Annotated in this window: 49 protein-coding genes (2 of these 49 cut by a window edge); 24 read left to right on the top strand and 25 right to left on the bottom strand. The window is 55.7% G+C overall.

The features are described from left to right. The 3 genes from oadA to citS all read right to left on the bottom strand — a co-directional run. On the bottom strand, positions 1 to 1260 hold the 5' portion of the coding sequence (gene oadA / locus ACMYSL_RS24415) for a sodium-extruding oxaloacetate decarboxylase subunit alpha (RefSeq protein ID WP_434660169.1). It extends 510 nt beyond the left edge of the window; only the first 1260 of its 1770 coding nucleotides appear in the window; the start codon lies at positions 1258 to 1260; its stop codon lies beyond the left edge, outside the window. 15 nt (positions 1261 to 1275) lie between these two features. Beyond that, positions 1276 to 1524 (bottom strand): oxaloacetate decarboxylase subunit gamma, encoded by a 249-nt coding sequence (locus tag ACMYSL_RS24410; protein WP_434660167.1) that lies wholly within the window; start codon positions 1522 to 1524, stop codon positions 1276 to 1278. 161 nt (positions 1525 to 1685) lie between these two features. Continuing rightward, the gene (citS, locus tag ACMYSL_RS24405; RefSeq protein WP_181483643.1) at positions 1686 to 3026 is read right to left on the bottom strand and encodes a citrate/sodium symporter CitS; all 1341 of its coding nucleotides are present in this window, start codon (positions 3024 to 3026) and stop codon (positions 1686 to 1688) included. 279 nt (positions 3027 to 3305) lie between these two features. Here citS and citC point away from each other — a divergent pair, with 279 nt between their 5' ends. From citC to ACMYSL_RS24355, 10 genes are all read left to right on the top strand, one after another. After that, the gene (gene citC / locus ACMYSL_RS24400) at positions 3306 to 4334 is read left to right on the top strand and encodes a [citrate (pro-3S)-lyase] ligase (RefSeq protein ID WP_434660166.1); all 1029 of its coding nucleotides are present in this window, start codon (positions 3306 to 3308) and stop codon (positions 4332 to 4334) included. Between the two features lie 30 nt (positions 4335 to 4364). Then, complete coding sequence (citD, locus tag ACMYSL_RS24395) at positions 4365 to 4658, top strand: citrate lyase acyl carrier protein (protein WP_182236252.1); 294 nt, start codon at positions 4365 to 4367, stop codon at positions 4656 to 4658. Further along, the gene (gene citE / locus ACMYSL_RS24390; protein ID WP_112215576.1) at positions 4655 to 5524 is read left to right on the top strand and encodes a citrate (pro-3S)-lyase subunit beta; all 870 of its coding nucleotides are present in this window, start codon (positions 4655 to 4657) and stop codon (positions 5522 to 5524) included. The genes citD and citE overlap by 4 nt, the downstream gene beginning before the upstream one ends. Before the next feature lie 10 nt (positions 5525 to 5534). Then, positions 5535 to 7061: a citrate lyase subunit alpha gene (gene citF / locus ACMYSL_RS24385; protein WP_434660164.1), complete on the top strand. Its 1527-nt coding sequence runs from the start codon at positions 5535 to 5537 to the stop codon at positions 7059 to 7061. A gap of 35 nt (positions 7062 to 7096) precedes the next feature. Then, positions 7097 to 7990 (top strand): triphosphoribosyl-dephospho-CoA synthase CitG, encoded by an 894-nt coding sequence (gene citG / locus ACMYSL_RS24380; RefSeq protein ID WP_434664245.1) that lies wholly within the window; start codon positions 7097 to 7099, stop codon positions 7988 to 7990. Positions 7991 to 8238: 248 nt separating this feature from the next. Next, on the top strand, positions 8239 to 9060 hold the full coding sequence (dapB, locus tag ACMYSL_RS24375; protein ID WP_304255904.1) for a 4-hydroxy-tetrahydrodipicolinate reductase: 822 nt from the start codon (positions 8239 to 8241) through the stop codon (positions 9058 to 9060). Positions 9061 to 9516: 456 nt separating this feature from the next. Next, positions 9517 to 10665 (top strand): glutamine-hydrolyzing carbamoyl-phosphate synthase small subunit, encoded by a 1149-nt coding sequence (gene carA, locus ACMYSL_RS24370; protein ID WP_182236262.1) that lies wholly within the window; start codon positions 9517 to 9519, stop codon positions 10663 to 10665. A 15-nt stretch (positions 10666 to 10680) separates the two neighbouring features. Continuing rightward, on the top strand, positions 10681 to 13905 hold the full coding sequence (gene carB / locus ACMYSL_RS24365) for a carbamoyl-phosphate synthase large subunit (RefSeq protein ID WP_181483639.1): 3225 nt from the start codon (positions 10681 to 10683) through the stop codon (positions 13903 to 13905). Between the two features lie 141 nt (positions 13906 to 14046). After that, a complete protein-coding gene (locus ACMYSL_RS24360; protein WP_434660162.1) occupies positions 14047 to 14931 on the top strand; it encodes an ROK family protein in 885 nt (294 codons plus the stop codon). A 225-nt stretch (positions 14932 to 15156) separates the two neighbouring features. Then, a complete protein-coding gene (locus ACMYSL_RS24355) occupies positions 15157 to 15390 on the top strand; it encodes a YgdI/YgdR family lipoprotein (RefSeq protein ID WP_110272623.1) in 234 nt (77 codons plus the stop codon). A gap of 44 nt (positions 15391 to 15434) precedes the next feature. Here ACMYSL_RS24355 and ACMYSL_RS24350 read toward each other — a convergent pair whose 3' ends face one another. Genes ACMYSL_RS24350 through idnO form a run of 3 tightly spaced genes read right to left on the bottom strand, consistent with a single transcriptional unit; the run spans position 15435 to position 17208 of the window. Then, a complete protein-coding gene (locus tag ACMYSL_RS24350; RefSeq protein ID WP_182236269.1) occupies positions 15435 to 15902 on the bottom strand; it encodes a YhcH/YjgK/YiaL family protein in 468 nt (155 codons plus the stop codon). Then, positions 15899 to 16429 carry a gluconokinase gene (locus ACMYSL_RS24345; protein WP_434660161.1) on the bottom strand — a complete coding sequence of 177 codons (531 nt, stop codon included), beginning with the start codon at positions 16427 to 16429 and terminating at the stop codon, positions 15899 to 15901. Before ACMYSL_RS24345 ends, ACMYSL_RS24350 begins: the two co-directional genes overlap by 4 nt. Before the next feature lie 14 nt (positions 16430 to 16443). After that, entirely contained in the window at positions 16444 to 17208 is a 765-nt protein-coding gene (gene idnO, locus ACMYSL_RS24340) for a gluconate 5-dehydrogenase (RefSeq protein WP_434660160.1), read from the bottom strand. 412 nt (positions 17209 to 17620) lie between these two features. Here idnO and ACMYSL_RS24335 point away from each other — a divergent pair, with 412 nt between their 5' ends. The 7 genes from ACMYSL_RS24335 to ACMYSL_RS24305 all read left to right on the top strand — a co-directional run bounded on the left by ACMYSL_RS24335 (position 17621) and on the right by ACMYSL_RS24305 (position 25038). Further along, positions 17621 to 18613: a LacI family DNA-binding transcriptional regulator gene (locus ACMYSL_RS24335; protein WP_181483634.1), complete on the top strand. Its 993-nt coding sequence runs from the start codon at positions 17621 to 17623 to the stop codon at positions 18611 to 18613. Between the two features lie 210 nt (positions 18614 to 18823). After that, positions 18824 to 19774 (top strand): 2-hydroxyacid dehydrogenase, encoded by a 951-nt coding sequence (locus ACMYSL_RS24330; protein ID WP_434660158.1) that lies wholly within the window; start codon positions 18824 to 18826, stop codon positions 19772 to 19774. Between the two features lie 72 nt (positions 19775 to 19846). Beyond that, a complete protein-coding gene (locus ACMYSL_RS24325; RefSeq protein ID WP_434660156.1) occupies positions 19847 to 21151 on the top strand; it encodes an MFS transporter in 1305 nt (434 codons plus the stop codon). A 95-nt stretch (positions 21152 to 21246) separates the two neighbouring features. Then, entirely contained in the window at positions 21247 to 21780 is a 534-nt protein-coding gene (kefF, locus tag ACMYSL_RS24320; RefSeq protein ID WP_110272616.1) for a glutathione-regulated potassium-efflux system oxidoreductase KefF, read from the top strand. Continuing rightward, positions 21773 to 23638 (top strand): glutathione-regulated potassium-efflux system protein KefC, encoded by a 1866-nt coding sequence (gene kefC / locus ACMYSL_RS24315; protein ID WP_181483631.1) that lies wholly within the window; start codon positions 21773 to 21775, stop codon positions 23636 to 23638. Before kefF ends, kefC begins: the two co-directional genes overlap by 8 nt. Positions 23639 to 23836: 198 nt before the next feature. After that, entirely contained in the window at positions 23837 to 24316 is a 480-nt protein-coding gene (folA, locus tag ACMYSL_RS24310) for a type 3 dihydrofolate reductase (RefSeq protein ID WP_112215565.1), read from the top strand. Between the two features lie 92 nt (positions 24317 to 24408). Then, positions 24409 to 25038, top strand: a complete 630-nt coding sequence (locus tag ACMYSL_RS24305) for a plasmid pRiA4b ORF-3 family protein (RefSeq protein ID WP_434660154.1) — start codon at positions 24409 to 24411, stop codon at positions 25036 to 25038. 262 nt (positions 25039 to 25300) lie between these two features. Here ACMYSL_RS24305 and apaH read toward each other — a convergent pair whose 3' ends face one another. From apaH to lptD, 6 genes are read right to left on the bottom strand one after another with little or no spacing between them, the layout of a single operon-like run. Then, positions 25301 to 26149 carry a bis(5'-nucleosyl)-tetraphosphatase (symmetrical) ApaH gene (gene apaH / locus ACMYSL_RS24300; protein WP_181483630.1) on the bottom strand — a complete coding sequence of 283 codons (849 nt, stop codon included), beginning with the start codon at positions 26147 to 26149 and terminating at the stop codon, positions 25301 to 25303. A 4-nt stretch (positions 26150 to 26153) separates the two neighbouring features. Further along, positions 26154 to 26531, bottom strand: coding sequence for a Co2+/Mg2+ efflux protein ApaG (gene apaG / locus ACMYSL_RS24295; RefSeq protein WP_110272612.1), 378 nt, complete (start codon positions 26529 to 26531; stop codon positions 26154 to 26156). 2 nt (positions 26532 to 26533) lie between these two features. Beyond that, the gene (gene rsmA / locus ACMYSL_RS24290) at positions 26534 to 27355 is read right to left on the bottom strand and encodes a 16S rRNA (adenine(1518)-N(6)/adenine(1519)-N(6))-dimethyltransferase RsmA (RefSeq protein WP_110272611.1); all 822 of its coding nucleotides are present in this window, start codon (positions 27353 to 27355) and stop codon (positions 26534 to 26536) included. Next, positions 27352 to 28341, bottom strand: a complete 990-nt coding sequence (pdxA, locus tag ACMYSL_RS24285) for a 4-hydroxythreonine-4-phosphate dehydrogenase PdxA (protein ID WP_304255936.1) — start codon at positions 28339 to 28341, stop codon at positions 27352 to 27354. The genes rsmA and pdxA overlap by 4 nt, the downstream gene beginning before the upstream one ends. Then, complete coding sequence (gene surA / locus ACMYSL_RS24280) at positions 28342 to 29628, bottom strand: peptidylprolyl isomerase SurA (protein ID WP_304255939.1); 1287 nt, start codon at positions 29626 to 29628, stop codon at positions 28342 to 28344. 53 nt (positions 29629 to 29681) lie between these two features. Further along, positions 29682 to 32078: an LPS assembly protein LptD gene (gene lptD / locus ACMYSL_RS24275; RefSeq protein WP_434660151.1), complete on the bottom strand. Its 2397-nt coding sequence runs from the start codon at positions 32076 to 32078 to the stop codon at positions 29682 to 29684. Positions 32079 to 32322: 244 nt separating this feature from the next. Here lptD and djlA point away from each other — a divergent pair, with 244 nt between their 5' ends. Continuing rightward, on the top strand, positions 32323 to 33147 hold the full coding sequence (gene djlA, locus ACMYSL_RS24270; RefSeq protein WP_181483625.1) for a co-chaperone DjlA: 825 nt from the start codon (positions 32323 to 32325) through the stop codon (positions 33145 to 33147). 31 nt (positions 33148 to 33178) lie between these two features. Here the strand turns inward: djlA and ACMYSL_RS24265 are convergent, their stop codons facing one another. Both ACMYSL_RS24265 and ACMYSL_RS24260 read right to left on the bottom strand, forming a co-directional pair. Next, positions 33179 to 33877 (bottom strand): response regulator, encoded by a 699-nt coding sequence (locus ACMYSL_RS24265; RefSeq protein ID WP_112215558.1) that lies wholly within the window; start codon positions 33875 to 33877, stop codon positions 33179 to 33181. Next, entirely contained in the window at positions 33867 to 35492 is a 1626-nt protein-coding gene (locus tag ACMYSL_RS24260; RefSeq protein ID WP_434660148.1) for an ATP-binding protein, read from the bottom strand. The genes ACMYSL_RS24265 and ACMYSL_RS24260 overlap by 11 nt, the downstream gene beginning before the upstream one ends. Before the next feature lie 324 nt (positions 35493 to 35816). On the opposite strand from ACMYSL_RS24260, the gene ACMYSL_RS24255 reads away from it, so the two are divergent. Together ACMYSL_RS24255 and citX are read left to right on the top strand one after the other, a co-directional pair. Beyond that, entirely contained in the window at positions 35817 to 37172 is a 1356-nt protein-coding gene (locus tag ACMYSL_RS24255) for a 2-hydroxycarboxylate transporter family protein (RefSeq protein WP_181483622.1), read from the top strand. A 168-nt stretch (positions 37173 to 37340) separates the two neighbouring features. After that, positions 37341 to 37880, top strand: coding sequence for a citrate lyase holo-[acyl-carrier protein] synthase (gene citX / locus ACMYSL_RS24250; protein ID WP_110272603.1), 540 nt, complete (start codon positions 37341 to 37343; stop codon positions 37878 to 37880). A gap of 82 nt (positions 37881 to 37962) precedes the next feature. Here the strand turns inward: citX and rluA are convergent, their stop codons facing one another. The 6 genes from rluA to araB form a co-directional block, all read right to left on the bottom strand. After that, complete coding sequence (rluA, locus tag ACMYSL_RS24245; protein ID WP_434660145.1) at positions 37963 to 38622, bottom strand: bifunctional tRNA pseudouridine(32) synthase/23S rRNA pseudouridine(746) synthase RluA; 660 nt, start codon at positions 38620 to 38622, stop codon at positions 37963 to 37965. Between the two features lie 12 nt (positions 38623 to 38634). Continuing rightward, positions 38635 to 41541, bottom strand: coding sequence for an RNA polymerase-associated protein RapA (gene rapA, locus ACMYSL_RS24240; RefSeq protein ID WP_434660144.1), 2907 nt, complete (start codon positions 41539 to 41541; stop codon positions 38635 to 38637). A 186-nt stretch (positions 41542 to 41727) separates the two neighbouring features. Beyond that, positions 41728 to 44085 (bottom strand): DNA polymerase II, encoded by a 2358-nt coding sequence (gene polB, locus ACMYSL_RS24235; RefSeq protein WP_304255955.1) that lies wholly within the window; start codon positions 44083 to 44085, stop codon positions 41728 to 41730. Between the two features lie 150 nt (positions 44086 to 44235). After that, positions 44236 to 44931 (bottom strand): L-ribulose-5-phosphate 4-epimerase, encoded by a 696-nt coding sequence (gene araD / locus ACMYSL_RS24230; RefSeq protein WP_182236295.1) that lies wholly within the window; start codon positions 44929 to 44931, stop codon positions 44236 to 44238. Positions 44932 to 45118: 187 nt separating this feature from the next. After that, positions 45119 to 46621 (bottom strand): L-arabinose isomerase, encoded by a 1503-nt coding sequence (gene araA / locus ACMYSL_RS24225; RefSeq protein WP_110272591.1) that lies wholly within the window; start codon positions 46619 to 46621, stop codon positions 45119 to 45121. Positions 46622 to 46631: 10 nt separating this feature from the next. Further along, positions 46632 to 48341, bottom strand: a complete 1710-nt coding sequence (gene araB / locus ACMYSL_RS24220) for a ribulokinase (protein WP_434660141.1) — start codon at positions 48339 to 48341, stop codon at positions 46632 to 46634. A gap of 337 nt (positions 48342 to 48678) precedes the next feature. Here araB and araC point away from each other — a divergent pair, with 337 nt between their 5' ends. Both araC and ACMYSL_RS24210 read left to right on the top strand, forming a co-directional pair. Further along, positions 48679 to 49524, top strand: a complete 846-nt coding sequence (gene araC, locus ACMYSL_RS24215; RefSeq protein ID WP_110272589.1) for an arabinose operon transcriptional regulator AraC — start codon at positions 48679 to 48681, stop codon at positions 49522 to 49524. Between the two features lie 128 nt (positions 49525 to 49652). Beyond that, positions 49653 to 50420 (top strand): DedA family protein, encoded by a 768-nt coding sequence (locus tag ACMYSL_RS24210; RefSeq protein WP_434660139.1) that lies wholly within the window; start codon positions 49653 to 49655, stop codon positions 50418 to 50420. On the opposite strand, the gene thiQ is transcribed toward ACMYSL_RS24210, so the two are convergent. The 4 genes from thiQ to sgrR all read right to left on the bottom strand — a co-directional run bounded on the left by thiQ (position 50407) and on the right by sgrR (position 55606). Further along, positions 50407 to 51108, bottom strand: coding sequence for a thiamine ABC transporter ATP-binding protein ThiQ (thiQ, locus tag ACMYSL_RS24205; RefSeq protein ID WP_434660138.1), 702 nt, complete (start codon positions 51106 to 51108; stop codon positions 50407 to 50409). The two genes, ACMYSL_RS24210 and thiQ, sit on opposite strands and share 14 nt — an antisense overlap. After that, positions 51092 to 52702 (bottom strand): thiamine/thiamine pyrophosphate ABC transporter permease ThiP, encoded by a 1611-nt coding sequence (gene thiP / locus ACMYSL_RS24200; RefSeq protein WP_434660136.1) that lies wholly within the window; start codon positions 52700 to 52702, stop codon positions 51092 to 51094. The genes thiQ and thiP overlap by 17 nt, the downstream gene beginning before the upstream one ends. Further along, positions 52678 to 53661, bottom strand: a complete 984-nt coding sequence (gene thiB / locus ACMYSL_RS24195) for a thiamine ABC transporter substrate binding subunit (RefSeq protein WP_182236305.1) — start codon at positions 53659 to 53661, stop codon at positions 52678 to 52680. The genes thiP and thiB overlap by 25 nt, the downstream gene beginning before the upstream one ends. A gap of 289 nt (positions 53662 to 53950) precedes the next feature. Beyond that, positions 53951 to 55606, bottom strand: coding sequence for an HTH-type transcriptional regulator SgrR (gene sgrR / locus ACMYSL_RS24190; RefSeq protein ID WP_434660134.1), 1656 nt, complete (start codon positions 55604 to 55606; stop codon positions 53951 to 53953). A gap of 87 nt (positions 55607 to 55693) precedes the next feature. On the opposite strand from sgrR, the gene sgrT reads away from it, so the two are divergent. Together sgrT and ACMYSL_RS24180 are read left to right on the top strand one after the other, a co-directional pair. Further along, positions 55694 to 55846: a glucose uptake inhibitor SgrT gene (sgrT, locus tag ACMYSL_RS24185; protein ID WP_110272583.1), complete on the top strand. Its 153-nt coding sequence runs from the start codon at positions 55694 to 55696 to the stop codon at positions 55844 to 55846. 103 nt (positions 55847 to 55949) lie between these two features. Further along, a complete protein-coding gene (locus ACMYSL_RS24180) occupies positions 55950 to 57134 on the top strand; it encodes a sugar efflux transporter (RefSeq protein ID WP_182236309.1) in 1185 nt (394 codons plus the stop codon). Positions 57135 to 57186: 52 nt separating this feature from the next. On the opposite strand, the gene ACMYSL_RS24175 is transcribed toward ACMYSL_RS24180, so the two are convergent. Further along, on the bottom strand, positions 57187 to 57671 hold the 3' end of the coding sequence (locus ACMYSL_RS24175) for an MFS transporter (protein WP_434660132.1). The gene runs 826 nt beyond the window's last position; 485 of the gene's 1311 nt are visible here — the last part of the coding sequence; its start codon lies off the right edge, out of view; its stop codon occupies positions 57187 to 57189.

The following is a 57671-nucleotide window of genomic DNA, read 5'->3' as shown; positions in this document are numbered from 1 at the left end:
CTTCTCCTGCGCCTGGCGTTTAACATCGGCCTCAAGCTGCGCCAGCTCCGGTTTGAGTAAATCCGCCGGGCGGCAGGTGATGGCTTCTGCGCCGTCCAGCACGCGGGCCTGCAATGCCGCATTCACCGGTACCGGGGTGTGGCCGTATTCGCCCTTCAGAATGCCCGCCGTTTCTTTAGCGATGGTTTTGTAGCGCTCGCCGGTGAGGACGTTGAGCACCGCCTGGGTGCCGACAATCTGCGAGGTCGGGGTGACCAGCGGGATAAAGCCGAGGTCCTCGCGCACGCGGGGGATTTCCGCCAGCACCTCATCCAGCCTGTCGGCGGCGTTCTGCTGCTTCAGCTGGCCCTCGAGGTTGGTGAGCATCCCGCCCGGTACCTGGGCAACCAGAATGCGGCTGTCGTAGCCCTTCAGCTGGCCTTCAAAGGCGTGATATTTTTTGCGCACCTCGCGGAAGTACGCCGCGATGCTCTCCAGCTTGAGGATATCCAGCCCGGTGTCGTATTGGGTCCCGGCGAGAGTGGCGACCAGCGCCTCGGTGGCCGGGTGACCGTAGGTGGCGCTCATCGAGGAGATAGCGGTGTCGACGCCGTCAACGCCCGCTTCGATGGCCTTCAGCAGGGCCATCTCCGCCATCCCGGTGGTGGCGTGGCAGTGCAGGTGCAGGCGCACGTCGTGGCGTTTCTTGATTTCGCTCACCAGCTCAAAGGCGGCTGACGGGGTGAGGATGCCGGACATGTCCTTGATGGCGATGGAATCGACGCCGGTTTCCAGCAGCTGTTCGGTCAGGTCCAGCCAGGTCTGCAGGGTGTGCGCCGGGCTGGTGGTGTACGAGAGCGTGCCCTGGGCGTGCGCGCCGTGGCTGCGCACGGCTTGTAAAGCCGCTTTCATATTGCGCGGGTCGTTCATGGCGTCGAAGACGCGGAACACGTCCATGCCGTTTTTAACGGCGCGCTCAACGAAGCGCTCCACCACGTCATCGGCGTAGTGGCGGTAGCCGAGCAGGTTCTGGCCACGCAGCAGCATCTGCAGCGGGGTCTTCGGCATGGCTTTTTTCAGCTCGCGCAGGCGGACCCACGGGTCTTCGCCGAGAAAGCGGATGCAGGCGTCATAGGTGGCGCCGCCCCAGCATTCGAGGGAGCCGTAGCCGACGTCATCGAGCTGAGCGGCGATGGGCAGCATATCGTCAAGACGCAGGCGGGTGGCGAAAAGGGACTGGTGGGCGTCGCGCAGGACGACATCGGTAATGGCAACGGTCATGGAATGCTCCGTGAATTAAGGGTTAAGACGGCGATGGTGGTGGATAGCGGCGGCAATCACCGGCTTTAAGCGGGCGAAGTCGTCAGCGGGCGCGGCGGCAGCGGAAGCCGCTCCGGGCACCGGGGCCGGTTCAGGGAAGAAGCGGTTGACGGCGACGGACATGCCCTGGATGGCGAAAATCAGCAGGAACAGAAACGCCAGCACGAATCCCATGCCGAGGAACATCAGGGTGAAGCCTTCACCCAGCAGCACTGCATCACTCATGAAAAGGTCCAAAAGTAAGGGCACGATGGCGTGTTTGAAAGTAAATTCATTGGTGCGTCCGGCTAAGGAGTTAGGGTGGATTTCCCGAAGCCGCCCCCGGCCCTGGACCCTAATTTGCACCGCTGTGGTTTACGCTCAAACATCGCCATCGTGCGTGTTTATTACATCATCATGCCGAACACGATGCTCGCGATGACCAGCACAATACCGCCGCCCAAACGGGAGGAGATTTGCGCATAGGAGATAAGATTCATACGGTTACAGGCAGAGAGCACTTCCAGGTCACCGGAACCGCCGCGGTTAGCCATACACAGGCCAGCGGTAATTGCGGATTCAATCGGGAAGAAGCCAATCAGCCAGCCGCCGACAGCGGCACCGACGACGGCACCCACTACGATGACTGCGGCAATCACCACGTTAGCGAAAGTGATCGCGTCGATGATTTCTTGCAGGTCGGTGTAGCACACGCCGACGCCAACCATCAGCACCCACAGCAGTTGCTTAGAGAAGAAGTCAGACAGACGTTTAGCACCGGCTTTGATTTCCGGCGAGCAGAGGCCAGAGGCGTTCAGCGCCGCGACGATCAGTACCATCCAGGCGAAGTAGTGGATAGACACGCCGCCAATGCTTGGCAGAATTTTCTTGGCAATGACGTAGGCCAGCAGGAAGCAGGTGGTGGCGAGCACCAGGCCGACCGCCGTTTCACGATGGGTAATCGCGCCCGCTTTTTCATCGTCTTCGACTTTGAACGAAGCTTTACGTACCAGCTCGCCTTCACCGCTCAGCCAGGTATATTTTTTGCCGATAATATCGAGGAGTGCGGCGAAAACGATGGCGAAGATGTTGGCGATAGTCAGAATAGCAATCGCGGTCGAGTAGTACTCTTCACGAGAACGACCGGTGACGGAGTGATAAATTTCAGACAGCGGAACCGCGCCTGCGCCGTTGCCGCCGCCCATAATTGGCAGGACATACAGCATCATGATGCGATCGATAGAAATACCGAAGCACAGCCCGATAGCAATGCCAAAGATTGATGCGCCGAGGATCCCCATAAGGATAGTTGGAATATAACCCAGCAGGGATTTCAACAACAGTTTACGGTTAACCGCGAGAATAGCACCGGTAATCAACACTGCGATGAATAAGTTCAGGAAGTTACTTTTATCCATCACATTGGTGATTGCGTCGATTTCTCTCTGCGTGAAAATACCGGCATAAACAAAATACGCGGCTACCAGGAAGATCATTACCGGTGCGCCACCAATATATTTATTAAATATCGGCAGACGTTTACCAATTTCACCAAAGATAGCGCCAATAATAAACATTATCGCGAAGCCACCCACGATATCAGTGGGTAGCGCGTCATAAAAGTGTGAAAGGAGTAGTGTAATTAATGCAAACGCGTAAAGCGGAAGCGGCATACCGAAGATTTTAAACCCCAGTATATCGCTAACGCCTTTTTTCTCCGCAGCCGGAGCCTGGCTCATGTTAGTCATAAGACGTCACCCTGTTAAAAAAAGGAATAATGCCGTTGGAAAAAGCAATAATAAGACGGCGGCATCATAATAAATATGCTCTGGGCTGATATGTGATTATCTTCACTGATCGGTCGTGTTTTTAATTAATTTAATTGTTTTTATTCTTCTGAATTAATTAACAACATAAAAACCATAAAGCCAATTAAGGTACGGGAAAAAGTGTGATTTAAATAAAAGAACCGCTACGGGAACGGTGGCGAAATACAGTTCGTTTTTGGTCAATGAAGCGCTAAAAAAATGAACTTGATATTAAAACGCGTCACGGTACAGAAAGATCCCCGTCGGCGGGAGGCTATCGATCTTTTCCTTCATGAACATCAGCTCTCGCTGGAAGCAGATTGCGAAATCGTGATTGTCGCCGAACATCAGCGGCGCATCGTTGGCTGTGGCGCAATTGCCGGATGTGTTCTGAAGTGTATTGCCGTCGACTCGTCGCTACAGGGGGAAGGGCTAAGCCTGAAGCTGCTGACCGAACTGATGACTCAGGCGTATGAACTGGGCCGCAGCGAACTGTTTTTATTCACCAAACCGTATAACGCCGCGCTCTTTTCCTGCGCTGGATTCTGGCCTATCGCCCGCGCGGGAGACCAGGCCGTTTTGATGGAAAATAGCCGCGAACGTCTGGCCCGTTATTGCCGCCAGCTCACGATGTATCGCCAGCCGGGGGAAAAAATTGGCGCCATCGTGATGAACGCCAATCCCTTTACGCTGGGGCATCGATGGCTGGTCGAGCAGGCCGCCCGCCAGTGCGACTGGCTGCATCTGTTCGTGGTGAAGGAAGATGCGTCATTTTTCAGCTATCAGGAGCGCGTCATGCTGATTGAGCAAGGGATTGCGGGAATTGAAAACGTCACCCTGCATCCGGGATCGGCTTACCTGATCTCCCGGGCGACATTCCCCGGCTATTTCCTGAAAGACAAAGGCGTGGTCGACGACTGCCACTGCCAGATCGATCTCCAGCTTTTCCGCGAACATCTCGCCCCGGCGCTACAGATAACCCACCGTTTTGTCGGCAGCGAGCCGCTGTGTTCATTAACCCGTCATTACAACCTGCGCATGCAGCAGCTGCTTGAAGCGCCCGGCGCTATACCGACCATTCAGGTGGTTGAGCTGGATCGGGTTGAGAAAGATGGCGGGCCGATCTCCGCTTCCCGAGTGCGCAAGCTCTATAAAGAGCGCCGCTGGTCGGCTATCGAGCCGCTGGTGCCGCCGGGAACGCTCTCTTTTCTGATGCATCTGGCGGAAAGCGAACATCAAACCGCCTGATTTTACCTCCATAACTAAGGATCTACCTCTATGGAAATGATGATTGACGCCCTGGCCGGCACGCTGGAATCCAGCGATGTGATGGTCAGGATTGGGCCTGCTAATGAGCCGGGTATCCAGCTTGAAATCGACAGCGTCGTGAAGCAGCAGTTTGGCGCCGCGATTGAGCGGGTGGTCAGAGAGACGTTGGCGCAGCTTGACGTCACCCAGGCGAATGTGGTCGTCGATGATAAAGGTGCGCTCGAATGCGTACTGAAGGCTCGCGTTCAGGCCGCGGCGCTGCGTGCAGCTAAACAATCTCAACTGCAATGGAGCCAGCTATGAAACCTCGTCGCAGTATGCTGTTTATTCCCGGCGCGAATGCCGCGATGTTAAGCACCTCTTTTGTTTACGGCGCAGACGCGGTGATGTTTGACCTCGAAGACGCCGTTTCGCTGCGTGAAAAAGATACCGCCCGCCTGCTGGTGCATCACGCGCTACAGCATCCGCTGTATCGGGATGTCGAAACCGTGGTGCGTATTAACCCGCTCAATACCCCGTTTGGCCTTGCTGACCTCGAAGCGGTGGTGCGCGCGGGCGTGGATATGGTCCGTTTGCCGAAAACCGATAGCAAAGAAGATATCCATGAGCTGGAAGCCCACGTTGAGCGCATTGAGCGCGAGTGTGGCCGGGAAGTGGGCAGCACCAAATTAATGGCGGCGATTGAATCAGCGCTCGGCGTGGTGAATGCGGTCGAGATCGCCCGCTCCAGCCCGCGTTTGTCGGCCATTGCGCTGGCGGCCTTTGACTACGTGATGGATATGGGCACCTGCCGCGGCGACGGCACCGAGCTGTTTTATGCCCGCTGCGCGGTGCTGCACGCCGCCCGCGTTGCCGGGATCGCGGCCTATGACGTGGTGTGGTCGGATATCAACAACGAAGAAGGTTTCCTCGCGGAAGCGAATCTGGCGAAAAACCTCGGCTTTAACGGCAAATCGCTGGTCAACCCGCGCCAGATTGAGCTGCTGCATCAGGTTTATGCCCCAACGCTTAAAGATGTCGAGCATGCGCGCGAAGTTATCGCGGCGGCGGAAGAGGCAGAAGAGCGCGGCCTGGGCGTGGTATCGCTGAACGGCAAGATGATCGATGGACCGATTATCGATCATGCGCGCAAGGTCGTGGCGCTGTCGGCTTCCGGCATTCGTGATTAAGGGGAAAATAATGAAAGAGACCGTGGCAATGCTTAATCAACAATACGTCATGCCGGAAGGATTAGAGCCCTATGCGGGCGTGACGGCGAAAAGCCCGTGGTTGGCCAGCGAAAGCGAAAAGCGCCAACGTAAAATTTGCGCCTCGCTGGAAGAGGCGATTTGCCGCTCCGGGCTGCAAAACGGCATGACCATCTCCTTCCACCACGCGTTTCGCGGCGGCGACAAGGTGGTCAATATGGTGGTAGCGAAGCTGGCTGAAATGGGCTTTCGCGATCTGACGTTAGCCTCAAGCTCGCTGATCGACGCTCACTGGCCGCTGATCGAGCATATTAAAAACGGCGTAGTTCGCCAGATTTATACCTCTGGCCTGCGCGGTAAGCTCGGGGAAGAGATCTCTGCGGGCCTGATGGAAAACCCGGTACAAATTCACTCCCACGGTGGTCGTGCGCATTTAGTGCAAACCGGCGAACTGAATATTGACGTGGCGTTCCTTGGGGTGCCGTGCTGCGATGAGTATGGCAATGCCAACGGCTTTAGCGGCAAATCTCGCTGCGGCTCACTGGGCTACGCCAAAGTGGATGCTGACGCGGCCAAATGCGTGGTGCTGCTGACCGAAGAGTGGGTTGATTATCCGAACTACCCGGCCAGTATCGCTCAGGATCAGGTTGATCTGATCGTGCAGGTTGAGGAAGTTGGCGATCCGGCGAAAATCACCGCCGGGGCGATCCGCCTGACCAGCAACCCGCGCGAGCTACTGATCGCTCGCCAGGCGGCCAAAGTGATCGAACATTCTGGCTACTTCAAAGACGGCTTCTCTTTGCAAACCGGCACCGGCGGCGCGTCGCTGGCGGTAACCCGCTTCCTCGAAGATAAGATGCGTCGTAATGAGATCACCGCCAGCTTTGGTTTGGGCGGGATCACCGGCACGATGGTCGATCTGCATGAAAAGGGCCTGATTAAAGCGCTGCTGGATACCCAGTCTTTCGACGGCGATGCTGCGCGTTCGCTAGCGAATAACCCGAACCATATCGAAATCTCTGCTAATCAGTACGCGAACCCAAGTTCTAAAGGCATCTCTTGCGAGCGCCTGAACGTGGTGATGCTGAGCGCGCTGGAAATTGATACCGGGTTCAACGTCAACGTGATGACCGGCTCCAACGGCGTGCTGCGTGGGGCATCTGGTGGCCATAGCGATACGGCGGCAGGGGCTGATTTAACCATTATCACCGCGCCGCTGGTGCGCGGGCGTATTCCGTGCGTGGTGGAGAAGGTGCTAACTCGCGTCACGCCGGGGGCCAGCGTGGATGTGCTGGTGACCGACCACGGTATTGCCGTGAATCCGGCGCGTCAGGATCTGATCGATAACCTGCGCAGCGCCGGTATCCCGCTGATGACGATTGAAGAGCTACAACAGCGCGCTGAGCTCCTGACCGGTAAACCTGAGTCGATCGAATTTACCGACCGGGTGGTGGCGGTAGTGCGTTATCGCGATGGTTCAGTGATTGACGTGATTCATCAGGTTAAAACCGCCAGCTAAACGCATCGAGGAGAGAAGGCATGAGCGAAGTGATCATGAGCCAGCATCGCCAGTTGAGTCGTCAAACGGTCGCGGCGGAGGATATCGTTTCTCGCGTGGAGCGGGCGCTGCTGACGGAAGTTCGCCTGACGCCAAAACCGGGTCTGGTGGATATCCGTAACACCGGCGCGCATCAGGATATGGACCTGGCGTCATTTGAAGCCAGTACGGCGGTTGTCGCCCCGTGGATGGAGAAGTTTTTCATTATGGGTCACGATACGGCCAATATCACACCGGAACAGGTGCTGATGATGCTGCGTCCAGTGGGCATGGCCTGCGAGACGGATATGCTGGAGGTCACCGGGGGGGTGAATACCCATCGCGGGGCGATCTTCGCTTTTGGCCTGCTCAGCGCGGCGGCAGGAAGGCTGGTTGCCCGAGGGGAGCCGGTTGAACAGCACCGGGTTTGCGATCAGGTTGCCCGATTCTGTCGCGGCGTGGTTGGGCGCGAGCTTTCCCCCTCGGAAGGGAAGAAGGTGAGCAAAGGCGAGGCGCATTTCCTGCGCTACGGGCTGTCTGGTGCCCGGGGTGAAGCGGAAAGCGGCTTTCGTACCGTGCGCACTCAGGCTATGCCGGTATTTAATCGCGTGATGGCGGATACCGGCGATACCAATCTGGCGTTATTACAGACCTTGCTGCATCTGATGGCATGGAATGACGATACCAACCTGGTTTCACGCGGCGGGCTGGAAGGACTCAACTTTGTTCAGCAGCAGGCGCAAAAGCTGCTGTGGGAAGGCGGAGTGCTGGCCGACGGTGGGCTGGAAGCGTTACGTCAGCTGGACGATGAACTGATTGTTCGCCATCTCAGCCCCGGCGGCAGCGCCGATCTGCTGGCGGTCACCTGGTTCCTGTATGGCTTCCCTCCAGGAGAGCTGTTCCTGCATTAATTGTTCGGCTTTTCATCAATAGCTGACCCCGGATTGGCCTGCAAATGGCCGAACCGGGGTTCCTGAATCCACATGCGTACCCCTTCTCACTACTCAACGCCAAATTCCCGGCACAATCGTATAGTTTTTACTGATATCGGCGGCAGTTTGTCATAAATTTCTAATTATCGGTGTTTTTGAGTAGCGGCTCATCGACGGGCTGGTTACTCTGAAAACAATTTACGTAGTGTTAACAAAAGAGAATAGCTATGCATGATGCACAAATCCGCGTGGCCATCGCGGGCGCGGGCGGCCGGATGGGACGCCAGTTAATTCAGGCGGTACAGCAAATGGACGGCGCGGCGCTTGGCGCGGCTCTGGAACGTGAAGGCTCCTCACTGCTCGGCAGCGATGCGGGCGAGCTGGCGGGCGTGGGTAAGTCAGGCGTTGTGGTGCAAAGCAGCCTTGAGGCGGTAAAAGATGATTTCGACGTGTTCATCGATTTTACCCGCCCGGAAGGCACGCTGAACCACCTCGCTTTTTGCCGTCAACACGGTAAAGGGATGGTGATCGGCACCACCGGCTTTGATGATGCCGGGAAGCAGGCGATTCGCGATGCTTCGCAGGAAATCGCCATTGTATTCGCCGCCAACTTTAGCGTCGGCGTCAACGTGATGTTAAAGCTGCTGGAGAAGGCGGCGAAGGTGATGGGCGACTACACCGATATCGAAATTATTGAAGCGCACCATCGCCACAAAGTCGATGCCCCATCGGGTACGGCGTTAGCGATGGGCGAGGCGATTGCCGGTGCTCTGGATAAAGATCTGAAGGACTGTGCGGTCTACAGTCGCGAAGGTTACACCGGTGAACGCGAGCCGGGCACGATCGGTTTTGCCACCGTACGTGCCGGAGATATCGTCGGTGAGCATACAGCGATGTTTGCCGATATCGGCGAACGTATCGAAATCAGCCATAAGGCCTCCAGCCGGATGACTTTTGCAAATGGTGCAGTTCGCTCAGCATTATGGTTGAAAGGTAAGAAAAACGGTCTTTTTGATATGCGTGACGTGCTTGAACTGAACTCTTTATAACGATTATTACCCATCGTGATGTGGTTATTGCATTCAATATGTAATTGATTGCAAAGGGCAATATTTTATTGCCCTTTTTATTTTTCCGATTTTTTTATATTTTTATCATCAAGTCTTCAAAAGATTATGTTATCTTCGTATTTATTGTTGTTTTATTGTAAATTTTGACCATCTGGTCTACTTTTTTGTTCTCCGCTCAATGATTTTACAATAATCCGGCCCCGCAAGCGTTTTCCCTGGCTAGTTAGTTGATCTTTTTACCAGCTAAGGCTGGTATTGCTGAACAGTGGCCTGAAATAAGATTAAAAATATCCGCTTTAAGTTGACTTTTACCCGCCATCTCTCCAGAATGCCGCCGTTTGCCAAAATTCTGCGGGCAACAGATTTGCATTGATTCAGATCTGCATTATGAATTAATATGCAAATAAAGTGAGTGGATATTCTCTGGAGGGTGTTTTGATTAAGTCAGCGCTATTGGTTCTGGAAGACGGAACCCAGTTTCACGGTCGGGCCATTGGGGCTACCGGCACGGCGGTTGGGGAAGTCGTTTTCAATACTTCAATGACCGGTTATCAAGAAATCCTCACTGATCCTTCCTATTCCCGCCAAATCGTCACTCTGACTTATCCCCATATCGGCAACGTCGGCACTAACGCCGCTGATGAAGAATCTTCTCAGGTACATGCGCAGGGCCTGGTCATTCGCGACCTGCCGCTGATTGCCAGCAACTTCCGCAATACCGAAGACCTCTCTTCTTACCTGAAGCGCCATAACATCGTGGCGATCGCCGATATCGATACTCGTAAGCTGACCCGTCTGCTGCGTGAGAAAGGCGCGCAGAACGGCTGCATTATTGCGGGCGACAGCCCGGATGCGCAGCTGGCGCTGGAAAAAGCGAAAGCGTTCCCGGGCCTGAACGGGATGGATCTGGCGAAGGAAGTGACTACCGCAGAAACCTACAGCTGGACGCAAGGTAGCTGGACTCTGGCGGGCGACCTGCCGGAAGCCAAAGCAGAAAGCGACCTGCCGTTCCACGTTGTGGCCTATGATTTCGGCGCGAAACGCAACATTCTGCGCATGCTGGTCGACCGCGGCTGCCGTCTGACGGTAGTGCCGGCGAAGACCTCCGCTGAAGACGTGCTGAAGATGAATCCGGACGGCATCTTCCTGTCTAACGGCCCCGGTGACCCGGCTCCGTGCGACTACGCCATCGAAGCGATTGAGAAGTTCCTCGAAACCGAGATTCCGGTATTCGGCATCTGCCTTGGCCATCAGCTGTTGGCGCTGGCGAGCGGAGCGAAGACCATCAAGATGAAGTTTGGTCACCATGGTGGTAACCACCCGGTTAAAGATATTGATAACAACGTGGTGATGATTACCGCGCAGAACCACGGTTTTGCGGTGGATGAAGCCTCGATGCCTGCTACCCTGCGCGTGACCCACAAGTCGCTGTTCGACGGCACCCTGCAGGGGATTCATCGTACCGATAAACCAGCGTTCAGCTTCCAGGGACACCCGGAGGCGAGCCCGGGTCCGCACGATGCCGCGCCGCTGTTCGACCACTTTATCGAATTGATTAAGCACTACCGTTCTTCAGCAAAATAATCAGGAGCAAACAAAATGCCAAAACGTACAGATATAAAAAGCATCCTGATTCTTGGCGCTGGCCCGATCGTTATCGGCCAGGCTTGTGAATTTGACTACTCCGGCGCGCAGGCGTGTAAAGCGCTGCGCGAAGAGGGTTATCGCGTCATTCTGGTGAACTCCAACCCGGCGACCATCATGACCGACCCGGAAATGGCCGATGCGACTTATATCGAGCCGATTCACTGGGAAGTGGTACGCAAAATTATCGAAAAAGAGCGCCCGGATGCGGTTCTGCCGACCATGGGCGGCCAGACTGCGCTGAACTGTGCGCTGGAACTGGAACGTCAGGGCGTACTCGAAGAGTTTGGCGTCACCATGATTGGCGCCACTGCTGACGCGATTGATAAAGCCGAAGACCGCCGCCGTTTCGACGTGGCGATGAAGAAAATCGGCCTCGACACCGCGCGCTCCGGCATCGCTCACACTATGGAAGAAGCGCTGGCGGTTGCCGCTGACGTCGGCTATCCGTGCATCATTCGCCCATCTTTCACCATGGGCGGCACCGGCGGCGGTATCGCTTACAACCGTGAAGAGTTTGAAGAGATTTGCGAACGCGGGCTGGATCTTTCCCCAACGAAAGAGCTGCTGATTGATGAGTCGCTGATTGGCTGGAAAGAGTACGAGATGGAAGTGGTGCGTGATAAAAACGACAACTGCATCATCGTCTGCTCTATCGAAAACTTCGACGCTATGGGCATCCATACCGGTGACTCCATCACCGTCGCCCCGGCGCAGACCCTGACCGATAAAGAGTACCAAATCATGCGTAATGCATCGATGGCGGTACTGCGTGAAATTGGTGTAGAAACTGGCGGTTCCAACGTTCAGTTCTCGGTCAACCCGAAAGACGGTCGCCTGATCGTTATCGAAATGAACCCGCGCGTCTCCCGCTCCTCGGCGCTGGCCTCGAAAGCCACCGGCTTCCCGATTGCTAAAGTGGCGGCGAAACTGGCGGTAGGTTACACCCTTGATGAGCTGATGAACGACATCACCGGCGGCCGTACTCCGGCGTCGTTTGAGCCGTCCATCGACTACGTTGTGACCAAAATCCCACGCTTTAACTTCGAGAAATTCGTCGGCGCGAACGACCGCTTGACCACCCAGATGAAATCGGTCGGTGAAGTGATGGCGATTGGCCGCACTCAGCAGGAATCCTTACAGAAAGCGCTGCGCGGCCTGGAAGTGGGCGCGACCGGTTTCGATCCGAAAGTGAGCCTGGATGACCCGGAAGCGCTGACCAGGATTCGCCGCGAGCTGAAAGATGCCGGTGCCGAGCGTATCTGGTATATCGCTGATGCCTTCCGCGCTGGTCTGTCCGTTGACGGCGTGTTCAACCTGACCAATATCGACCGCTGGTTCCTGGTGCAGATTGAAGAGCTGGTTCGTCTGGAAGAGAAAGTGACTGAAGTCGGTATTACCGGCCTTGACGCTGACTTCCTGCGTCAGCTCAAGCGTAAAGGTTTTGCCGATGCGCGTCTGGCCGCGCTTTCGGGCGTGCGCGAAGCGGAAATCCGCAAGCTGCGCGACCAGTTCGACCTGCACCCGGTCTACAAGCGCGTAGATACCTGCGCGGCGGAATTTGCCACCGACACCGCTTATATGTACTCCACTTATGAAGATGAGTGCGAGGCGAACCCGTCCGTTGACCGCGACAAAATCATGGTCCTCGGCGGCGGCCCGAACCGTATCGGTCAGGGTATCGAATTTGACTACTGCTGCGTTCACGCCTCGCTGGCGCTGCGCGAAGACGGTTACGAGACCATTATGGTCAACTGTAACCCGGAAACCGTTTCGACCGATTACGACACCTCCGACCGCCTGTACTTTGAGCCGGTCACCCTGGAAGACGTGCTGGAAATCGTGCGCATCGAGAAGCCGAAAGGCGTTATCGTGCAGTACGGCGGCCAGACTCCGCTGAAGCTGGCGCGCGCGCTGGAAGCGGCAGGCGTACCGATTATCGGCACCAGCCCGGATGCGATTGACCGTGCAGAAGACCGTGAGCGTTTCCAGCAGGCGGTTGACCGTCTGAAGCTGAAGCAACCGGCAAACGCCACCGTAACCGCCATCGAAATGGCTGTCGAAAAAGCGAAAGAGATTGGCTACCCGCTGGTGGTGCGTCCGTCCTACGTGCTCGGTGGTCGGGCGATGGAAATCGTCTATGACGAAGTTGACCTGCGTCGCTACTTCCAGACCGCCGTCAGCGTCTCTAACGATGCACCGGTGCTGCTGGACCGCTTCCTTGATGATGCGGTAGAAGTCGATGTGGATGCTATCTGCGACGGCGAAATGGTGCTGATTGGCGGCATCATGGAGCACATCGAACAGGCAGGCGTCCACTCTGGTGATTCCGCGTGTTCCCTGCCAGCCTACACGCTGAGCCAGGAAATTCAGGATGTGATGCGCGAGCAGGTGCAGAAGCTGGCCTTCGAATTGCAGGTACGCGGCCTGATGAACGTGCAGTTTGCGGTTAAAAACAACGAAGTCTACCTGATTGAAGTCAACCCGCGTGCAGCGCGTACCGTACCGTTCGTCTCGAAAGCCACCGGCGTTGCGCTGGCAAAAGTCGCGGCGCGCGTGATGGCAGGCCAGACGCTGGCGCAGCAGGGCGTGACCAAAGAAGTCATCCCGCCATACTACTCGGTGAAAGAAGTGGTGCTGCCGTTCAACAAGTTCCCGGGCGTAGACCCACTGTTGGGGCCTGAAATGCGCTCCACCGGTGAAGTGATGGGCGTGGGCCGCACCTTCGCGGAAGCGTTCGCTAAAGCGCAACTGGGCAGTAGCTCGACGATGAAGAAATCGGGCCGCGCGCTGCTCTCCGTACGCGAAGGCGACAAAGAGCGCGTGGTGGACCTGGCGGCAAAACTGCTGAAGTTCGGCTTCGAGCTGGATGCCACCCACGGTACCGCGATTGTGCTGGGCGAAGCCGGCATCAATCCGCGCCTGGTGAACAAGGTGCATGAAGGTCGTCCGCACATTCAGGACCGTATCAAGAATGGCGAATATACTTACATCATCAACACCACTGAGGGTCGTCAGGCGATTGCCGACTCCAAGCTGATTCGCCGCAGCGCGTTGCAGTACAAAGTGCATTACGACACCACGCTGAACGGCGGCTTCGCCACGGCGATGGCGCTGAATGCCAACGCGATTGAGAAAGTGACGTCGGTGCAGGAAATGCACGCGCAGATTAAAAAGTAATGTAATCTGCCAGTAACTGCGCCTCCGGTGGTTGACACCGGAGGCGCTTTTTTTTTGCGTTGCGATAAGCCGGGGCTAAACAAAAGTGACTATCCTTGTGAGCATTAATTTGTTTTTACGAATTTAATCAAGGGGATATATATGGAAATTCTATTGTTTGACTGGGGTGGTAGCGCGATTAAGTATGGCGTCTGGCAGCAGGGCGCATTAGCTGATACCGGGTCGGTTAAGACTCCAGCCAACTGGCCGGAGATGAAGGCGCAGCTGCTGATGCTGTGCCAGCAATTTCAGCAGCGCTATGCTATTGAGGGCGTTTCCATCAGCGCACCGGGAAGCGTCGATGCCCTGCGCGGGGTAATTGGCGGGCTGAGCGCCATCCCCTATATTCACCACTTTGCGATTGTCGAAGAGCTGGAGACATTATTCTCGCTGCCGGTGTGCATTGAAAACGACGCCAATTCGGCGGGTATCGCCGAAGCGGCGCAGGGGGCGGGTCGGGACTACCAGCACGTGTTGTTTGTGATCGTCGGTTCCGGCGTGGGCGGTGCGATTGTCGAAAACAAGGTCCTGCGGCGCGGTAGCCATCGCTATGCGGGAGAGTTTGGCCTGATGACGCTTCACGATGGGCAAACCTTTAGCGAGCTGGCGACCGCGGTGGCGATGGCGCGACGTTACGCGCAGAGAATGTCGCTGGCGTCAGATTCGCTCACTGGCGCTGACGTTTTTCGCCTGGCGGAAGAGGGGGACGATATTGCACAGCAGGAAGTGGCGCAGTTTTATCACTGGATGGCGGTGGGCTTACTCAATTTGCAGGTCTGCTATGACCCGGATTGCCTGATTATCGGCGGCGGTATCTCCGCCAGCGATAAGATTTTTGCCGGTATTAAGCAGCGCCTGGCTGAACTGGTGCAAGAGAAAGAACTGGCAGAATTCCTGCCGCAGGTTCTGCTCTGCCAGTATCGCAACGAGGCCAACCTGATTGGCGCGGCGGTGAGTTTCGAGCAAAAACAAAGGAATTCGCGCTAAAACGCCACTTCGGAGAGTTCTGGTTTTCTCTCCCTGTTCAGTCAGCTAGCCTAAAGTGGTTAGGGTGATTTACCCGTCATACTTCAAGTTGCAGGTGTGTTGGCTATACTTGCTCACCCCAGTCACTTACTGGAGTAAGCTCCTGGTGTTCGCTGCGTCGCCGCCTGCCTGCAACTCGAATTATTTTGGGTATTATTTTTGACTGAATAACGGGAGAGAAACACGATGCAATTCAAACCACTCACTGCGGCAATTTTCACCGCCGCTGCACTGTTTACCGTCGCCGGGTGTTCAACGAATCAGTCGCTAAAAACCACCGATGGAAGAACGATTGTGACTGATGGCAAACCGCAGGTAGATGATGATACTGGGCTGGTGTCCTATAAAAATGCTGAAACCGGCCGCACCGAGCAGATCAATCGCGATCAGGTGAAATCGATGGACGAACTGGATAACTAAGCGTTATCCGTGGCCCCGCGAGGAGTGCGGCGGGGCCGGTTGATTTAAAGTAAGGCGTAGTCAATTTTGACGATAATTTTGCGCAACGCCGCGCCTGCATCCATCGCGGCCATGGGCCGGTGTAGTTCGCCTGGGAACAGGATTGCCAGCTCTTCAGGGTGCAGGTGAATCAGCGTTTCGCTGCTGATTGCCTGGCAAAAGCCAATATCATGCGCGGTATTAAACGGCCCATCGTCAACGATCTCCAGACCCTTGTTACCGGCACCGATAACCTCCTCACCTCTCAGCACAATATGAATATCTATGTACTGACGATGATATTCCGGGCGCTGCTCCGCCAGTGGTTTAGTGCTGCCTTCAACAACGGTAAAAAACAGATTATCGCCATCAACGGTATATTTTCCCGGAGGCAGGGCGTGCGGCTCCTGTTGCAAAACCGCCTGCAGCGCTTTGCGGATAACCGGCGGGTAAAAGCTATTTTGGGCGGCGGCGGTTAAGGTATCAATAATCATGCCGGTATCTCCTGTCGTTGATGATGGTCGAGTAGCGTGATGGAGTGCGCCACAATGCTCGCGACATCGGGGGCGATATCGACGGCTAAGATGTCGCTTTCGCTGGCGTCTGGCGTTTCTAGCGCGGCGAACTGGCTGCGCAGCAGGGCTTCAGGCATAAAGTGGCCTTTGCGCGCCTGCATGCGCTGCAAAATGCAGTCGTAGTCACCGGTCAGCCACAGGAAGCGTAAATGGGGATTGCCCTCACGCAACTGGTCGCGATAGCGCTTTTTCAGCGCCGAACACACCAGCACGCCGGACTCGTTTTTCTGCCCGAGACTGAAAATAACATCGCCAATACGCTCCAGCCACGGCTGGCGATCGTCATCATCAAGCGGCTGACTGGCGGCCATTTTGACGATATTTTTGCGAGGATGCAGATCGTCGCCATCGATAAATTTCGCGCAAAGCGCCTGGGCTAAGGCCTGGCCGACGGTGGTCTTGCCGGTGCCGGATACACCCATCAAAATAATGCATTGTCCTGCCATGGTGAACTCCTTGTTCAGACGGCGACCAGCATTCCGCCGTCGACGAACAGCAGGTGGCCATTAACGAAATTCGAGGCGTTGGATGATAAAAATACTGCTGCGCCGACCAGCTCCTGCGGGTCACCCCAGCGAGCGGCGGGTGTGCGTTTGCACAGCCAGTCGGTAAAGGCTTTATCGTCAACCAGCGCCTGGGTCATGTCGGTTTTAAAGTAGCCTGGCGCAATACCGTTGACCTGGATGTTATAGCGCGCCAGCTCGACGCACATCCCACGGGTCAGCATTTTTACTGCGCCTTTCGCCGCAGCGTATGGGGTTATCGTGTCGCGCCCGAGTTCGCTCTGCATTGAGCAGATATTGACGATTTTTCCCTGCTGGCGGTCAATCATGCGTTTGGCGACGGCTTGAGAAACGAGAAATACGGCGGTTTGGTTGACCGAAATAACGTCGTTCCATTCCTGTACCGGAAATTCGGTAAACGGGTGGCGGCGCTGAATTCCGGCATTATTAAATAATACGTCGATAGGGCCAATTTCATTTTCGATTTGATTAATGGCATTTTCAACGGCATCAGCATCGGTAACATTAAATACTGCCGCATGGGCAGTCGCGCCCACATCGCGTAATTTCATGACCGCATCATCAGCGCGCGGGGCCGAAATATCATTAACAATAATTTCTGCACCATATTGCGCAAGGCCCTGCGCCATGACAAATCCAATTCCCTGTCCTGCGCCAGTAATTAAAATGCGTTTGCCTTGTAAGCTGAAAAGGTCTTTCATTTTGATATCCTGATTAACGGCTGAATATATCCCGTCATACTTCAAGTTGCAGGTGTGTTGACTGCGCTCGTTCACCCGAATCACTTACCTGAGTAAGCTCATCGGGATTCACTCCCTTGCCGCCTTCCTGCAACTCGAATTATTTAGGGTATAAATAATGTTGTGCCCGGTGATTCTGATTTCCTGAATAACGAAAGCGGAATGACCTGTGCTCTATCTCACGGATTTTCGACGGGTAAAACTGTGATGCAGATCACTCAAAACCATGTTACTAAAAGGGGTTACGCTAAACGTGAGGCGGGGCGGAAATTACCATCGCTCAACGGGTTAACTCGTCAGTGGTAAGATTCTCTTTTTAACCCACGACAGGCATAATGGCCTGATGCAGTGGATGTATTTGACGGGCCGATAGATGAAAGCACAACGCATTACGCTCAATGATATTGCAGCGCTGGCGGGCGTAACTAAGATGACCGTCAGCCGCTATTTACGTACCCCGGATAAAGTGAAGCCTGAAACGGCGGAGCGTATCGCCAGCGTGATTGCCGAAATTGGCTATGAGCCGGACCCCGATAATCCGGCGATGATCAGCGTTGTCGTCCCGCGCATTGGCGTGCTTATTCCCTCCTTTCATAATCAAATTTTTGCCGACCTGCTGGCTGGAATTGAGTCGGTCACTACCGCACACGGCTACCAGACGCTGGTGGTGAACTACGATTACGACCGCCAGCGCGAAGAGGAGCAGATCGCCGCCGTGCTGGCCTTTAACGTCAAGGGGCTGCTGTTAACCGAGTCGGCCCATACTTTGCGGGCTGACAAATACCTCAATGCGGCGAAAATTCCCGTGGCTGAAGTGATGGGGCTGACGGACAACGTCGGGCGTATCAATGTTGGCTTCGATAATTTTAAAGCCGGGTTTGATATGACCAATATGCTGCTGGCGAGCGGTAAGCGGCGGGTTATCTACTTTGGTTCGATGTCTGATGTGCGTGATGAGCAGCGCTATGCCGGTTACTGTCAGGCGATGGCGAATGCCGGATTGCCGCAAGGGCGTATCGCGCCGAATAAGGTATCGTCGGTGTCGATAGGCACCGGAATGATGACCCTGGCGCGGCAGATGTACGCCGATATGGACGCGATTTTGTGCACCAATGACGATCTGGCGGTTGGCGTGTTACAGGAATGCCTCGCTTGCGGTATCAATGTGCCGCAGGAGCTGGCGATTGCGGGTTTTCATGGTCTGGAGATAGGGCAGATAATCTCTCCGCGCCTCGCCAGCGTGCTGACCCCGCGCTTTGAGATGGGCAAAGTGGCAACAGAGATCTTAATCAAGAAAATCAAAGGGCTGCCCACTATTGAAAAAGTCGATCTGCATTATCGGCTGTCGATGGGCGAAACCATTTAATCCTGCCTGAACGGCGATGGCTCGGTGTTAGCAGAAGGTTAACGCATCGTCCACCGTACGCCCGCCGCAAGCTGGTTTTGTCTTAGCGATCACGGAGAGCGTAACAGCTATTTTTAACACGATTCAGCGTGACGCAGATCGCAAAAAACCACACAAAAAACCCGTTTGATAGTGACTACCGTCGTACTGAACTATCAAACAGGTGATCTGATGAATAATGCTATTACCCGCGCCGTCCTTTTAGTGGCCCCCGTTATTGACGCTCTGCAGGCGCAGCTGGCTGCAGAGTTTCCGCTGTATCGCCTGTATGAGCAGGAAGACCCGATTGCTTTTCTGCGCGAGCAGGGGGAAAACATTGCCGCTGTAGTGACCCGAGGCGATGTTGGCGTACAGAACAGCGTTCTGGAGCTGCTGCCGCACGTTGGGTTGATTGCTATCTTCGGCGTGGGCACTGATGCTGTCGATTTAGATTTCGCGCGCTCCCGGCAGATTGCCGTCTCTATCACTTCCGGCGTGTTGACCAACGATGTTGCCGACCTGGCGATGGGTCTGCTGCTGGCCGGTTCGCGTCAGCTGTGTCAGGGCGATCGTTTTGTGCGTGAGGGGCGCTGGCTGAACGGCGGACTGCCGCTGGCAACCCAGGTGAGCGGCAAACGCATTGGCCTGCTGGGGATGGGCAATATCGGTCAGGCTATCGCCCGCCGCGCGAGCGGGTTCGATATGGAAGTGCTCTATACCGATCGCAAAAAGGTTAAAGGACTGCGCTATCAGTGGTGCGCGGACCTGCACACGCTGGCCCACGAAAGCGACTTCCTGGTGATCGCGGCTTCGGGCGGCGAAGCTAACCGCGGGCTGATTGATGCTTCCGTGTTTAACGTCATGCCGAAACACGCCTGGCTGATTAATATCGCCCGTGGTTCGCTGGTGGATGAGAAAGCGCTGATACATGCGTTACAAAACGGTGTTATCGCCGGGGCCGGTCTCGACGTCTTCGAAGATGAGCCAAACGTACCAGCTGAACTCATTGCGCTCGACAATGTGGTCCTGCAACCACACGTTGCCAGCGCGACTCATGAGACGCGGCAGAAAATGAGCGATGTGGTATACGCCAACGTAGTCGCTTATTTCTCCGGCGCGGAATTACCGAACGCGATTAATTAATTATCATCTCTTTTTCTCTGTCCCTACGCTCACTTTATTACAATGATAACCTCTGCATAGAGAGTGCGATATATGAACGATAAAATCCCCAGCACCCGCTGGTTGCGTATTATTACGCCGGTGTTGATCGCCTGTATTATTTCGTTTATGGACCGGGTTAATATTAGCTTTGCGCTGCCCGGCGGAATGGAAACCGATTTAGGTATTACCAGCCAGATGGCCGGTGTCGCCAGCGGAATATTTTTTATTGGTTATTTATTTCTGCAAATACCCGGCGGCAGAATTGCGGTAAACGGCAGTGGGAAGAAATTTATTGCCTGGTCGCTGGTGGCCTGGGCTGTGGTCTCTATTGCCACCGGTTTTGTCACTCACGAATATCAGCTGCTGGTACTGCGTTTTATTCTCGGCGTCTCTGAGGGCGGAATGCTGCCAGTGGTGCTGACCATGATCAGCAACTGGTTCCCGGAGAAAGAGATCGGCCGGGCGAATGCTTTCGTGATGATGTTTGCTCCGCTGGGCGGCATGCTTACCGCGCCGGTATCGGGCGCGATTATCGCGGCGCTTGACTGGCGCTGGCTGTTTATCATCGAAGGCCTGCTGTCGATAGTGGTGCTGGTAGTGTGGTGGTTCATGATTAGCGACCGTCCGGAAGAGGCGCGCTGGTTGCCGGAAAGCGAGCGTCAGTATCTGGTCACTACCCTGGCCGCCGAGCGGGCGGCGAAGCTGGCGGAAGCGCCGGTAAGCAACGCGCCGGTTAAAGATGTGTTCCGCAACCCTGGCCTGATGAAGCTGGTGATCCTCAATTTCTTCTACCAGACCGGCGATTATGGCTACACGTTGTGGCTACCGACCATCCTGAAGGGGCTGACCGGCGGTAGCATGGCCAGCGTCGGGTTCCTCGCCATACTGCCGTTCATGGCGACGCTGGCAGGAATCTACGTGATTTCGCTGTTCAGCGACCGCAGCGGCAAACGTCGTCTGTGGGTTCGTTTCTCGCTTTACTGCTTCGCAGCGGCGCTGGTGGCCTCGGTAATATTGCGTGAACATGTGGTGGCGGCCTATATCGCGCTGGTGGTCTGCGGCTTCTTCCTGAAATCGGCAACCAGCCCATTCTGGTCAATGCCGGGACGTATCGCCTCGCCGGAGGTGGCCGGTAGCGCGCGCGGCGTGATTAATGGCCTGGGTAACCTTGGTGGGTTCTGCGGTCCGTATCTGGTGGGGGTGATGATTTATCTTTACGGGCAGAACGTGGCGGTTTGCGCGCTGGCCGGATCGTTAATCATTGCCGGGACGATTACCTTTCTGCTGCCGAAGAAGTGCGACCTCGATACCGCTCAGCCGGATGCCGCGATCGTTAAACAACCGCGGAATGCGTAACACTATGAGATATAAATCACACTTATCATTGTAAGCGATTCAATTAACTGTCTACACTCTTGCTGATTACAACAAGAGTTAACGCAGGCGAATCAATGATTCTTATAATTTATGCACATCCCTATCCGCAGCACTCGCATGCGAATAAGCGGATGCTTGAGCAGGCAAGGACGCTTGATGGCGTAGAGATACGCTCTCTCTATCAACTTTATCCCGATTTCAACATCGATATCGCCGCCGAACAGGCGGCGCTGGCTCGCGCCGATCTGGTCATCTGGCAGCATCCGATGCAGTGGTATAGTGTGCCGCCGTTGCTGAAGCTGTGGATGGATAAAGTTCTGTCGCACGGCTGGGCTTACGGCCACAACGGCATCGCGCTGCGCGGGAAATCGCTGATGTGGGCAGTGACCACCGGCGGCGGCGAAAGCCACTTTGCTATCGGTTCATTCCCCGGTTTTGACGTTCTGGCGCAGCCGCTGCAGGCGACGGGTTTGTACTGTGGCATGAAATGGCTGCCGCCGTTCGCCATGCATTGCACCTTTGTCTGCGATGACGAAACCCTTCAGGCGCAGGCGCGTCATTATCGGCAACGCTTAATCGAATGGCAGGAGGCGCACAATAATGGATAGCCATACGCTCATACAGGCGCTCATCTATTTGGGGTCCGCCGCGCTGATTGTGCCGATTGCCGTACGTCTTGGGCTGGGGTCGGTGCTCGGCTACTTAATCGCTGGCTGTATTATTGGCCCGTGGGGGCTGCGGCTAGTCACCGACGCCGAATCGATTCTGCATTTTGCGGAAATCGGCGTGGTGCTGATGCTTTTTGTCATCGGCCTGGAGCTGGATCCGCAGCGCCTGTGGAAGCTGCGCGCCTCGGTGTTCGGTGGCGGGGCGTTGCAGATGGTGGTCTGCGGGGCGCTAATCGGCCTGTTCTGTATGTCGCTGGGCCTGCGCTGGCAGGTGGCGGAGCTGATTGGTATGACCCTAGCGCTCTCATCAACGGCGATTGCCATGCAGGCGATGAACGAACGTAACCTGACGGTGACGCAGCTGGGCCGGAGCGCCTTTGCGGTGTTGCTGTTCCAGGATATCGCGGCAATTCCGCTGGTGGCGATGATCCCGCTGCTGGCGGCGAGCGGCGGTTCAACGACGCTGGGGGCGTTTGCTCTGTCAGCGCTGAAGGTGGCGGGCGCGCTGGCGCTGGTGGTGGCGCTCGGCCGCTATCTGACCCGGCCTATGCTGCGCTTTGTTGCGCGCTCCGGTCTGCGTGAAGTGTTCAGCGCCGTGGCCCTGTTTCTGGTGTTTGGCTTCGGACTGCTGCTGGAAGAGGTCGGGCTATCGATGGCGATGGGGGCGTTCCTTGCCGGAGTATTGCTGGCAAGCTCCGAGTACCGTCATGCGCTGGAAAGCGATATTGAGCCGTTTAAAGGTCTGCTGCTGGGGTTATTTTTCATCGGCGTCGGAATGTCTATCGACTTCGGTACCCTGGTGACTCACCCGCTGCGCATTCTTATTCTGCTGGTGGGTTTCCTGGTTATCAAGTCCGTGATGCTGTGGCTGATTGCTAAACCGTTAGGCGTGCCGCGCTCCCAGCGCCGCTGGTTTGCGGTGTTACTCGGGCAGGGAAGCGAGTTTGCTTTCGTGGTCTTCGGCGCGGCGCAGATGGCTGATGTGTTGGACAGCGAGTGGGCGAAGGCGCTGACCCTGGCCGTTGCATTATCGATGGCGGCGACGCCAATCCTGCTGGTTTTGCTGACCCGTCTGGAAAAATCCGCCAGCGGTCAGGAGCGTGAAGCCGATGAGATTGATGAAGAGCAGCCGCGAGTCATCATCGCCGGATTCGGTCGCTACGGGCAGATTGCCGGTCGTGTGCTGCTCTCCAGCGGCGTGAAGATGGTTATCCTCGATCACGACCCAGACCACGTCGATACCCTGCGTAAGTTTGATATGAAAGTGTTCTACGGCGACGCGACGCGGGTTGATCTGCTTGAATCGGCGGGGGCGGAAAAAGCAGAAGTGCTGATTAACGCCATCGACGATCCGCAGACTAACCTGCAGCTGGCGGAACTGGCGAAAGAGCACTTCCCGCATCTGCAAATTATCTCTCGCGCCCGCGATGTCGATCATTACATCAAGCTGCGTCAGGCCGGAGTGGAAGCGCCAGAGCGTGAAACCTTTGAAGCGGCGCTGAAGTCCGGGCGTATGACCCTCGAAGCGCTGGGGCTGGGGGCATATGAGGCTCGCGAGCGTGCCGATCTGTTCCGCCGTTTCAATCTGCAAATGGTCGAAGAGATGGTGGCGATGGCGGAAAATGATGCGGCTTCCCGGGTGGCGGTGTTCAAACGCACCAGCGATATGCTGACCGGCATTATCAACGAGGATCGCAACCATTTATCGCTGGTTCAGCGCCATGGTTGGCAGGGGACGGAAGAGGGACGGCACACTGGCGATATTGCCGATGAGCCACAGAATAAGCCCTCGGCCTGACGATGAATTACGCGTGTTACGCTAGCTTTACAAGTAACAATTTGTTTTCAATTTAGATCCTGTTCTGGCGGCTCACGTGGCTTACGTGGGCTTGCCAGCAAATCTTAAAATTTTCTGATTCTTTACTCTTCGCCCAGTCGACGAAGTATTACGCTTTCCGTATAGTGGCGGCAATTTTTTGCATTCGGGAATTAATCAATGATCAGTCTGATTGCGGCGTTAGCGGTAGATCGCGTCATCGGTATGGAAAACGCCATGCCGTGGAACCTGCCTGCCGATCTCGCCTGGTTTAAGCGCAACACCTTAAACAAGCCGGTAGTCATGGGTCGTCTGACCTGGGAATCCATCGGACGCCCGTTACCGGGGCGTAAAAATATCGTTATTAGCAGCCAGCCCGGCACCGACGATCGCGTGCAGTGGGTGAAGTCCGTTGATGAAGCCATTGCCGCCTGCGGCGATGTTGAAGAGATGATGGTGATTGGCGGTGGTCGCGTTTACGAGCAGTTTTTGCCGAAAGCGCACAAGCTTTATCTGACGCATATTGATGCGGAAGTGGAAGGCGATACCCATTTCCCGGATTACGATCCGGACCAGTGGGAGTCGGTATTCAGCGAGTTTCACGACGCTGATGCGCAGAACTCCCACAGCTACTGCTTCGAGATTCTGGAACGCCGCTAAATCATGATTCTCCTCCCCGGTAGCGCAAGGTTGCCGGGGGTTGGTGTAAGCTAACATTCTGAATGTATAGCGCTCATCAAAAGGAGATTTGCATGAACAAATTCTATCAGTTGAAAATCACCCTCAAAGATGTCAGCCCGCCTGTCTGGCGTTCCTTCGTCGTACCTGCCGATATTACTCTCGATCGCCTTCATGATGTGATTCAAATTGTGATGGGGTGGGAGGATTGCCATCTTCACAGCTTCAAATTCAAAAATAAGGTCTGGCTTGAAGAGCCTGAATCCTTCGATGATGAAGATGAAGCGTTGACCCGCTTAAATGAACTGCTCAAGAAAAGTGGTAACACTCTGACCTATACATATGATTTCGGTGATGATTGGGTGCATGAAATCGTCCTCAAAAATAAAAATTTCATTGAAGAGGACGCCATCCCTTTACCTTTTGGTTGCATTGACGGCAGGATGCGTTGTCCTATGGAAGATTGCGGGGGGCCTGAAAGCCATATGCACTTACTTGATATCCTTAGCGATCCGCAAAAAAACCAACAAAATAAAGAGGATTTCGAGGCGCTGCTGGATTTTATTGAACAGCCAGATGCCGATCCGCAGAAAATGATGGAGCATTTGTATACATTTGATTCTGACGAAGTGAACGCTGCGTTGGTGCTGTATGCTCGTTGGTCCAGGGACCGTGCGCTGCCTTTGGCTGAAGAGGTTTATTAATTTATGAATCCGCCAGTGGAGTATTCATTTGACGCGGATATTATGCCCGGATACGCGCTCTTTTAGAGTTTGGGGCTGATGAAAAACCGGCTCAGATATTGTGCTCGTAGTTCTGCCGGGTGGCGGCTTGCGCCTTACCCGGCCTACGTATTCACTGGTTTTTGTCGGCCTGTGCAAGCGAAGCGCCGCCGGGAAAATTCAGAAGAACGCACGGTGTCAGCAGCCTGATTGCTCTTTCCGTGCGCTATTCGGGACGCTTTGTTCAGGAGGCGATCGCCTCGCCTTCATCCATATTTTTCTGTCGATTCGACGGCTGCGTGAAGTACATTTTATCTTCCCAGCGCAGACAGGTAAGATCTCCGCCCCAGCAGCAGCCGGTATCCAGCGCGTAAATGCCTTCCGGTGTTCCTTTTCCTTCCAGCGAAGCCCAATGACCGAAGGCGATGCTGTATTCGCTAGCCACCGGGCCAGGAATGGCGAACCACGGTTTGAGCGGTGCGGGGGCGCTTTCCGGCGCTTCTTTGGCATACATATCCAACTGCCCGTTCGGGAAGCAGTAGCGCATGCGGGTAAACGCGTTGGAGATAAAGCGCAAGCGTGCCAGACCGCTGAGTTCGTTGCTCCAGTTGTTCGGCATATCGCCGTACATGGCATCGAGGAAGAACGGGTAGGAGTCGCTGGACAGCACCGCTTCAACATCGCGGGCACACTGTTTGGCGGTTTCCAGATCCCACTGCGGAGTGATGCCTGCATGAGCCATCACCAGCTTTTTCTCTTCATCGATTTGCATCAGCGGCTGGCGGCGCAGCCAGTTGAGCAGCTCGTCAGCGTCCGGTGCTTCAAGCAATGATTTCAGCCGGTCTTTCGGCTTGTTACGACTGATACCCGCGAAAACCGCCAGCAGGTGTAAGTCGTGATTGCCCAGCACGGTGCGTACGCTATCGCCGAGTAGCTTAACGAAACGCAGTACTTCCAGAGAACCGGGGCCGCGCGCGACCAGGTCGCCCGTGAGCCACAGCGTATCAGCCTCAGGATTAAACTCCACCTGCTCTAATAATGCGATCAGTTCATCGTAGCAACCGTGAACATCGCCAATAAGGTATGTAGACATTGTTTTAATGGATGAGAGTGGGTACTGCGAGACGGAAAACAGGGACATCAACGGAGAACGGCGCGCCGTTCACATCGATCATCTCATAGTGTCCCTGCATGGTGCCCAGCGGCGTTTCAATGACCGCGCCGCTGGTATATTGAAATTCGCCGCCGGCCGGAATATGCGGCTGCTCGCCGACAACCCCTTCACCCTGAACTTCGGTCTCACGACCATTGCCGTTGGTGATAAGCCAGTAGCGACCAAGAAGCTGAACCTGAGTCCGCCCCAAATTACGCAGGGTGACGGTATAAGCGAAAACGTAGCGCTCTTCTTCCGGAGAAGATTGCGATTCGATATAGACGCTTTGTACCTGCACACAAACTCGGGGCGAATTGATCATGGTTAGCTCTCCTTGGTGGGCGCGTTCTCAGATAACCAGTTAGCTAACTGACAATACTGCGCCACGGAAATATTTTCTGCGCGCTTCGCCGGGTCGATACCCAGCTCGGTCAGAACCTCGACGCTGAACAGATTGCCGAGGCTATTACGGATCGTTTTCCGACGCTGGTTGAAAGCCTCGGTGGTGATGCGGCTCAGCACGCGAATCTCTTTTACCGGATGCGGCAGCGTGCGGTAAGGCACCAGACGCACGACGGCAGAATCCACTTTAGGAGCTGGCGTAAAGGCGCTCGGCGGGACTTCAAGTACCGGAATTATCTGGCAGTAATATTGCGCCATCACGCTCAATCGACCATACGCCTTACTGTTCGGCCCGGCAACCAGACGATTGACGACTTCTTTTTGCAGCATAAAGTGCATGTCGGCAATGGCATCAGTATAGCTGAACAGATGGAACATCAGCGGCGTGGAGATATTGTATGGCAGGTTGCCAAACACGCGCAGCGGCTGGCCCATGGTCTGCGACAGCTCGCGGAAGTTCATGGTCATGGCATCTTGCTGATAAATCGTCAGCTTCGGTCCGAGGAACGGATGCGTTTGCAAACGTGCAGCCAGATCGCGGTCCAGCTCGATAACGGTCAACTTGTCGAGGCGTTCACCGACCGGCTCGGTTAGTGCGGCAAGGCCGGGGCCGATTTCAACAATCGCCTGATCTTTTTGTGGATTAATGGCCGAGACAATGCTGTCGATCACGAACTGATCGTTGAGAAAGTTTTGCCCGAAACGTTTACGGGCTAAGTGGCCCTGATGGACTCGATTATTCATTGGGTATTAACAATCATTTTGATGGCGAGATTAAGCGCCGTGATAAAACTGCCGACTTCCGCTTTTCCCTGGCCCGCAAGTTCGAGTGCGGTACCGTGGTCAACGGAGGTGCGAATAAAAGGTAAACCGAGCGTAATATTCACGCCGCGGCCAAAGCCCTGGTATTTTAGCACGGGCAGGCCCTGATCGTGATACATCGCGAGTACCGCATCGGCATGGTCGAGATATTTTGGCTGAAACAGGGTGTCTGCCGGTAGCGGGCCGCTCAGGTTCATGCCCTTTGCGCGCATCTCTTCAAGCACCGGAATAATCGTATCGATCTCTTCCGTTCCCATGTGACCGCCTTCGCCTGCATGCGGGTTCAGGCCGCAGACCAGCACGTGAGGGTCATTAATGCCAAATTTGGTGCGCAGGTCGTGATGCAAAATGGTGATGATTTCACGCAGCAGGTCGGGCGTAATCGCATCGCTTATCGCTTTTAGCGGCAGATGAGTGGTCACCAGCGCCACGCGCAGCTCTTCGGTTGCCAGCATCATCACCACTTTACTGGCCTGTGAGCGCTCTTCAAAGAACTCGGTGTGACCGGTAAAGGCGATACCTGCATCGTTGATAATGCCCTTATGTACCGGCCCGGTGATCAGCGCGGCAAATTCGCCGTTCAGGCAGCCATCGCAGGCGCGGGCCAGCGTGTCGACCACGTAACCACCGTTGCTAACGTTAAGCACACCTGGCTCAACCGGTGCGTTGAGAGCGACAGGAAGAAGCGTCAGGGTGCCCGCGCGCTGCGCTGAGGCAGGAACGGTGGGGTCGTAAGGCCGAAGGGATAAAGGAAGACCGAGCAGGTTTGCTCGGTCGGATAACAGGGCGCCATCGGCGCAAATCACCAGCTCTACCGGCCAGTCGCGCTGCGCAAGCTGCACGACGAGGTCGGGGCCAATCCCGGCGGGTTCGCCGGGAGTGATAACGACTCGTTGTGTACCGGTCATTTAGTTACTCAGAACTTTAACGTACGCGCTGGCGCGCTGTTCCTGCATCCAGGTAGCCGCTTCTTCGGAGAATTTACGGTTCATCAGCATGCGGTAAGCACGGTCTTTCTGCGCGGCGTCGGTTTTGTCGACGTTGCGGCTATCCAGCAATTCAATCAGGTGCCAGCCGAAGGATGAGTGAACCGGAGCGCTGGTCTGGCCTTTGTTGAGGCGCAGAATCGCGTCGCGGAACGCCGGATCGAAAATATCCGGCGTCGCCCAACCTAAATCACCGCCCTGGTTAGCAGAACCTGGATCTTCAGAGAACTCTTTCGCCGCTTGAGCAAAGGTGGTTTTGCCGCTCTTAATATCTGCTGCGATCTGCTCAAGCTTCGCCCGTGCCTGATCGTCGTTCATGATCGGCGAAGGTTTCAGCAGGATGTGGCGAGCGTGAACTTCGGTAACGGAGATACTTTTGCTGCCGCCGCGCATATCGTTAATTTTCAGGATATGGAAGCCAACGCCGGAACGAATCGGGCCAACGATATCGCCTTTCTTCGCGGTGCTTAGCGCCTGAGCGAAGATGCCCGGCAGTTCCTGAATACGACCCCAGCCCATCTGACCGCCTTTCAGCGCCTGCTGATCGGCAGAGTAGGTGATGGCTAATTTGCCGAAGTCTGAGCCGCTACGCGCCTGCTCAACTACTGAGTTTGCCTGGTCCTGAGCCTCTGCAACCTGCTCGGAAGTTGGGTTTTCCGACAGCGGGATCAAGATGTGGCTGAGGTTCAGCTCAGTGCTGGCGTCATTCTGATCGCCAATTTGTTTTGCCAGGGTTTCTACTTCCTGCGGCAGAACGGTGATGCGACGACGAACTTCGTTGTTACGCACTTCCGAAATCGTCATCTCTTTGCGAATCTGACTACGGTAGGTGTTGTAGTTAATGCCGTCATAGGCCAGACGACTGCGCATCTGATCCATCGACATATTGTTCTGCTTAGCGATGTTGGCAATGGCCTGGTCGAGCTGATCGTCAGAGATCTTCACGCCCATTTTCTGGCCCATCTGCAGCACTATCTGATCCATGATCAGACGTTCGAGGATCTGATGACGCAGGGTGGCGTCATCCGGCAGCTGCTGCCCGGCCTGGCCGGCGTTAAGTTTTACCGATTGCATCAAACCAGCGACGTCGCTTTCCAGAACAACGCCATTATTGACGACAGCCGCTACTTTATCGACAACCTGTGGGGCAGCGAAACTGGTATTCGCGATCATGGCGATACCGAGAAGCAGCGTTTTCCAGTTCTTCATACTTTTTCCATTTCAATTAACCGCAATTGCGGATTACGTTTAAACCAGCCACATCACAGGGAGCTCTGGTACGGTAAAATGTTCGAACGCAGCATCTGCTGTGTGCCGAGGCCGTAATTGGAGCTCAGACCACGCAGCTCGATGTTAAAGCCGAAGGTGTTGTCGTATTTGCTTTCGCTGCTGCTGTTATCCCAGCCGTTGATCTTACGTTCATAGCCGACACGGATAGCGTAGCAACAAGAGCTATACTGCACCCCTAACATCTGATTTGCTGACTTTCTGGTATTCGTGTCGTAGTAGTACGCGCCAACGACTGCCCAACGATCGACGATTGGCCAGCTGGCGGTCATCCCGACCTGCGAAATACCATCTTTATATTGCTTCGCGGTGGAATACGATGGCAGAGTCGCCTGAATGTATTCCGGGCTCGCGTAACGATAGTTAAGCTGCACTAAACGGTTTTCGTCGCGACGGTATTCCACGGTTCCGCTGCCGGTAGCGACGTTATCCAGACGCGTATCATACTGAATTCCCCCGCGTAAACCCCAGTCATCGGTGATGCGCCAGTAGGTATCGCCAGCCCATACCAGTGAACCCCGCGTGTCGTTGTTCTCCCAGTTGATGTTGTCATCACCGGTACGTGCCTCGGTGAAATAGTAGATTTGACCAACGGAAACATTAAAACGTTCAACTGCGGCGGCATCATAAACGCGAGATGTGACGCCGGTAGTGAGTTGGTTGGCAGATGCAATACGGTCGAGGCCGCTGTATGAACGGTCGCGGAACAGACCGCTGTAGTCCGATTGCAGCAGCGTTGAGTCGTAGGTGCCAATATGGCTCTGGTCACGATAGGGGATGTACAGATACTGCATACGCGGTTCGAGCGTCTGGGTATAGCTCTCTTGCATATCGCGTTCGAACACCATTTTGCCATCAACTTTAAACTGCGGCATCACACGGTTAGCTGAATCTTTTAGAGCATTTGCGGAATCAAGTGCATTTCGATTTGAGTCCGAAGGATTGTTGCTGTATTGCCGCTTGGTATAAGAGCGGTATTCATCAATATTATTCTGCTGATAGTGGGTCGCCAGCAGTTTGGCTTCGGTATTGATGCTGCCCCAGCCGTTAGACAGCGGCAGATCGATAGTCGGCTCGAAGTGAACGCGAGTCGCTTCCGGCATGTTGCTGTTCGAGTTAACGAAATGCACCGCCTGCCCGTAAAAATGGGTATCAAACGGGCCGACATCGTTCTGATAGTAGTTCACGTCCAGCTGCGGCTCAGCGGAATAGGCGTTGCTTGAGTCGCGGTCAAAGACCTGGAACTGCTTGGTCGATACGGTCGCGTCAAAGTTCTGATTGGCGTAGCCCGCGCTCAATTTTTGCGTAGCGTAGCCATCGGTACTGGAACCGTATTTGGAGCTGAAATCGTTAAAGTAGTCCGGGTCGCTGACTTTGGTGTAGTCGGCATTGAAGCGCCACACCTGGTCTACGACGCCAGAATGGTTCCAGTAGAACAGCCAGCGGCGACTGTTGCTGTCGCCAGAGTGATCGTCCTCGTAAACCTTATCCGATGGCAGGTAATCAAACTCGAATAAACCCGCGCCAGCCTGAGTCAGGTAGCGAAATTCGTTTTCCCACATCACGCCGCCACGCTTGCTCATATAGTGCGGGGTGATGGTGGCATCAAAGTTCGGCGCGATATTCCAGTAATAAGGAAGATAGAATTCTGCGCCGTTTTTGGTGCTGTATTTAGCGTTAGGGATCAGGAAGCCTGAACGACGCTTATCGCCCACCGGCAGTTGCAGGTAGGGACTGTAAAAAATCGGCACTGAGCCGAGCTTAAAGCGTGCGTTCCAGATCTCCGCGACCTGCTCTTCGCGGTCGTGGATAACTTCGCTGCCGACGACGCTCCAGGTGTCAGAGCCCGGCAGACAGGAGGTAAAGCTGCCGTTTTCTAAAATGGTATAGCGGTTTTCACCGCGCTGTTTCATCAGGTCAGCGGTACCGCGCCCCTGACGGCCAACCATTTGGTAGTCGCCCTGCCAGACGTTGGTATCTTTGGTGTTCAGGTTCGACCAGGCCTTTGGCCCTTTCAGGATAACCTGATTGTCGTCGTAGTGAACGTTGCCGAGCGCATCGACCGTGCGTACAGGCTGCGGCTGACCCGCGGCCTGCTGTTGATGGAGCTGAACTTCATCGGCCTGCAGGCGGCTATTACCCTGATTGATATCAACGTTGCCGGTAAAAACGGCGTTATCAGGATAATTACCCTTCGCATGATCGGCATCGATCGTCACCGGCAGGTCGTTGGGTTTCCCTTCAACCAGAGGACGATTGTAGCTTGGGACGCCAAGCATACATTGCGTGGCGAGATCGGCAGCGAGGCCCTGTTGGCTATACAAGGCGCTGGCAATCATGGTGGCCAGGAGGCTGGGAATACGTTTTTTCATACGTTGTATTTGTTGTTCCGTCATCGTGTGGCAGCGGCTTGCAAACGGTCAGAGCCTAACGTACTCATCTTAATCGCGCTAGTGTTAATCCTGCCCGTTTCGAACCCGAGCGTTAGGCACCGTGTAGAATGACGAGTATGATAAAGCAAATTATAGGCTATGTCCCACAATTGACCGAGGCGTCAACGCTTTGTAATGTGCGGTCAGATATAGCTTAACTGGCGGCAGAGAGATTGGGGAGTCTATGCAGTATTTGGGTAAAATAATTGGCGTTGCGGTTGCGTTGATGATGGGTGGCGGCTTCTGGGGCGTGGTGCTGGGCTTCTTAATTGGACATATGTTTGACCGGGCGCGCAGTCGTCGGCTGAATGTTTTTACCAACCAGCAGGAGCGTCAGTCGCTATTTTTCTCCACCACCTTCGAGGTGATGGGGCATCTGACTAAATCCAAAGGGCGCGTCACCGAAGCGGATATCCACGTCGCCAATTTACTGATGGATCGCATGAGCCTGCACGGTGAAGCGCGCACCGCGGCGCAGCACGCGTTTCGGGTCGGAAAATCAGATGATTACCCGCTGCGTGAGAAAATGCGCCAGCTGCGCAGCGTCTGTTTTGGTCGGTTCGATTTGATTCGGATGTTTCTGGAAATTCAGCTGCAGGCGGCCTTCGCTGACGGCGACCTGCACCCCAACGAACGCGAAGTACTGTTTGTCATTGCCGATGAACTGGGTATCTCCCGCGCCCAGTTTGAGCAGTTCCTGCGTATGATGCAGGGCGGCGCGCAGTTTGGCGGCGGTTCGCAGCAGTCATACGGGCAGCACGGCGGCAACGCTGGCTGGCAGCAGGCGCAGCGCGGGCCAACTCTTGAAGATGCCTGTAATGTGTTGGGGGTAAAGCCGACCGACGATGCCACCACCGTCAAGCGCGCCTATCGTAAGCTGATGAGCGAGCATCATCCGGATAAACTGGTGGCGAAAGGCTTACCGCCGGAAATGATGGAGATGGCTAAGCAAAAAGCGCAGGAAATCCAGAAAGCCTGGGAGCTGATTAAAGAGCAGCGCGGATTCTAAACTACTGGCCTCTCCCCGTTGGGGAGAGGCGTCAGGATGCGCTTGCGGCGCGACGATACATACGGCGCGGATGGCCAATCTTCCCGTACAGCATCTCCACTTCCAGAAAGCCGATCTCCACGCAGTGCTCCAGATAGCGCCGGGCAGTGGTTTTGCTTAATCCAGCCTCGCTAACCACTTCATCCACCGAAAAGCAGCGATCCTCTCTGCCGGTAAACAGGTTTTGCACCAGCGCCAGCGTTTTCTCCTCAATGCCTTTACTGCCGCTGTCGGTACGGTAGTTTTTTGCCTGTAGTTGATACAGCGAATCGACGTTCTGCTGGTCGACAATCTTCCATTCGCGCTGTTGATCGTAAAACTGCACAAACCGCTCCAGCGACTGGCTCAGGCGCTTCCATGACACTGGCTTGAGAATGTAATCGAAAGCGCCGTTGCGGATAGCCAGGCTACAGGTTTCCATATCGCTGGCGGCAGTGATAAAAATCACCGAGCAGTGGGCATTAGCCAGAACAGGATCGGTCATCAGCGTGACCCCTTTGCCATCCGGCAGGTAGTTATCGAGCAGCACCAACTGCGGCGGCCTGGTATTGAGCATTTGCCGCGCTTGGGTAAGGGAGGCTGCTATACCCACCAGACGCATGCGCGGGTGTTTCTGGATAAGCTCGGCGTGCAGCCGCGCCAGTTCGTTTTCATCTTCGATGATCAGGACATCGACCAGGTCATGATGCATAGTGCGTCTCTTGTTGCGGATGAGCAGGCCCATCAGCGGGAATAAACAGCGTGAAAATCGCGCCGCGCGGCGTGTTATCGGACACTTCAATGGTGCCGCCCGCCTGAGTGACATAACGTTCAATAAGATACAGACCCATGCCGTGATCGCCACGGGTTTTGGTGGTAACACCGCGTTCAAAAATGCGCTCGCGGATTTCCGCACGAATACCAACCCCGCGGTCAGCCACTTCAATCATTAACTCCCGGGCGTTCAACTGGATCAGAACCTCAACCGGTTCGTGCGGCAGTTCGGCGCGCTGAGTGGCTTCAATGGCGTTATCCAGCAGGTTGCCGATGATAGAAATTAACTCGGACTCCATCAACGACGGCAGAGGACGGTCGATACGACAGGCCGGGTCAAAGCTCAGCTCAACGCCTTTTTCCCGCGCCCTGGCGGCTTTACCCAGCAGCAGTCCGCAGAGCGTCGGTGAATTAAAGTGCGATGAGATAAAGTCCAGCAGCTCTTGGGCATGTTCTGACTGCGCCTGAATATAGCGAATCGCCTCATCATAGTGGCCCAGATGCAGTAGTCCGGATAGCGTGGTCATGCGGTTTAGCTGCTCGTGACGCATGATGCGCAGGTTGTCGACGTAGCGTTTGACCTGGCTGAGCTGGGCGCTAAGGGAGTTGATTTCGTCGCGGTCGCGGAAGGTAATTACCCAGCCCTGTAGCGAATCCTCCAGCATGATACGCACCCGGCTGGCGAGCACGGTAAGCTGATTAAAGCGACACAGCTCATCGTGGGTATCGCTTTCGAGCATCTCTGTGCTGGCGAAAAACGGTTGCGGGGTGATGACATTATCGATCGACTTACCTCGTAGCTGGTGCGCGGGCTGGCTCAGCCCGAGCAGGCTGCGGGCGGCATGGTTTATCACTTTAATTCGCCGATTGTGGTCGATCACAATCACCCCTTCGTATATCGACTCCATCATTGCTTTTTGTTGGCGCACCAGCAGGCCGATTTCCCGCGGCTCGAGCGAGAAAATCTGCTTCTTGATGCTGCGGGTGAAGTACCAGGAGAAGACAAACAGCGCGATAAGCAGCAGTACGGCGGCGACGAAAATATTAATCACTTTTTCCAGCGTGATGCTGTCGAGGTAGCTGGTGAGATAGCCAACGGAGACAATGCCGACAACCCGACCCGCATCATCGAGAATCGGCGCTTTGCTGCGTAGCGAAATGCCGAGCCCGCCTTTACGGATGGTGGTGGTGCTTTTCCCCTCCAGCACCGCCTGGTTATCGCCGCCAACTAACCGCGTACCGACCCATTCCGGATGGACCGAGTGAAATAGATGCACTCCCCGCTTATCGCCAATCACGATAAAGCTGGCGTCGCTGTGGGCGGCGATATTTTGCATAAACGGTTTTATCGCCTGCGGGTCTTCAAGTGCCACCTGCTGGCGTAAATTCGGCATTAAAGCAATTTCTTCTGCCTGTATTTTAGCGCGGGCGCTCATTTCCTGATAAAGCTGATGGCTGGCATCGAAATAATAATAAACCCCCAGCAGTGCGAACAGAACTGAGAAAAAGGCGACCAGCGAAATGAACAGCTTAAATTGAAATGAAACTTTCATAAGTAGTATGCACAGTATCAGGGATGCGGCACTCTATCATCTTTTGCGCTGCCGACATCATGGCTGAAGAAAACTTGTGAACGCCTACACAGGCGTCAGGGGAACCAGAATTATCCGCTGGCGGTGAATTTATCAAGGTGAATTAGCAGGTAGATTTAAAACCATAAAAACCACACTAATAAATCAGAGAAATATCACATAAATAATAGAAACCATAAAAACCATAGTGACCATTAAAACTTCGTTCTTAATCTGGCGAGACTCACATTAAGTCTGCGTATGGCCCTCTAACCTGAAAAGTAATAATAACCAGAGGGCTTAATTATGAGCACCACAGACAATGCATTCTCTGCAACCATCGATCCTATTAACACGCCGAAAGCACCGCTCAAGCAGCGCTGGTGGCATATCCTCGATAACTGGAAAGTCGGTATTATCCCGCTGCCGCTGTTTCTACTAGCAGGTGGCCTGATCGCGCTGGACTGCCTGGGCGGCAAGCTGCCGAGCGACATTGTGGTGATGGTGGCAACGCTGGCCTTTTTCGGCTTTGCCTGCGGTGAATTCGGTAAGCGTTTGCCGGTTCTGGGCAAGCTCGGCGCGGCGGCGATCTGCGCGACGTTTATTCCCTCCGCGCTGGTGCACTATGGCCTGCTGCCGGACGTGGTGGTGGAGTCGACCACCAAGTTCTATAAGTCGACCAACATTCTCTATCTCTACATTTGCTGCATCATCGTCGGCAGCATCATGAGCATGAACCGTACCACGCTAATTCAGGGCTTTCTGCGGATTTTCTTCCCGATGCTGTGCGGAGAAATCGTTGGCATGCTGGTTGGCGTTGGCGTCGGTACCGCTCTGGGGCTGGAGCCGTTCCAGGTATTCTTCTTTATTGTCCTGCCGATTATGGCTGGCGGCGTAGGTGAGGGGGCTATCCCGCTGTCGATAGGCTATGCCGCGCTGATGCATATGGATCAGGGCGTTGCGCTGGGCCGCGTGCTGCCGATGGTGATGTTGGGCAGCCTGACGGCGATTGTTATCTCCGGCTGTTTAAACCAGCTCGGCAAGCGCTTCCCGCATTTAACCGGCGAAGGACAGCTGATGCCAAACCGCCGCAACGAAACGCACCGCGAAGAGTCCGCTGAGGGAAAAATGGATGTGACGACGCTGGCCTCCGGCGCGCTGCTGGCTGTGCTGCTGTATATGCTGGGAATGTTGGGTCAAAAGATGATTGGCCTGCCGGCTCCGGTGGGGATGTTGTTCCTCGCAGTACTGCTGAAACTGGCTAACGGTGTCTCTCCGCGTCTGCAGGAGGGCTCGCAGATGGTGTATAAATTTTTCCGCACGGCAGTGACCTATCCGATTTTGTTTGCCGTTGGCGTGGCGATCACCCCCTGGCAGGAGCTGGTCAACGCCTTCACCGTGAGCAACCTGCTGGTGATTATCAGCACCGTGTCGGCGCTGGTGGCGACTGGCTTTGTGGTGGGGAAAAAGATAGGTATGCACCCGATTGATGTGGCGATTGTTTCCTGCTGCCAGAGCGGTCAGGGCGGCACCGGCGACGTGGCGATTCTGACTTCCGGCAACCGCATGAACCTGATGCCGTTCGCGCAGATCGCAACAAGAATTGGTGGTGCGATTAATGTTTCATTGGGTCTGCTATTCCTCAGTCATTTTTTAGCCTGATTTAACTTTTTTGTAACAGTTAAGTCTGCTTTTTCGTGCTAAATGGCGCAGAAAATTTCTGCGCCCCGTCTCCAAAACAGGGATCGTTTAGCGATACAATCAGCGCCATTATTCGCTATTGCGACGACAGCCCGATCGCTGTCTTTTATTAAGTGAGGAGAGGAACAAATGTCAGTGGATACTCTCGCCCGTGAGGGCGTAAGCATGGAAGCGCTGCTGGCGGCGAAAGAGCAGCGTGCGGCTCGCCAGGCCGACTGGTTAGCCCATTATCAGCAGCCGGTAATTTCGCTGACCCTGGTGACGCCGGGCGCGGTGAAAGACAGCATTCGCTACCGTAATATGATGGGTGTGGCGCTGCAGGCCTGCGATCAGATGCTGTGGAAACATCGCTGGCAAACGCTCGATCGCCAGGTCTTGTGGCTGCCGACCGGCCCGGAAGCGCTGTGGTGTGTTGATCACGCCGCCAGTGAAATCAAAGCGTTTTGCTCGGAGCTGGAACAGACTCATCCGCTGGGCCGCCTGTGGGATATCGACGTGATTTGCCCGAAAAATGGCCTGGTTGGTCGTCAATCAATGGGTGAAAATCAACGCCGCTGCCTGCTGTGCGAAGAACCCGCGCACGCCTGCGCCCGCAGTCGTCGTCATGATACCGGGCTGGTTGTCGCTCGCGTCGAGAAGATGATTGATGCGTGGTTTGCCCGCGATTAACGCGAACTTCTCGTTTGCTGAATAAGCGATGGGATAGCCCGGGTGAGCCGCTAGCGGCACGACCCGGGACAGTTCTGAACGATTAGAAATCGATGGGGGCGCGAAACGTCATCGCGTTACCGAACGATGGGTGGGTGATGGTCAGCGTTTCGGCGTGCAGCAGCAGACGCGGCGCCATGGCCAGCGCTTCTGGCGAGGCGTAAAAGCGGTCGCCAAGAATCGGATGGCCCAGCGCCAGCATATGCACGCGCAGCTGATGCGAACGTCCGGTAATCGGCTTGAGGCGCACGCGGGCGGTATTATCCTGTGCGAACTCCAGCACTTCATACTCGGTTTGCGCCGCTTTGCCGGTTTCGTAACACACCTTCTGCTTTGGCCGGTTCGGCCAGTCGCAAATCAGCGGTAAATCCACCAGACCTTCCGCTTTTTCCGGATGCCCCCACACGCGGGCGACGTACTGCTTTTTCGTCTCGCGTTCGCGGAACTGACGCTTCAGCTCGCGCTCGGCTGCTTTGGTCAGCGCCACCACAATCACGCCGCTGGTGGCCATATCCAGGCGGTGCACTGACTCAGCCTGCGGGAAGTCGCGCTGAATGCGCGTCATCACGCTGTCTTTGTGTTCCTCCAGCCGCCCCGGCACGGACAACAAGCCGCTGGGCTTGTTGACCACCATAATGTGCTCATCCTGATAGAGGATAACCAGCCAGGGATCCTGTGGCGGATTGTAGTTTTCCATCGCCATATTCGCGTTCCGTTACTGGTGGGTGACCACGATTAAGCGCAGCGCGTCGAGACGCCAGCCTGCCTGGGCCAGCGCGTCCATCACCTGCTGACGATTGCTCTCGATAGCCGACAGTTCATCATCGCGGATGTTCGGGTTAACGGCGCGCAGCGCTTCAAGACGCGACAGTTCAGCCGACAGCTTATCGTCAGCTTCGCTACGCGCGGCATCGATCAGTGCCTGGGCCGCTTTTGCTACCTGCCCTTCGCCCTGCTGCAAAATGGCGTGAACATCCTGTTGGACGGCGTTAACTAGCTTGCTGCCGGTATGGCGGTTAACTGCGCTCAGCTGGCGGTTAAAGCTTTCGAACTCCACCTGGCCGGCGAGGTTATTACCGTTTTTGTCGAGCAGCATGCGCACCGGCGTCGGCGGCAGGAAGCGGTTAAGCTGCAGATGCTTCGGCGCCTGCGCTTCGACGACGTAAATCAGCTCCAGCAGCAGGGTTCCTACCGGCAGCGCTTTGTTTTTCAACAGGGAAATGGTGCTGCTGCCGGTATCGCCGGAGAGGATCAGATCCAGACCGTTGATAATCAGCGGGTGCTCCCAGGTGATGAACTGCGCGTCTTCGCGAGACAGCGCAACATCACGTTCGAAGGTAATGGTGCAGCCATCTTCCGGCAGGCCCGGGAAGTCAGGGACCAGCATATGGTCGGACGGGGTCAGCACTATCAGGTTTTCACCGCGATCGTCCTGGTTGATACCGACAATATCAAATAGGTTCATGGAGAAGGCGATAAGACTAGTGTCATCATCCTGCTCTTCAATGCTTTCCGCCAGTGCCTGGGCTTTTTCTCCGCCGTTAGAGTGGATCTCCAGCAGGCGGTCGCGACCCTGTTCCAGTTGGACTTTCAGCGCGTCGTGCTGCTGGCGGCAGGATTTGATCAAATCGTCAAAGCCGTCGGTATTCTCTGGCGCGGCAAGGTAGTTAATCAGTTCGTTATGCACGCTGTCGTAAACGGTGCGGCCGGTCGGACAGGTGTGCTCGAATGCGTCCAGCCCTTCGTGATACCAACGTACCAGCACCGACTGAGCGGTTCTTTCCAGATACGGAACGTGGATCTGAATATCGTGGGCCTGGCCGATACGGTCCAGACGGCCGATACGCTGCTCGAGCAGATCCGGGTTGAACGGCAGGTCGAACATCACCAGGTTGCTGGCGAACTGGAAGTTACGCCCTTCGGAGCCGATTTCAGAACACAGTAGCACTTGAGCGCCGGTATCCTCTTCAGCAAACCAGGCGGCGGCGCGGTCGCGCTCGATAATCGACATGCCCTCATGGAACACTGCCGCGCGGATACCTTCGCGCTCGCGCAGGACCTGCTCCAGCTGCAGCGCGGTGGCTGCTTTGGCGCAGATGACCAGCACTTTCTGCGAGCGATGGCTGGTGAGGTGGCCCATCAGCCAATCGACGCGCGGGTCGAAGTTCCACCAGGTACCGCTATCACCTTCAAATTCCTGATAAATCTGCTCTGGATAGAGCATGTCGCGGGCGCGCTCTTCGGCAGTTTTGCGGGCACCCATAATGCCGGAGACCTTGATAGCGGTCTGATACTGGGTCGGCAGCGGCAAACGAATGGTGTGCAGCTCGCGTTTCGGGAAACCCTTGACGCCGTTACGGGTGTTGCGGAACAGCACGCGGCTGGTGCCGTGGCGATCCATCAGCATGGAGACCAGCTCCTGACGGGCGGCCTGGGCGTCATCGCGGTCGCTGTTGGCGGCCTGCAATAACGGCTCGATATCCTGCTCGCCGATCAGATCGCTCAGCGCGTTCAGCTCGGCATCGTTGAGTTTATTGCCCGCCAGCAGCAGGGCAACGGCGTCGGCCACCGGGCGGTAGTTTTGCTGTTCTTCAACGAACTGAGCGAAATCATGGAAACGGCTAGGGTCAAGCAGACGCAGGCGAGCGAAGTGGCTCTCCATACCCAGCTGCTCCGGGGTTGCGGTCAGCAGCAGAATGCCCGGCACGCGTTCGGCCAGCTGTTCAATCGCCTGATATTCACGGCTAGGTGCCTCTTCGCTCCACACCAGGTGGTGTGCTTCGTCGACGACCATAATGTCCCACTCGGCATCGCACAGGTGTTCCAGACGTTGCTTGCTGCGGCGCACGAAATCCAGCGAGCAGATAACCAGCTGTTCGGTTTCGAACGGGTTAAAGGCGTCGTGCTGGGCTTCGGCATAGCGTTCGTCATCAAACAGCGAGAAGCGCAGGTTGAAGCGGCGCAGCATTTCCACCAGCCATTGGTGTTGCAGAGTTTCCGGAACGACGATCAGCACGCGTTCGGCAGCGCCACTGAGCAATTGTTGATGGAGGATCATCCCGGCTTCGATGGTTTTACCTAAGCCCACTTCATCTGCCAGCAGGACGCGCGGCGCGTGACGGCGCCCGACATCGTGGGCGATATTCAACTGATGCGGGATCAGGCTGGTGCGCTGTCCGCGCAGGCCGCTCCACGGCATACGGTACTGTTCGCTTTGAAATTTGCGCGCGCGATAGCGCAGGGCGAAACGGTCCATGCGGTCGATCTGTCCGGCGAACAGGCGATCCTGGGGTTTGCTGAAGACCAGCTTGCTGTCGAGCAGCACTTCACGCAGGACGACGTTGGCTTCTTCGGTATCGAGACGGGTGCCGGTATAGGCCAGCAGGCCGTTCTCTTCATTAACTTCGTCAACCTGGAGCTGCCAGCCTTCGTGGCTGGTGATGGTATCGCCCGGGTTAAACATCACGCGGGTGATCGGGGAGTCGTTGCGTGCGTACAGACGGTTTTCGCCGATAGCAGGGAAAAGAAGGGTAACCATGCGCGCATCCAGCGCAACCACCGTCCCTAATCCCAGTTCGCTCTCTGTGTCGCTAATCCAGCGTTGACCAAGTGTAAAAGGCATATATGTTCGGCTCTTTAGTTCTTTAATTGCAGGCAATAGTTGAGGGTCTCCAGAAAGGTCGGAGATGCGTCAATATTGGGTCCGGGAATGGAAAGGGCGCTATATTACTGGATGGCGGAACGTTCGTCACGTCCTGCTCACCCTTCAATTTACTGCTTTTTTGCAGGTTGAATGAATGAGTAAAAATCAAAATAGCCCCAGCTGACCTGTCACTATTGTAGCAAAATCGTCGTCGACAAAGGGAAGAATTCCGTCGGCAACAGGCTGCAATTGCTTTGACAAATAGTGCTCATAATCGAGCGGTGATTGCTGATAGTCCACCGGCTCGGGCCCGCTGGTGGTCCAGACATACTTAATGCTGCCGCGCTGCTGATACTGCTGCGGCCTGCCCAGCTTGACGTTTTGCTCATCCGCGAGCCTCGCTGCTCGCACGTGCGGCGGCACATTGCGCTGATACTCCGCCAGCGGGCGGCGCAGGCGTTTACGGTAGATCAGGCGATCGTTAAGCTCGCCGTTCATCAGCTTATCAATGGTTTCGCGCACATACTCCCGGTAAGGCTGATTGCGGAAGATGCGCAGATAAAGCTCCTGCTGAAACTGCTGGGCCAGCGGCGTCCAGTCGGTGCGTACCGTCTCCAGTCCTTTAAAAACCATCCGCTGCTCGTCACCATCCTGAATCATCCCGGCATAGCGTTTTTTACTGCCGGTATCGGCACCGCGGATTGTCGGCATTAAAAAGCGGCAGAAGTGGGTTTCAAACTCCAGTTCCAGGATGCTGGTCAGATTATCTTTGCCAAGTTCTGTTGCCCACCACGCATTGACGAAGGCCACCAGCGAATGGCCGATTTTCGTCGCCTCTTCTTCGCTGTGGGCGCGCTTTAGCCACACGAAGGTGGAGTCGGTATCGCCGTAGATAACGTCATAGCCCTGGGATTCAATCAGCGCTTTGGTCTGGCGCATAATCGCGTGGCCGCGCATGGTGATTGAGGAGGCCAGGCGCGGATCGAAAAAGCGGCAGGCGCTGGTGCCCAGCACGCCATAAAAGGCGTTCATGATGATCTTCAGCGCCTGTGACAGCGGTTTGTTTTTGTGCAGTTTAGCCTCGTCTCGCCCGTGCCAGATTTGCCCGACAATGCCCGGCAGGCAGTGTTTCTCACGCGAGAAGCGCGCGCCAAGAAAGCCTTCGGTGCTGTGTTCGTTATCGGGCTGCGCCAGCCCCTCAACCAGCCCGACCGGGTCAATCAGGAAGGTACGGATAATTGACGGGTACAGGCTCTTATAGTCCAGCACCAGCACCGAATCATACAGGCCGGGCCGCGAGTCCATCACGTAGCCGCCGGGGCTGGCCTGCGGCGGTACTTCGCCGAGGTTTGGCGCGACGTAGCCCAACCGGTGCATACGCGGGAAATAGAGGTGGCCGAAGGCGGCGACCGAGCCGCCGTGACGATCCGCGGGCAGGCCGTTGACCGTCGCGCGTTCCAGCAAAAACGGCATGATCTCCGTTTTATGAAAGATACGCGTAACCAGCTCGCAATCCTGCAGGTTATAGGTCGCCAGCGCCGGTTTATCTTCATTAAAGCGGCGGTCGATTTCGTCCATCCGATCCCAAGGATTATCGATGGCTTTCCCCTCGCCGAGCAGCTCGCGAGCGACTGATTCCAGCGCAAAAGAGGAGAAGTTCCAGAAGGCGGATTTTAGCGCCTCAATGCCGTCGATAATCAAGCGGCCGTTGGCCTGAGCGAAGAAGACGCCGTTTTTAAACCCGTGCTCGCGCCACTCCAGTTCGCTGTTGCCGCGCCCTAGCATCAGCGGGATACGATAGCGCTCGGCGTGCTTTTGCAGGACACGTAAATCGAACTGCACTACGTTCCAGCCAATCAGTACGTCCGGGTCGTGGGCGGCAAACCAGGCGTTCAGCTTTTCCAGCAGCAGGGGGCGGCTGGCAACATACTCCAGCTCAAAATTGACGGCTGGCGGCGAGGCCGGTTCAGGCCCGAGCATATAGACGACCCGCTGCCCGCAGCCTTCAAGACCGATGCAGTAGAGCTCGCCGTGGCGGCTGGTTTCGATATCCAGCGAGACCCATTTCAGCGGCGGGCGGTAGTCGGGGTTGGGCTTCATTCGCGCGTTGACCAACTGCTGGCCGCGCGCGTCACCTTCGACCCACACCGGGGCGGTGATAAAGCGCTCCATCAGATAGCGCTCTGGCGGACGAATATCGCCTTCATAGACCGTGATGCCGTTTTCGCGCAGCTTTTTTTCCAGCCGCATCAGCTGGCGGTGAGCGCGGCAGTAGAGGCCAAACACCGGCTGGCGATGAAAATCTTTTAGGGTAAGGGGAGCAAGACGGTGGCCGTTTTCCCCTTGCAGCAGGCGTTCAACCTGCGCGCGCTGGGATTCGGGGATGAAAGCAACGGATTCCTGCGGCGGCAGCGTGACCTGAAGCGGGCCGTCATCGGTCGCTAGCCAGAAGGTCAGTTCGGTGCCCTGCGCGGTATCCCGCCAGTGACGGGTCAGTAAAAAACCTTCTCGTGGCTGCGTCACGCCGTGCTCTCATTAGTAAAAACCAGGCCTGATTATAGCCTGGTTCATGCAATGGTGCTGGGGTTTTATACAGGTGTGGCGGGCATCCGTTCCCGGAGGCGGCGCTTCGCACCTGTCCGGGCTACCAGACTTGCAGACGGTTGTGGAGTTTTACTGCCCGTAATAGGCTTTCGCCCCGTGTTTACGCAGATAGTGTTTATCCAGCAGCGTTTGCTGCATATCTGGTAATTGCGGTGCCAGCTGGCGGCAGAAGATGCCCATATAGGCGATCTCTTCGAGCACAATAGCGTTATGCACAGCGTCTTCGGCGTTTTTCCCCCAGGCAAACGGGCCGTGGGAGTGCACCAGTACACCGGGCATTTGCGCCGGATCGATGCCTTTTTCACGGAAGGTTTCGACAATCACCTCGCCAGTTTCCCACTCGTATTCACCATTGATTTCGTCGTCGGTCATCAGGCGGGTGCAGGGAACCGCGCCGTAGAAATAGTCGGCGTGGGTGGTACCGGTAGCGGGAATCGACTGCCCGGCCTGCGCCCAGATGGTGGCGTGGCGCGAATGGGTGTGGACGATGCCGCCCAGCGTTGGAAATGCCTGATACAGCAGGCGGTGAGTTGGCGTATCTGAAGAGGGTTTTTTCTTGCCTTCAACCACTTCGCCAGTCTCAAGGCTGACCACGACCATGTCTTCGGCGGTCATCACGCTGTAGTCGACGCCGGAAGGTTTAATCACCAGTACGCCCTGTTCACGGTCGACGGCGCTGACGTTGCCCCAGGTAAGGGTGACAAGATTGTGCTTTGGCAGGGCCAGGTTGGCTTCCAGTACCTGGCGTTTGAGATCTTCTAACATAATGTACTCCAAATAGCAGGCGAGTCAGGTTTCCCTCACCCCGGCCCTCTCCCGAAGGGAGAGGGAGAAAGGCGGACCGCGCTTGAACTTTCCTCCTCAGCCGAAGGGAGAGGGAGAAAGGCGGCATTGCGCTCGATCGGTCCCCTCTCCCCGCTGGGGAGAGGGTTAGGGTGAGGGGAACGGCCTCTTAACGTTTTGAACCGTAATAAACTTCGTTCCAGCGCAGCGCATCTTTGAACGATGGCAGGCGGGTCTCGTTATCAATGACGGTCAGCTCGATATCCTGCAGTTCGGCGAACTGGCGCATATCGTCCAGGGTCAGCGCGTGGCTGAAGACGGTGTGGTGCGCGCCGCCTGCGATAATCCAGGCTTCAGACGCGGTGCGCAGGTCCGGATGGGCTTTCCACAGGGCGTTAGCCACCGGCAGCTTCGGCAGATCGTGCGGGGTTTTCACCGTTTCAATGGTGTTAACCAACAGACGATAGCGATCGCCGAGATCGATCATGCTGGCGACGATCGCCGGGCCGGTCTGGGTATTGAAAATGATACGCGCTGGATCGGCTTTACCGCCGATGCCCAGCGGCTGCACGTCGAGAATCGGTTTCTCGGCGGTAGCTATGGTCGGGCAGACTTCCAGCATGTGTGAGCCCAGCGCCAGATCGTTGCCTTTCTCGAAGTGGTAGGTGTAATCCTCCATAAAAGAGGTGCCGCCCTGCAGACCAGTTGCCATCACCTTCATGATGCGAAGCAGAGCGGCGGTTTTCCAGTCGCCCTCGCCCGCAAAGCCGTAGCCCTGCTGCATCAGACGTTGTACGGCCAAACCCGGAAGCTGTTTCAGGCCGTGTAAATCTTCAAATGTGGTGGTGAACGCATGGAACCCACCTTGTTCGAGGAAGCGCTTCATCCCCAGTTCGATGCGTGCAGCATCAATCACGTTCTGACGCTTATCGCCGTGGATTTGCGCCGCAGGCGTCAGTCGGTAGGTACTTTCGTACTCATCGATCAGCGCGCTGATTTCACCCTCAGTGACCGCGTTAACCACCTGCACCAGATCGCCCACTGCCCAGGTGTTAACCGTGAAGCCGAACTTGATTTGCGCGGCAACTTTATCACCGTCAGTGACCGCCACTTCACGCATGTTGTCGCCGAAACGGCACACTTTCAGATGGCGAGTATCCTGTTTTGATACCGCCTGGCGCATCCATGAGCCGATGCGCTGATGAGCTTCCTGATCCTGCCAGTGGCCAGTCACCACGCTGTGCTGCTGACGCATACGCGCGCCGATGAAACCGAACTCGCGGCCGCCGTGTGCGGTCTGGTTCAGGTTCATAAAGTCCATATCGATGCTGTCCCACGGCAGAGCCGCGTTGTACTGGGTATGGAACTGCATCAGCGGTTTATTGAGGATAGTCAGGCCGTTAATCCACATTTTGGCAGGCGAGAAGGTATGCAGCCACACCACCATCCCGGCGCACTTATCATCGTAGTTCGCGTCGCGGCAAATATGGGTGATTTCATCTGGGGTGGTGCCCAGCGGTTTGAGCACCAGTTTGCACGGCAGTTTGGCTTCCGCATTGAGGCTATTCACCACATGTTCGGCATGCTTCGTGACTTGACGCAGCGTTTCTGGGCCATACAGATGCTGGCTACCAATAACGAACCACACTTCATAGTTATTAAAAATTGTCATTTTCATGTCCTTAATGGGTGAGAGCTGCCTGGGATTGCGGGGCTGTTTCCGCCTTTGCAGTCGAAGGGAGATAGAGTTGTTCTGCGCTGACCGACCATTGTTGGTAGCGCTGATAGAGTTGTTCGAAACGTTGTGCCTGCTCAGGGCGCGGCTGCAAGGTACTTTCCACCTGGCTGGCCATGTTCTCCTGCGCGGTCGGAATATCGCGGTACACGCCAGCGGCGACGGCGGCAAAGATGGCGGCGCCCAGAGCGCAGCACTGATCGGAAGCGACGATTTGCAGCGGGCGATTCAATACATCGCAGCAGGCCTGCATGATTACCTGGTTTTTCCGCGCAATGCCGCCAAGCGCCATCACGTTATTGACCGGAATACCCTGTTCGGTGAAGCACTCCATAATGGCGCGTGCGCCGAAAGCGGTAGCGGCAATCAGTCCGCCGAACAGCGCCGGAGCGTCGGTGGCGAGGTTCAGGTCGGTAATCACCCCTTTCAAACGCTGGTTTGCGTTCGGCGTGCGGCGACCGTTAAACCAGTCCAGCACCACCGGCAGATGTTCGAGGGACGGATTTTTCGCCCAGGCTTCGGTCAGCGCAGGTAGCAGCTGTTTTTGGCTAACTTTGATCTGCTCTTTCAGCTCCGGATTCGCGAGCGCCAACTGCTCGAGCGGCCAACCAAGAATGCGGCCAAACCAGGCATAGATGTCGCCAAACGCGGATTGTCCGGCTTCCATACCGATAAAGTCAGGCACCACGCTACCGTCTACCTGGCCGCAGATCCCTTTCACCGTACGTTCGCCAACGCTTTGTTTGTCGGCAATCAGGATGTCGCAGGTTGAGGTACCGATAACTTTGACCAGCGCGTTAGGTTGGGCACCAGCACCGACTGCGCCCATATGACAGTCGAAAGCGCCGCCGGAGATGGTGACGGTTTGCGTCAGACCCAGGCGCTGCGCCCATTCGGCGGTCAGCGTGCCGACAGGTAAATCGGCGGTCCAGGTTTCGCTGAACATCGGCCAGGTCAGGTTCTGGTTAAGAATGGGGTCGAGTTCATCGAAGAAGCTGGCCGGCGGCAGGCCACCCCAGCTATCGTGCCACAGTGATTTGTGCCCGGCGCTGCAGCGGCCACGACGAATATCCTGCGGGCGGGTGGTGCCGGAAAGCAGGGCTGGAACCCAGTCGCACAGCTCAATCCACGAAGTTGCGGCCTTGGCAACGGCGCTATCCTCGCGGGTGACATGGAGGATCTTGGCCCAGAACCACTCGCTGGAGTAGATGCCGCCGATATAGCGAGAGTAGTCCTCTTTGCCTGGCTGGTGGCACAGACGGGTGATGGCCTCCGCCTCTTCCACCGACGTGTGGTCTTTCCACAGTACGAACATGGCATTAGGGTTGTTGGCGAACTCTTCGCGTAACGCCAGGACATTGCCGTCAGCATCAATCGGCGCGGGCGTTGAGCCAGTGCTGTCGACGCCGATACCCACGACGGCGGCGCGTTGTTCGGCGCTCAATGACGCCAGGACGCTTTTCAGCGCGGCTTCCATTGATTCAATGTAATCACGTGGATGATGGCGGAACCGATTGTTCGGGCCATCGCAGAACAGCCCCTCCTGCCAGCGCGGATACCATTCGACGCTTGCGGCGAGCTCTTCGCCGGTCGCGCATTCCACTGCCAGGGCGCGTACTGAATCACTGCCAAAATCGAGGCCAATCGCAATTGCCATTCTGTTACTCCATGCTAAAAAACATTCATGGTGAAACAGTAGATATTCGTGCCGAAAACCGTCAGGCTGTATTCGCTAATCTTATGGACTATATTGCTGTGAGGTCGCAAAGTGTGACGCCGTGCAAATATTCAATGTGGACTTTTCTGCCGTATTTATAGACACTTCAGTTATGTGCTGAATGCGTATGAATTGTGCGCTGTGCTCAGTTTTTGCCGAGAGAAGGCGGGTTTTAATTCGATTTCTAATCCACGTCGCAGTACGGGCTGTCAGCCAGACGATAAAATACAAGGTATGGACAATTGGTGTCCAAAATGTCTCCGGGAGAGCTGATTTTATGGCCGAAACGCAAAACGATCCTTTATTGCCGGGTTACTCCTTTAATGCCCATCTGGTGACGGGCCTGACGCCAATTGACGCAGAAGGCTATCTGGATTTCTTCATTGACCGCCCGCTGGGTATGAAGGGGTATATTCTGAACCTGACGATCCGCGGCGAAGGGGTAATCAACAACCACGGAGAGCAATTTATCTGCCGACCCGGCGATATGCTGTTGTTCCCGCCGGGGGAGATTCACCATTATGGGCGCCACCCTGATGCCCGGGAGTGGTATCACCAATGGGTTTACTTCCGGCCGCGCGCCTACTGGCATGAATGGCTGAACTGGCCGACGATTTTTGCCCAGACCGGTTTTTTTCGCCCCGATGAGCAGTGGCAGACGCGTTTTTGCGAACTGTTTGGTCAAATTGTTGATGCCGGGCAGGGGGCTGGGCGTTATTCCGAGCTGCTGGCGATAAACCTGATGGAGCAACTGCTGCTAAGGCGCATGGAGGCGATCAACGAGTCGCTGCACCCGCCGCTGGATAACCGGGTGCGCGATGCCTGTCAGTACATTAGCGATCATCTGGCGGACAGCCATTTTGATATTGCCAGCGTCGCCCAACATGTGTGCCTGTCTCCGTCGCGCTTATCGCATCTGTTCCGCCAGCAACTGGGCATCAGCGTACTCGGCTGGCGGGAAGATCAGCGAATTAGCCAGGCCAAGCTACTGCTCAGCACCACGAGGATGCCAATCGCCACCGTAGGTCGCAACGTGGGCTTTGAGGACCAACTGTACTTTTCCCGGGTATTTAAGAAATGCACCGGCGCCAGCCCGAGTGAGTTCCGTGCGGGATGTGAATAAAAAGTAAAGAAAGTGAAATGATCACCCGGATTATTAACACTGCCAGTAAACTATACAAACAATTGATGGCTTGACGAAGTATTGGCGGCTCCGGAGAATCCGTGCTTCGTTTTTAAACCGGGTACATTATGCAAGCATTGCTGGAACACTTTATTACTCAATCCACGGTCTATTCCCTGATAGCCGTTCTGCTGGTTGCCTTCCTGGAGTCGCTGGCGCTGGTGGGGCTTATCTTACCGGGAACGGTAATGATGGCCGGATTGGGCGCGCTGATCGGCAGCGGTGAAGTTAACTTCTGGCAGGCGTGGCTGGCGGGGATTATTGGTTGCTTGCTCGGTGACTGGATTTCGTTCTGGCTTGGCTGGCGCTTTAAGAAGCCGCTGCACCGTTGGTCTTTTTTGAAGAAAAACAAAGCGCTGCTCGATAAAACCGAACATGCGCTGCATCAGCACAGTATGTTCACCATTTTGATTGGTCGATTCGTCGGACCGACGCGCCCGCTGGTGCCGATGGTTGCCGGAATGCTTGACCTGCCGGTCGCGAAATTTATTCCGCCTAATATTATTGGCTGCCTGCTGTGGCCGCCGCTCTACTTTTTACCAGGAATTCTGGCCGGAGCGGCGATTGATATTCCGGCCGATGAGCATAGCGCCAGCTTTAAGTGGCTGCTGCTGGGGGCGGCGCTGTTGGCGTGGCTGGCTGCGTGGTTGTGCTGGCGACTGTGGCGCAGCGCCAAAAGTTCGGGCGATCGCTTAACCCGCTTCCTGCCGCGCTTTCGCCTGCTGTGGCTGACGCCGCTGATGCTGATTGCCGCCGGAGTGGCGCTGACTTTTGCCTTCCGCCATCCGCTGATGCCGGTCTATCTTGAGATCCTGCATAAGGTTATTTTGCGCTAATCCCCAATAGCGACGAGGCGCTGCTGTTGCCGCTGAGCAGTTCGGCAGTTGTGCCATCCCAGGCGATTCTCCCCTCGGCGACCACGATTGAACGCGGCGCAATGCGAGCCGCATCTTCCACGCTGTGCGACACCATCAATAGCGTCAACTGCTGCTGCTGACAAACGTCGGCGACCAGCACCAGCATCTCCTGACGCAGAGCGGGATCGAGCGCCGAAAAGGGTTCATCCAGCAACAGTACCGGCTGCTTGCGCACCAGACAACGCGCTAGCGCCGCACGCTGCCGTTGGCCGCCGGACAGCTCGCCCGGTAGGCGTTCCAACAGCGAATCGATACCCATCTGCCCGGCAATAGCCTGCAAACGGTCTTTCTGTTCGGCATTTAACTTAAGCCCCGGATTCATCCCGAGCGCAATATTCTGGCGAATGGTCAGATGGTTAAAGAGGTTATTTTCCTGAAACAGCATCGATACCGGACGGCGCGCGGGCGGCGTATGGGTATGGGACTGGCCGTCGATGGAGATACTGCCGCTGGCGGGCGGTAAAAAACCGGCAATCAGGTTTAGCAGCGTGCTTTTCCCCGCGCCGCTGGGACCAAGAACCGCAATGCGCTCGCCGCGTTCAACGCCGAGCGTAAAGCGCATCGGCAGATGCTGGTAAAGCCAGGTCACATCATTTAGTTTTAGCATCACGCCCCGGAAGTTTTTCAATCACGCTAAAGAGTACAAAGCACAGCAGCAGGAGCAGCAGGGCGGTAACGGCTCCGTCCTGGCTACGGTAAGAGCCAATTTGCTGATACAGGTAGAACGGCAGGGTGCGGAAGTTTTCGTTGCCAAACAGCGCCACGACACCGAAATCGCCAATCGACAGCACGCAGGCAAAGGCCAGAGCCTGGGCCAGCGGACGTTTTAAAGCGCGAAGCTCAACCACCCATAAGCGGGTAAAACCGTGCATCCCCAACGACTGGCACAGCGTGCCATAGCGGGTAGCGATATCGCGCATAGGGTTTTCCAGCACCTTAAGCGCATAAGGAATCGCCATTAGCGCATTGGTGAAAATCACGATGCCATCGGCGGATTCCGGCAGGCCCACGCTGTTATTGAGCAGCAGGAAGAAACCGGTCGCCAGTACGATGCCGGGCATCGCGAGGATTAACATCCCGCTGAGTTCAAGCGCCTGTCCGGCCAGCGGGTAACTGCGGGCGCGAAGCTCGCGGCTGCTCCACAGCAACATCATGGTCAGAATGACGCTTAAGACGCCAGCAGCAAGGGCGATGCGCAGTGAAGTCCATAGCGCCTGCCATAGCGCGGGCTGGCGCAGCACGCTAAACAGATTGCTGTTCAGACCGTCGAATACTACCGCCAGCAGCGGAGGCAGCAGAAGCATGAGCGCTGCGGTGATCAACGCAAAATCGCTTAAGCGACTGTGTAGTCGGTCGTCGGGATCGCGCCAGCCGTGGATGTTGCTGGCCCCGATGGCAAGGGCTTTGCTCAGGCGCTGGCTGAGCAATACCAGCCCGAGACAGCAGATCATCTGGATAAGCGCCAGCATCGCGGCGCGCGCCGGGTCGTAGTCAAAATTAAGCGCCTGGTAAATCGCCAGTTCGATGGTGGTGGCTCGCGGGCCGCCGCCCAGCGATAGCACGGTCGCAAAGCTGGCAAAGCAGAGCATAAAAATAAGCGCGGCGACAGGTGGAATTTGCCGACGCAGCCACGGCCATTCAACCAGCCTGAAGAAGACGTAACCGCGCATCCCGAGCTGGGCGGCGATTTGCCGCTGCTCGCCGGGGATGTTTTCCAGCGTCTGAAGTAACAGGCGCGTGGCCATCGGCATATTAAAGAACACGTGCGCCAGCAGGATCCCCTGTAGCCCGTAGGGCGAGAACTCCCACTGCCAGCCGAAAGCGTTAAATAATTCGGCGAGCCAGCCCTGGCGGCCATAGACGCTAAGAATACCAAACACCGCGACCAGCACCGGTAGGATTAAGGTCATTGCGCACAGACGCAGTAGCAGCGTGCGTCCGGGGAAGCGTCGACGATAGAGGGCGCGGGCGAGGAAAATCGCCGGAATTACCGAAAGCAGGGCCGAAAGAAACGCCTGCCAGAAGGAGAAACGTACCACGTGCCAGAGATAGCTATCGCTGACGATCGTACGCCAGGCCGCATCCGGTGCGCTGTTCCAGAGCGCCATAAAAGCGGCCAGCGCGACGGCGACCAACAAAGTGGCCGCCGTCAGGCCCGGCAGAAGCCAGCCGAAAGTTAGCGGCTGACGGCGCGTTGCCATGCGCTGATCCAGTTCTGGCGGTCTGTCGCCACCTGCTGCGGGGTAAACTCGAGGGTAGTTTGCGGTTTCATCAGCGTGTCAAAGCCTGCCGGGAGCGCAACCTGAGTGACCGGATACATCCAGTTGCCGGTCGGGATAGCGTTCTGGAAGCCAGGAGATACCATAAATTTGAGGAATTTTTCCGCCAGTTCCGGCTGCTTGCTGGCTGCGGTGCGGGCGGCAACCTCGACCTGTAGATAGTGGCCCTCAGCGAAGTTCGCCGCGGCATAGTTATCTTTCTTCTCTTCGATAATGTGATAGGCCGGGGAGGTGGTGTAGCTCAGTACCAGATCGCTTTCACCTTTCAGGAACAGGCCGTAGGCTTCGCTCCAGCCTTTGGTGACGGTAACGGTTTTCGCCGCCAGCTTCTGCCAGGCTTCCGGGGCTTTATCGCCGTAGACTTTTTGCATCCACAGCAGCAGGCCAAGGCCCGGCGTACTGGTGCGCGGATCTTCATAAATCACCCGCCATTTCTGGTCGCTCTCAACCAGTTCTTTCAGGCTTTTCGGCGGATTTTTAAGCTTATTTTTATCGTAAACAAAGGCGAAGTAGCCGTAATCAAAGGGGACAAAGGTATCGTTGTCCCAGCCGCCAGGCACGCTGAGCGCGGTGGCTGGTACGCCGCTTTTGGCGAACAGTTTGCTCTGGGAAGCAGCTTCCAGCAGGTTGTTATCCAGCCCAAGCACGACATCGGCTTTGCTGTTTTTACCTTCCATGCGCAGGCGGTTGAGCAGCGAGACGCCATCTTCCAGCGCCACAAACTTCAGCTCGCAGTTGCAGTCGGCTTCAAAAGCTTTTTTAATCGCCGGACCTGGTCCCCAGTCGGCGGAGAAAGAGTCGTAGGTATAAACGGTCAGGAGTGGTTTGGCGAAAACGGGCGCAGCGACCAGCGCCAGTAGCGGGAGTAATTTTTTCAACACTTTGCACCTCAGAAAAAAGGGGTGGCAAAGGATTTTGAGTGGGCCTCAAATCCCTTCGCCGGCGTTATCCGGATCAGGTTCGACGGGTATTTTCTCAGCCCATACGCTTCATCCTTCAAGCCGTATCTGCGTTAGCTTCGCGCGTTCACCCCAGTCACATAGTTATCTATGCTCCAGGGGATTCACCCGCTTGCTGGCTTGATGCAACTTGAATGATATTGCGTATGTTTATTAGCACCCCGTTGAGAACGGCAGTTAGTGTAATGATTTTGTTAGCTGACGGAAAGCCTTACGGCTCCGGTGGCGCAAACCACGCGGACTTAAAGTCGAACCAGCCGAGGGTATTCATGCGCACGCCGCGCATGCTGCGCTGCCCCTGGATCATCAGCCAATGGTGTATGAGCGGCACAATGGTTTGGTTGGCCAACAGCTGCTGGCTCCAGGTGGCCGGATTAAGCTCTCCTGCGCGCCAACGGCTGGCGTCCTGCTCCCAATCAATGGGAATACAGTGGCGAATCAGCGGGACTTCATACAACCATGCAAACAGGGAAAAATCGATCGGTAACGTGAAGTTGGCGCTATTGAGCCACACGTCGCTGACCACTTCGCCGCGATGCCACTCTTCGTACTCCAGCTCCTGAATTTCTAGTTTGACCTGATGCTCGGCCAGCAGCGTCGCCATAATCCCACCTATCAAGCGATGCTCGACGTGGTCCTGGTAATAGGTCAGCCTGACCGTCTCCAGTCCCGGCGGTTTTTCGCAAGCGTGGCTGCGCGCATGGTGCCAGCGGGGTAGCAGGCCGTAGGCCGGGAACCAGTTGCCCTGATAATGTTCACCAGCGTGATAGAGCAGGCTGGCGGGCTGGAACAGGTAGCTTAACCACTGGCGAACCGCGGTGTTGCTGCCGAGCGGGCTGCGGGCGTCGAACAGCAGATAGTAGCAACCCTCTTCCAGACGGCTTTCCACCGCTTTTTCACTCTCCGTGGTGCCCTGGAGCGTTAATCCGCCATTGGGTTCTTCGCTGATTTCCGGCAGCACCCAGACGTTAACTTCATCGATCAAGGCCCGATAGCCGAAATAATCATCGAAGGCATGGATCTTCAACTGGTTTTGGTTATTGCGGGCGACCGCATAAGGGCCGGTACCTATGGGGATGCTGGAGAAGTTGTCCATTGACTGCCAGTCGTGTGGCAGGATCATCGCTGGAACCTGGCTGAGCAGCCACGGTAGCCAACGATCGGGCTGACTGAGATGAATATCCAGCGTCCATGCGGTAGGGGAGTCTATGCGCTCGATATGAGAGAACAGCGGCAGCGCGTTGCTACGCTGTAAGGAGGTGATGACATCTTCCATTTCCAGTTCACGTCCATGATGAAAATGAATGCCAGGACGCAGAAAAAAACGCCAGTGGGTTGGGGTAATTTGCTGCCAATGGTGAGCTATATCCGCTTCCAGTTCCCCATTTTCCTCATTTACTCGCGTCAGGGCGCTAAAAATCTGCCGGGCGATGTGCGTTTCCGAGCGGCGCAGCGCGCTACCGGGCAGCAGATTTTTCATTGGACGGTAGTAAAGTACGCGCAGGATGTGCCGCCCCTGACGGAAGCTGCGGCCGAGATGGGAAACCAGCATTTGCCGGACGGCGGCTTTATCGCCAACCAGTTGCACCAGTTGATCGATTCGGTCCTGCTCAAGCAGGTCTTCCGCTCGCTGTTGTTGCAAGGCGAGACCGGTATAGAGGAAAGCCAGCCGGGAGCGCTTACCGCGCCCGACCTCCGCCTCCCAGGTCAGCCAGCCGCGCTCTTCCATCATATTCAGTAAGGTACGCATATGACGACGCGAGCAGCTCAACATATCTGCCAGCTCATTAAGCGTTGTCTCCTGCGACTTGCCGTCGCAGCACTGCCATAAGCGGATGAACTGCTGTTGTAAACGACCGGAAGACATAAAAGGGGAACTCCTGATAAAAACTCAGCAATTTATTACTTCCTATATTAAGTCAATAATCAACCTCGATGAAGTGAGGAGGTGAATATGATGAGGTCAACCACAAAACAGTTCTACCTACGCTACTTTTCTGCGACGCAGGATGCGTCCTGGCTGGCCCGCCTGATGGCAGGAAGACAGCAGGAAATTCTTGGCGAACTGATGCAGTGGGGAGTTACGTCGCAGACCTCTGATCATTGACTTGCAGACATCATGTGTGACTGAGTATTGGTGTAAAATCACCCGCCAGCAGAAAACCTCTGCTGGCTTTTTTCGTTTTCTTCGCGTGGTTTAAGGACATGACATGCTGTGGTTAATGACGATGGGGCGACGTCTTAACGGCGTTTACGCCGCTTTTATGCTGGTCGCTTTCATGATGGGAATCGCTGGTGCGCTACAGGCGCCAACGCTCAGTTTATTTCTTAGCCGCGAAGTGGGCGCACAGCCTTTCTGGGTGGGGCTTTTCTATACGGTTAACGCGATTGCCGGGATTCTGGTCAGCCTGGCGCTGGCTAAGCGCTCCGATAGTCGGGGCGATCGTCGGCGCTTGATTATGTTCTGCTGCCTGATGGCGGTAGGCAATGCGCTGCTGTTTGCATTTAATCGTCATTATCTGACGCTGATTACCTGCGGGGTGATGCTGGCTTCGGTGGCGAATGCCGCGATGCCGCAGCTTTTTGCGCTGGCGCGGGAATATGCCGATAGTTCGGCGCGTGAAGTGGTGATGTTCAGTTCGATAATGCGTGCTCAGCTCTCGCTGGCGTGGGTGATTGGCCCACCGCTGGCTTTTATGTTGGCGCTGAATTACGGCTTTACCACCATGTTTACGATAGCGGCGGGCATTTTTGTCATCAGCCTGGCGCTGATTGCCTTCAAGCTGCCGTCGGTTGCCCGCGTTGAGCAGCCTTCGGAAGGTGCGGAAGTGCTACAGCAGGCTGGGGGGTGGCACGATAAAAACGTGCGTATGTTGTTTATCGCCTCTACCCTGATGTGGACCTGCAACACGATGTATATCATCGATATGCCATTGTGGATCAGCAGCGATCTGGGTCTGCCGGATAGTCTTGCGGGGATTTTGATGGGGACCGCCGCCGGACTGGAAATTCCGGCAATGATTTTGGCGGGCTACTACGTTAAACGCTGGGGCAAACGCAACATGATGGTAGCGGCGGTTGCGGCAGGCGTGTTGTTTTATGTCGGCCTGATTCTGTTTCACGACCGGGTGGCGTTGCTGGCACTACAGTTGTTTAACGCCGTGTTTATTGGCATCGTCGCCGGGATTGGTATGCTGTGGTTTCAGGACCTGATGCCCGGAAGGGCAGGGGCGGCAACGACGCTGTTCACCAACAGTATCTCCACTGGGGTGATTCTGGCTGGGGTCATTCAGGGGGCGGTGTCGCAGAGCTATGGACATGCCAGCGTTTACTGGACCATTGCCGCTATTTCGCTGGTGACGCTGTTTATGACCTGTAAAGTTAAGGATATCTAATTATTTAGCTACCCCGGCAGGTGATATGGCCGGGGTAGTTTCACGCAACTTGCTATTTCAATACAATCCGTTTGATATCGCCGATAATAAAAATATAGGCGATAACGCCAATAAATGCCGTCAGACCAATATAAATGAGTGCGTAGAAGAAATTACCGGTCATCGATATGATGATGCCAATAATCAATGGGGTAATGATCGATGCCATATTTGCGCAGAAGTTGAAGATCCCACCGGTTAGCCCAGCCATATTTTTAGGGGCAATATCTGAAATTAGCGTCCAGCCCAGTCCAACCATCCCCTGACCAAAGAAGGCTATCGACATAATAATAATGACCGCAGTGTTACTCTCCACCCAGTTAGCCGCGATGATACAGCTGGAAAGCAACAGCCCTGAAATAATGGGTAGTTTTCGACTAATATTTACAGACTTGGTTTTTCTTAATATTTTGTCGGAGACCCAGCCACCGAAAAGAATGCCAACAGCCGCTGCCATAAATGGCCAGGAGGCGAAGAAACCAACGTGAAGCCATGGCA

The organism is Klebsiella sp. MISC125 (genome assembly GCF_051131775.1).
Taxonomy (GTDB): domain Bacteria; phylum Pseudomonadota; class Gammaproteobacteria; order Enterobacterales; family Enterobacteriaceae; genus Klebsiella.
This window is presented reverse-complemented; position numbering and strand designations above follow the sequence as displayed.

Bases quoted from the DNA above. Each gene is read 5' to 3' on its own strand.
- citG (WP_434664245.1), top strand. From the start codon at position 7,097: ATGAGCCAGCATCGCCAGTTGAGTCGTCAAACGGTCGCGGCGGAGGAT.
- dapB (WP_304255904.1), top strand. From the start codon at position 8,239: ATGCATGATGCACAAATCCGCGTGGCCATCGCGGGCGCGGGCGGCCGG.
- ACMYSL_RS24305 (WP_434660154.1), top strand. From the start codon at position 24,409: ATGAACAAATTCTATCAGTTGAAAATCACCCTCAAAGATGTCAGCCCG.
- kefC (WP_181483631.1), top strand. From the start codon at position 21,773: ATGGATAGCCATACGCTCATACAGGCGCTCATCTATTTGGGGTCCGCC.
- citF (WP_434660164.1), top strand. From the start codon at position 5,535: ATGAAAGAGACCGTGGCAATGCTTAATCAACAATACGTCATGCCGGAA.
- ACMYSL_RS24335 (WP_181483634.1), top strand. From the start codon at position 17,621: ATGAAAGCACAACGCATTACGCTCAATGATATTGCAGCGCTGGCGGGC.
- ACMYSL_RS24265 (WP_112215558.1), bottom strand. From the start codon at position 33,877: ATGCATCATGACCTGGTCGATGTCCTGATCATCGAAGATGAAAACGAA.
- ACMYSL_RS24180 (WP_182236309.1), top strand. From the start codon at position 55,950: ATGCTGTGGTTAATGACGATGGGGCGACGTCTTAACGGCGTTTACGCC.
- djlA (WP_181483625.1), top strand. From the start codon at position 32,323: ATGCAGTATTTGGGTAAAATAATTGGCGTTGCGGTTGCGTTGATGATG.
- thiP (WP_434660136.1), bottom strand. From the start codon at position 52,702: ATGGCAACGCGCCGTCAGCCGCTAACTTTCGGCTGGCTTCTGCCGGGC.
- apaG (WP_110272612.1), bottom strand. From the start codon at position 26,531: ATGATCAATTCGCCCCGAGTTTGTGTGCAGGTACAAAGCGTCTATATC.
- ACMYSL_RS24325 (WP_434660156.1), top strand. From the start codon at position 19,847: ATGAACGATAAAATCCCCAGCACCCGCTGGTTGCGTATTATTACGCCG.
- ACMYSL_RS24410 (WP_434660167.1), bottom strand. From the start codon at position 1,524: ATGAGTGATGCAGTGCTGCTGGGTGAAGGCTTCACCCTGATGTTCCTC.
- ACMYSL_RS24330 (WP_434660158.1), top strand. From the start codon at position 18,824: ATGAATAATGCTATTACCCGCGCCGTCCTTTTAGTGGCCCCCGTTATT.
- sgrT (WP_110272583.1), top strand. From the start codon at position 55,694: ATGATGAGGTCAACCACAAAACAGTTCTACCTACGCTACTTTTCTGCG.
- ACMYSL_RS24350 (WP_182236269.1), bottom strand. From the start codon at position 15,902: ATGATTATTGATACCTTAACCGCCGCCGCCCAAAATAGCTTTTACCCG.
- citC (WP_434660166.1), top strand. From the start codon at position 3,306: ATGAACTTGATATTAAAACGCGTCACGGTACAGAAAGATCCCCGTCGG.
- rapA (WP_434660144.1), bottom strand. From the start codon at position 41,541: ATGCCTTTTACACTTGGTCAACGCTGGATTAGCGACACAGAGAGCGAA.
- ACMYSL_RS24255 (WP_181483622.1), top strand. From the start codon at position 35,817: ATGAGCACCACAGACAATGCATTCTCTGCAACCATCGATCCTATTAAC.
- ACMYSL_RS24260 (WP_434660148.1), bottom strand. From the start codon at position 35,492: ATGAAAGTTTCATTTCAATTTAAGCTGTTCATTTCGCTGGTCGCCTTT.
- ACMYSL_RS24360 (WP_434660162.1), top strand. From the start codon at position 14,047: ATGGAAATTCTATTGTTTGACTGGGGTGGTAGCGCGATTAAGTATGGC.
- rluA (WP_434660145.1), bottom strand. From the start codon at position 38,622: ATGGCGATGGAAAACTACAATCCGCCACAGGATCCCTGGCTGGTTATC.
- araC (WP_110272589.1), top strand. From the start codon at position 48,679: ATGGCCGAAACGCAAAACGATCCTTTATTGCCGGGTTACTCCTTTAAT.
- araA (WP_110272591.1), bottom strand. From the start codon at position 46,621: ATGACAATTTTTAATAACTATGAAGTGTGGTTCGTTATTGGTAGCCAG.
- citD (WP_182236252.1), top strand. From the start codon at position 4,365: ATGGAAATGATGATTGACGCCCTGGCCGGCACGCTGGAATCCAGCGAT.
- kefF (WP_110272616.1), top strand. From the start codon at position 21,247: ATGATTCTTATAATTTATGCACATCCCTATCCGCAGCACTCGCATGCG.
- sgrR (WP_434660134.1), bottom strand. From the start codon at position 55,606: ATGTCTTCCGGTCGTTTACAACAGCAGTTCATCCGCTTATGGCAGTGC.
- araD (WP_182236295.1), bottom strand. From the start codon at position 44,931: ATGTTAGAAGATCTCAAACGCCAGGTACTGGAAGCCAACCTGGCCCTG.
- idnO (WP_434660160.1), bottom strand. From the start codon at position 17,208: ATGAAAGACCTTTTCAGCTTACAAGGCAAACGCATTTTAATTACTGGC.
- apaH (WP_181483630.1), bottom strand. From the start codon at position 26,149: ATGTCTACATACCTTATTGGCGATGTTCACGGTTGCTACGATGAACTG.
- pdxA (WP_304255936.1), bottom strand. From the start codon at position 28,341: ATGACCGGTACACAACGAGTCGTTATCACTCCCGGCGAACCCGCCGGG.
- citE (WP_112215576.1), top strand. From the start codon at position 4,655: ATGAAACCTCGTCGCAGTATGCTGTTTATTCCCGGCGCGAATGCCGCG.
- citS (WP_181483643.1), bottom strand. From the start codon at position 3,026: ATGACTAACATGAGCCAGGCTCCGGCTGCGGAGAAAAAAGGCGTTAGC.
- citX (WP_110272603.1), top strand. From the start codon at position 37,341: ATGTCAGTGGATACTCTCGCCCGTGAGGGCGTAAGCATGGAAGCGCTG.
- rsmA (WP_110272611.1), bottom strand. From the start codon at position 27,355: ATGAATAATCGAGTCCATCAGGGCCACTTAGCCCGTAAACGTTTCGGG.
- ACMYSL_RS24210 (WP_434660139.1), top strand. From the start codon at position 49,653: ATGCAAGCATTGCTGGAACACTTTATTACTCAATCCACGGTCTATTCC.
- araB (WP_434660141.1), bottom strand. From the start codon at position 48,341: ATGGCAATTGCGATTGGCCTCGATTTTGGCAGTGATTCAGTACGCGCC.
- surA (WP_304255939.1), bottom strand. From the start codon at position 29,628: ATGAAGAACTGGAAAACGCTGCTTCTCGGTATCGCCATGATCGCGAAT.
- thiQ (WP_434660138.1), bottom strand. From the start codon at position 51,108: ATGCTAAAACTAAATGATGTGACCTGGCTTTACCAGCATCTGCCGATG.
- lptD (WP_434660151.1), bottom strand. From the start codon at position 32,078: ATGAAAAAACGTATTCCCAGCCTCCTGGCCACCATGATTGCCAGCGCC.
- carB (WP_181483639.1), top strand. From the start codon at position 10,681: ATGCCAAAACGTACAGATATAAAAAGCATCCTGATTCTTGGCGCTGGC.
- folA (WP_112215565.1), top strand. From the start codon at position 23,837: ATGATCAGTCTGATTGCGGCGTTAGCGGTAGATCGCGTCATCGGTATG.
- ACMYSL_RS24345 (WP_434660161.1), bottom strand. From the start codon at position 16,429: ATGGCAGGACAATGCATTATTTTGATGGGTGTATCCGGCACCGGCAAG.
- ACMYSL_RS24355 (WP_110272623.1), top strand. From the start codon at position 15,157: ATGCAATTCAAACCACTCACTGCGGCAATTTTCACCGCCGCTGCACTG.